Annotated in this window: 36 protein-coding genes, 1 tRNA gene and 2 pseudogenes (1 of these 39 running past the window's edge); 10 read left to right on the top strand and 29 right to left on the bottom strand. The window is 68.7% G+C overall.

What is annotated here, in order from left to right; translation table 11 throughout:
* The 4 genes from HWY45_RS27525 to HWY45_RS27540 form a co-directional block, all read right to left on the bottom strand.
* Nucleotides 1-1,276: the 5' portion of an amino acid permease gene (locus HWY45_RS27525; protein ID WP_059567580.1), read on the bottom strand. Its footprint begins 149 nt before the window's first position; the window shows 1,276 of its 1,425 coding nt (coding positions 1-1,276); the start codon lies at nt 1,274-1,276; its stop codon lies off the left edge, out of view.
* A gap of 88 nt (nt 1,277-1,364) precedes the next feature.
* Nucleotides 1,365-2,435: a porin gene (locus tag HWY45_RS27530; protein WP_059878939.1), complete on the bottom strand. Its 1,071-nt coding sequence runs from the start codon at nt 2,433-2,435 to the stop codon at nt 1,365-1,367.
* A gap of 61 nt (nt 2,436-2,496) precedes the next feature.
* The gene (locus HWY45_RS27535; protein ID WP_059878936.1) at nt 2,497-2,886 is read right to left on the bottom strand and encodes a RidA family protein; all 390 of its coding nucleotides are present in this window, start codon (nt 2,884-2,886) and stop codon (nt 2,497-2,499) included.
* A gap of 32 nt (nt 2,887-2,918) precedes the next feature.
* Entirely contained in the window at nt 2,919-4,130 is a 1,212-nt protein-coding gene (locus HWY45_RS27540) for an amino acid aminotransferase (protein WP_059878933.1), read from the bottom strand.
* A gap of 215 nt (nt 4,131-4,345) precedes the next feature.
* Between HWY45_RS27540 and HWY45_RS27545 the strand changes: the two genes are divergently transcribed.
* Together HWY45_RS27545 and HWY45_RS27550 are read left to right on the top strand one after the other, a co-directional pair.
* Entirely contained in the window at nt 4,346-4,828 is a 483-nt protein-coding gene (locus HWY45_RS27545) for an Lrp/AsnC family transcriptional regulator (RefSeq protein ID WP_059567587.1), read from the top strand.
* 83 nt (nt 4,829-4,911) lie between these two features.
* Nucleotides 4,912-4,986 (top strand) — tRNA-Val (locus tag HWY45_RS27550).
* Nucleotides 4,987-5,253: 267 nt separating this feature from the next.
* Here HWY45_RS27550 and HWY45_RS27555 read toward each other — a convergent pair.
* The 4 genes from HWY45_RS27555 to HWY45_RS27570 all read right to left on the bottom strand — a co-directional run bounded on the left by HWY45_RS27555 (nt 5,254) and on the right by HWY45_RS27570 (nt 7,663).
* Nucleotides 5,254-6,183 (bottom strand): hypothetical protein, encoded by a 930-nt coding sequence (locus tag HWY45_RS27555; protein ID WP_150999285.1) that lies wholly within the window; start codon nt 6,181-6,183, stop codon nt 5,254-5,256.
* Between the two features lie 168 nt (nt 6,184-6,351).
* Nucleotides 6,352-6,606, bottom strand: a complete 255-nt coding sequence (locus tag HWY45_RS27560) for a type II toxin-antitoxin system RelE/ParE family toxin (RefSeq protein WP_059878930.1) — start codon at nt 6,604-6,606, stop codon at nt 6,352-6,354.
* Between the two features lie 10 nt (nt 6,607-6,616).
* Nucleotides 6,617-7,075, bottom strand: coding sequence for a type II toxin-antitoxin system RelB family antitoxin (gene relB / locus HWY45_RS27565; RefSeq protein WP_059878927.1), 459 nt, complete (start codon nt 7,073-7,075; stop codon nt 6,617-6,619).
* Between the two features lie 297 nt (nt 7,076-7,372).
* Entirely contained in the window at nt 7,373-7,663 is a 291-nt protein-coding gene (locus HWY45_RS27570) for a hypothetical protein (protein WP_230946950.1), read from the bottom strand.
* A 286-nt stretch (nt 7,664-7,949) separates the two neighbouring features.
* Between HWY45_RS27570 and cysC the strand changes: the two genes are divergently transcribed.
* The gene (cysC, locus tag HWY45_RS27575; RefSeq protein ID WP_059878921.1) at nt 7,950-8,489 is read left to right on the top strand and encodes an adenylyl-sulfate kinase; all 540 of its coding nucleotides are present in this window, start codon (nt 7,950-7,952) and stop codon (nt 8,487-8,489) included.
* A 31-nt stretch (nt 8,490-8,520) separates the two neighbouring features.
* Here the strand turns inward: cysC and HWY45_RS27580 are convergent, their stop codons facing one another.
* From HWY45_RS27580 to HWY45_RS27640, 13 genes are all read right to left on the bottom strand, one after another.
* Nucleotides 8,521-9,924, bottom strand: a complete 1,404-nt coding sequence (locus HWY45_RS27580; RefSeq protein WP_059878917.1) for an aspartate aminotransferase family protein — start codon at nt 9,922-9,924, stop codon at nt 8,521-8,523.
* A 35-nt stretch (nt 9,925-9,959) separates the two neighbouring features.
* The gene (locus HWY45_RS27585; RefSeq protein ID WP_059878914.1) at nt 9,960-11,297 is read right to left on the bottom strand and encodes a glutamine synthetase family protein; all 1,338 of its coding nucleotides are present in this window, start codon (nt 11,295-11,297) and stop codon (nt 9,960-9,962) included.
* A gap of 12 nt (nt 11,298-11,309) precedes the next feature.
* Nucleotides 11,310-12,119: a gamma-glutamyl-gamma-aminobutyrate hydrolase family protein gene (locus HWY45_RS27590; protein WP_059878910.1), complete on the bottom strand. Its 810-nt coding sequence runs from the start codon at nt 12,117-12,119 to the stop codon at nt 11,310-11,312.
* A 204-nt stretch (nt 12,120-12,323) separates the two neighbouring features.
* Nucleotides 12,324-12,548, bottom strand: a complete 225-nt coding sequence (locus tag HWY45_RS37355; protein ID WP_059809753.1) for a hypothetical protein — start codon at nt 12,546-12,548, stop codon at nt 12,324-12,326.
* A 209-nt stretch (nt 12,549-12,757) separates the two neighbouring features.
* On the bottom strand, nt 12,758-13,555 hold the full coding sequence (hutG, locus tag HWY45_RS27600) for an N-formylglutamate deformylase (RefSeq protein ID WP_059809855.1): 798 nt from the start codon (nt 13,553-13,555) through the stop codon (nt 12,758-12,760).
* A gap of 65 nt (nt 13,556-13,620) precedes the next feature.
* Nucleotides 13,621-14,997, bottom strand: coding sequence for a formimidoylglutamate deiminase (locus tag HWY45_RS27605; protein ID WP_059879050.1), 1,377 nt, complete (start codon nt 14,995-14,997; stop codon nt 13,621-13,623).
* A gap of 11 nt (nt 14,998-15,008) precedes the next feature.
* Entirely contained in the window at nt 15,009-16,232 is a 1,224-nt protein-coding gene (gene hutI / locus HWY45_RS27610; RefSeq protein WP_059878907.1) for an imidazolonepropionase, read from the bottom strand.
* A gap of 4 nt (nt 16,233-16,236) precedes the next feature.
* Nucleotides 16,237-16,845 (bottom strand): HutD/Ves family protein, encoded by a 609-nt coding sequence (locus HWY45_RS27615; RefSeq protein WP_059878904.1) that lies wholly within the window; start codon nt 16,843-16,845, stop codon nt 16,237-16,239.
* Nucleotides 16,846-16,848: 3 nt separating this feature from the next.
* A complete protein-coding gene (gene hutU / locus HWY45_RS27620; protein ID WP_059809757.1) occupies nt 16,849-18,537 on the bottom strand; it encodes a urocanate hydratase in 1,689 nt (562 codons plus the stop codon).
* 37 nt (nt 18,538-18,574) lie between these two features.
* Entirely contained in the window at nt 18,575-19,270 is a 696-nt protein-coding gene (gene hutC / locus HWY45_RS27625; protein ID WP_017331862.1) for a histidine utilization repressor, read from the bottom strand.
* Between the two features lie 4 nt (nt 19,271-19,274).
* Entirely contained in the window at nt 19,275-20,798 is a 1,524-nt protein-coding gene (gene hutH, locus HWY45_RS27630) for a histidine ammonia-lyase (RefSeq protein WP_059567609.1), read from the bottom strand.
* 396 nt (nt 20,799-21,194) lie between these two features.
* On the bottom strand, nt 21,195-21,950 hold the full coding sequence (locus HWY45_RS27635) for a 4'-phosphopantetheinyl transferase family protein (RefSeq protein WP_059878902.1): 756 nt from the start codon (nt 21,948-21,950) through the stop codon (nt 21,195-21,197).
* Nucleotides 21,951-22,176: 226 nt separating this feature from the next.
* Nucleotides 22,177-23,181 carry an alpha/beta hydrolase family protein gene (locus HWY45_RS27640; protein ID WP_230946949.1) on the bottom strand — a complete coding sequence of 335 codons (1,005 nt, stop codon included), beginning with the start codon at nt 23,179-23,181 and terminating at the stop codon, nt 22,177-22,179.
* A 102-nt stretch (nt 23,182-23,283) separates the two neighbouring features.
* Between HWY45_RS27640 and HWY45_RS27645 the strand changes: the two genes are divergently transcribed.
* The gene (locus HWY45_RS27645; RefSeq protein WP_059809763.1) at nt 23,284-24,225 is read left to right on the top strand and encodes a LysR substrate-binding domain-containing protein; all 942 of its coding nucleotides are present in this window, start codon (nt 23,284-23,286) and stop codon (nt 24,223-24,225) included.
* Nucleotide 24,226: 1 nt separating this feature from the next.
* Here the strand turns inward: HWY45_RS27645 and HWY45_RS27650 are convergent, their stop codons facing one another.
* The 4 genes and pseudogenes from HWY45_RS27650 to HWY45_RS37480 form a co-directional block, all read right to left on the bottom strand.
* Nucleotides 24,227-25,705: a cryptochrome/photolyase family protein gene (locus HWY45_RS27650; RefSeq protein ID WP_059879047.1), complete on the bottom strand. Its 1,479-nt coding sequence runs from the start codon at nt 25,703-25,705 to the stop codon at nt 24,227-24,229.
* A gap of 86 nt (nt 25,706-25,791) precedes the next feature.
* Nucleotides 25,792-25,977, bottom strand: coding sequence for a hypothetical protein (locus HWY45_RS27655; protein ID WP_059878896.1), 186 nt, complete (start codon nt 25,975-25,977; stop codon nt 25,792-25,794).
* Nucleotides 25,978-26,016: 39 nt separating this feature from the next.
* Complete coding sequence (locus HWY45_RS27660; RefSeq protein WP_059879045.1) at nt 26,017-26,997, bottom strand: hypothetical protein; 981 nt, start codon at nt 26,995-26,997, stop codon at nt 26,017-26,019.
* A gap of 294 nt (nt 26,998-27,291) precedes the next feature.
* Nucleotides 27,292-27,532: pseudogene (locus HWY45_RS37480) on the bottom strand (SDR family NAD(P)-dependent oxidoreductase); the annotation flags it as partial.
* On the opposite strand from HWY45_RS37480, the gene HWY45_RS37485 reads away from it, so the two are divergent.
* The 3 genes from HWY45_RS37485 (at nt 27,423) to HWY45_RS27675 (ending at nt 30,204) form a co-directional block, all read left to right on the top strand.
* Nucleotides 27,423-27,707: a hypothetical protein gene (locus HWY45_RS37485; protein WP_230946951.1), complete on the top strand. Its 285-nt coding sequence runs from the start codon at nt 27,423-27,425 to the stop codon at nt 27,705-27,707. The pseudogene HWY45_RS37480 and the gene HWY45_RS37485 overlap by 110 nt on opposite strands.
* Nucleotides 27,708-27,797: 90 nt before the next feature.
* Nucleotides 27,798-29,165 carry an MFS transporter gene (locus HWY45_RS27670; RefSeq protein WP_059878892.1) on the top strand — a complete coding sequence of 456 codons (1,368 nt, stop codon included), beginning with the start codon at nt 27,798-27,800 and terminating at the stop codon, nt 29,163-29,165.
* On the top strand, nt 29,152-30,204 hold the full coding sequence (locus HWY45_RS27675; RefSeq protein WP_059878889.1) for a lactonase family protein: 1,053 nt from the start codon (nt 29,152-29,154) through the stop codon (nt 30,202-30,204). The genes HWY45_RS27670 and HWY45_RS27675 overlap by 14 nt, the downstream gene beginning before the upstream one ends.
* A gap of 47 nt (nt 30,205-30,251) precedes the next feature.
* Here the strand turns inward: HWY45_RS27675 and HWY45_RS27680 are convergent, their stop codons facing one another.
* Nucleotides 30,252-31,289 carry an AraC family transcriptional regulator gene (locus HWY45_RS27680; protein ID WP_059878886.1) on the bottom strand — a complete coding sequence of 346 codons (1,038 nt, stop codon included), beginning with the start codon at nt 31,287-31,289 and terminating at the stop codon, nt 30,252-30,254.
* 189 nt (nt 31,290-31,478) lie between these two features.
* Between HWY45_RS27680 and HWY45_RS27685 the strand changes: the two genes are divergently transcribed.
* The 3 genes from HWY45_RS27685 (at nt 31,479) to HWY45_RS27695 (ending at nt 35,539) form a co-directional block, all read left to right on the top strand.
* Entirely contained in the window at nt 31,479-32,579 is a 1,101-nt protein-coding gene (locus HWY45_RS27685) for a fatty acid desaturase (protein WP_059878882.1), read from the top strand.
* Between the two features lie 494 nt (nt 32,580-33,073).
* Nucleotides 33,074-34,198, top strand: coding sequence for a glycoside hydrolase family 191 protein (locus HWY45_RS27690; RefSeq protein ID WP_230946948.1), 1,125 nt, complete (start codon nt 33,074-33,076; stop codon nt 34,196-34,198).
* Between the two features lie 252 nt (nt 34,199-34,450).
* Nucleotides 34,451-35,539, top strand: coding sequence for a glycoside hydrolase family 191 protein (locus HWY45_RS27695; protein ID WP_230942472.1), 1,089 nt, complete (start codon nt 34,451-34,453; stop codon nt 35,537-35,539).
* Nucleotides 35,540-35,665: 126 nt separating this feature from the next.
* Here the strand turns inward: HWY45_RS27695 and HWY45_RS27700 are convergent, their stop codons facing one another.
* From HWY45_RS27700 to HWY45_RS36985, 3 genes and pseudogenes are all read right to left on the bottom strand, one after another.
* Nucleotides 35,666-36,292, bottom strand: a complete 627-nt coding sequence (locus HWY45_RS27700) for a DUF4136 domain-containing protein (RefSeq protein WP_059567630.1) — start codon at nt 36,290-36,292, stop codon at nt 35,666-35,668.
* Between the two features lie 22 nt (nt 36,293-36,314).
* Nucleotides 36,315-40,214, bottom strand: a complete 3,900-nt coding sequence (locus tag HWY45_RS27705) for a tetratricopeptide repeat protein (protein WP_059878876.1) — start codon at nt 40,212-40,214, stop codon at nt 36,315-36,317.
* A gap of 145 nt (nt 40,215-40,359) precedes the next feature.
* Nucleotides 40,360-40,612 (bottom strand): annotated as a pseudogene (locus HWY45_RS36985) (hypothetical protein); the annotation flags it as partial.

Genomic DNA, 40,612 nt, shown 5'->3' on the forward strand with positions numbered 1-40,612 from the left:
GCCCGGCGCCGAGCAGCGTCAGCAGCGGAAAGCCGCGCATCCGGAACGCGGCCGGCGGCAGCCCGCTTGCCGCGCGGCGGCGCCGGAAGCAGTAGTGCGTGACGAAGATCATCATCCACGTGAACAGCGCGCCGAACATCGACACCGACATCATGATCGTGAACGACGCGTCCGGATACAGCACGCTCAGCACCGTCGCGAGCGCGATGCCGAGCGTCGACAGCAGCAGCGCGCCGAGCGGCACGCCGCGCGCGTTCACTTCGCCGAGCGCCTTCGGCGCATGCCCCGCACGCGACAGGCTGAACAGCATCCGCGTCGTGATGTAGAGCTGGCTGTTCATCGCGGACAACGCGGCGACCAGCACGACGAAGTTGATCAGCCCCGCCGCGCCCGGCAGGCGGATCGCCTCCATCACCTTGACGAACGGGCTTTCGTCGCGGCCGGCGGCCGTCCACGGCACGATCGCGAGCATCAGTGCGAGCGTGACGAGATAGAACAGCACGAGCCGCACGATCGTCGAGCGGAACGCGCGCGTCACCGCGCGCTCGGGGTCCTGCGCCTCGCCGGCGGCCACCGCGATCATCTCGATGCTCAGGTAGCTGAAGATCGACACGATCACGGCCACCCAGGTCCCCCACGCGCCTTTCGGGAAGAAGCCGCCGTGCGCGACGTAATGATGGAAGCCCGCGCGCGCCGCGCCGCCGCCGACCAGCGCCGGATCGCCGAACACGACGTACGCGCCGAGCACGATGAAGCCGACGATCGCCGCGATCTTCACGACCGAGAATGCGTATTCGACCGAGCCGAACACGTCGACGCTGCGCGCGTTGACGAACACCAGCAGCGCGGAGAAGCCGACGATCCACAGCCATCCCGGCACGCCCGGGAACCAGTACTTCATGTACAGTGCGATCGCGGTGACTTCGGTGCCGACCGCGAGCACGATGCACGCCCAGTACGCGTAGCGCACGAGAAAGCCGGCCCACGGGCTCACGTAATGCTCGGCGTACGCGCCGAACGAACCGGACGTCGGGTGCGCGACCGTCATTTCCGCGAGACAGCCCATCAGCAGCAGCGAGATGAATGCGCCGATCGCGTAGCTGACGAGCACGCTCGGGCCGGCGAAGCCGATCGCGAAACCGCTGCCGAGAAAGAGCCCGGTGCCGATCGCGCCGCCGATCGCGATCATCGCCATCTGCCGCGCGGAAAGGGTGCGGCGCAGGCCCTGCTCGCGCGCCGCGATGTGCTGGAATTGCCCTTGGGATTCTGATTGCATCGAGTGACCTCGTTCGATATCGATTGTCGTGGCGAAACCGCGAACGGCGCGCGGCGGCGTTGCGACCGCCGCGCGCCGTTCACCAGGCTCAGAACATGTGGCGCAGCCCCGCCGCGACGCCCGTCTGGTTGCCGCGGCCCGGCAGTTCGGTGAACGCGCCGCCCGATACCTTGTTGTAGTCGACCGTCGCGTAGAGCTGCGTCGCCTTCGACAGCGCATACTCGGCTTCCAGCACGCCCGTGTAGCGCTTGCCGCGATTGCCGGCCACGCCGTTCACGTTCCGGATGTCGTCGTAGTAGGCCACGCCCGTCACCGACACGGCCGGCGTGAAGCGGTAGCTCGCGCCCGCGTAGAAGATCGCATCCCGGCGCGGATTGTCGGCGAACGCGCCATAGGTCACCGTGCGGCCCGACGCGTTCAGCAGCGCCTGATCGAGCACGCCCGAGCGGTCGATGCCGCCGAGATAGCCCGCGTACAGCGTCGCCGCGCCGAACGCGTAGCGCGCCCCCGCGCCCCACGCCTGCTGCGCGCGGCCGTTCAGGTCGCGCACCTGCTGGTAGGTCGCGCCGGCCATCAGCCCGCCTTGCGTATATGCGGCGCGCACGCCCCAATAGGCGTTCGCGCTCATGCTGCCGGCCACGCCGCCGAAGCCGTAGCTCGCGCCGACGTTCAGCCCGCCGAACGTGCCGTCGTAGCTGACGGCGTTGCTCGCGCGGCCCTGCGTGAGGAAATACGGCCACATGTTCGCCGTGTAGTTGCCGACGGTCAGCGGATCGAGATCGCCGAACAGGTTGAACGCCTCGGTCGCCTGCCGGCCGAGCCTGACCGTGCCCCAGTCGCCCGCCAGGCCGACGTACGCATAGCGGCCGAACAGCGCGCCGTCGAGCTGGCCGTTCTGCGGCTCGAACCCGCTTTCGAGCCGGAAGATCGCCTTCAGCCCGCCGCCGAGCGCTTCGTCGCCCTTCATCCCCCAGCGGCTGTTCGTGATCGCGCCGTTGGTCAGTTGCACGCTCGCGCCGTTCGCCGCGTCCGCGTGCGTCGTGTAGCGGATGCTCTGGTCGACGATGCCGTACAGCGTGACGCTGCTTTGCGCCATCGCGCCGCCCGATACGAGCAGCCCCGCCATCATTCGCAGTGCCAATCGATGATGCTTCTCCATCTTCTCCTCCAAACCTCGTTGTGGTGGTGTGTGTTGCTGTGTTGCTGTGTTGAGGTGCGCGCTATGCGCCGGAAACCGGCGGCAATGCGACGTACGCGACGAGTTCGACGCGCATCGCCGCATGCGCGAAGCCCTGCACGCCGACGCAGGTCCGGTTCGGATACGGTGCGCGGAAGTGCCGCCGGTACTCGGCGTCGAATTCGGGCATGTCCTTCACGTCGGACAGGTAGACGAGCACCTGCGCAACGTCGTCGAGCGTGGCCCCCGCGGCGGCCACGGCCTTCGCGAGATTCGACAGCGTGAGGCACGCCTGTTCGGTCATCGTGTCGCCGGCGATCGCGCCGGCCGCGTCGACCGGCCCGTGCCCGGTAAACATCAGCCCGCCCGCGCGGGTCGCCCACGAGAACGGCTGGCCGAGTTGCGGCAGGTCGACCGGGATCTGTTCTGGCATCGTCTGCTCCTTTGCCGGTTGGGTGCGGGCCGTCAGGCCGCTTGGCGCGCGGCGCCGAGCACGTCGGCGATCGCGGCCGCGACGTGATCGACGTTCGCATCGTTCAGGCCCGCGATGCACATGCGGCCCGAGCGCAGCAGATAGACACCGTGCAATGCGCGCAGGCGATCGACGTCGGCCGCGCCGATGCCCGTGTAGCCGAACATCCCGCGCTGCGCGACGAGCGCATCGAACGACCGCTCCGGCAGCCGTGCATCGAGCCGTTCCTTCAGCGCGCCGCGCATGCGCTTGATGCGCGTGCGCACGCCCGCGACCTCGTCTTCCCAGCGCGCGCGCAGCAGGTCGTCGTTCAGCACCGTCGCGACGAGCCGCGCGCCGAACAGCGGCGGGCTCGAATAGGTGCGGCGCACGCCGGCCTGCAGCTGGCTCAGCACGGTCGCTGCCTCGCCCGCGTTCGCGCAGACGATCGACAGGCCGCCGACGCGCTCGCCGTACAGCGAGAAGTTCTTCGAGAACGAATTGCCGACGATCACCGGCAGGCCGGCATCGGTCATCGCGCGCACGGCCCACGCGTCGTCCGCGAGGCCGTCGCCGAAGCCCTGGTATGCCATGTCGAGGAACGGAACCAGCCCGCGCCGCGCGAGCACGTCGATCACCGCGCGCCACGCGTCGCGGCTCGGATCGAGGCCCGTCGGATTGTGGCAGCACGGCTGCAGCAGCACGACGCTGCGCGGCGGCAGCGCGTCGAGCGCCGCGAGCATCGCGTCGATGCGCAAGCCGTTGCGCTGCGCGTCGTAGTACGGATAAGTCTGCACGTCGAGGCCCGCTGCCGCGAAGATCACGCGGTGGTTGTCCCAGGTCGGATCGCTGATCCAGATCGCGCTGTCCGGGAAGTAGCGCTTGATGAACTCCGCACCGAGCCGGATCGCGCCCGAGCCGCCGAGCGTCTGCAACGTCGCGACGCGCCCTTCCGCGATCGCCGCGCACTCGGCGCCGAACACGAGCCGCTGCACGGCCTGCCGGTAGCCGGCCAGCCCTTCCATCGGCAGATACGTATGCGGTGCGTGCGCTTCGCGCAGCCGCTCGGCCGCGATCCGCGTGCTCTCGAGCACGGGAATCCGGCCCGCGTCGTCGTAATAGAGACCGATGCTGAGATTGGCCTTGCGCGGATGCGCATCCTGCTGGAATGCCTGGAACAGCGACAGGATCGGGTCGCCTGGATAGGCGGGAATGTGATCGAACATGACGAAGTGACGGTTGGGATTGAACGGCGTCGCCGCACGGATCGACGCGTGCGGCCGGTGCGGGCGGCGGTGCGGTGGCGCCCGCCGGCCCGGTCAACGTATGGCTCGCATGTTATCGAGGACGAAATAGAATGAGCTTCAAACTTCGCTGACGATTCGCATGATTTGCAGTAGAGTCTGCGACATCTTCCCCAAGATTCAGTGGAACCTGCGAAATGAACCTCGACCGAACCGACATGCGGATCCTCCGGCACCTCGAGCGCGACGGCCGGATCAGCAACCAGGACCTCGCGAACGCGGTCGCGCTGTCGCCGTCCGCGTGTCTGCGGCGCGTGAAGCTGCTCGAGGAGCGCGGCGTGATTGCCGGCTATCGCTGCGCGATCGAGCCGAAGCAGGTCGGCGTCGCGTTCGAGGCCCTCGTGCACGTGACGATGCGGCCCGACGAGCCCGAGTGGCACGACCGCTTCGTCGAAGCGCTCCGGCAGTGGCCGGAAGTCGTGTCGGCGCAGATCGTTACCGGTGGGGCAAATTACGTGCTGACGGTGCGCGCGCGCGACCTCGACCACTACTCCGACTTCGTGATCAACACGCTGTACCGCGCGACGGGCGTGATGTCGATCAACTCGAGCATCGTGCTCGCGACGCTCAAGCGCGACGGCTCGATCCTCGATCTGGTCGAGCCGTCGGCGGCCGGCTAACCGACTTGTGCGAGAGTCCGCGAAAAAATTTGCAGAAAGTGCTTTACGAAGTCGAAAAGCTCTGACATAATTTCATCTTCTTTGGGCGGTTAGCTCAGCGGTAGAGCACTGCCTTCACACGGCAGGGGTCACTGGTTCGATCCCAGTACCGCCCACCAAAGAATTCGCCGCTTGTGGCGACGCGTCAAACGCTGGATCGAGCAGTTCTCTCCGGCGCCAGCGCAAAGCCACTAGGCAAAGAAAAAGCCCTGCACTTGCAGGGCTTTTTCTTTGGTTCATCGAGGATTACCCGAAAACGGGCAGACCGTTGTGTTTGACTATGTGCCGCCGCTCGCCATCGCATCGGTTGGACCTTCCGGCGGCGACAACACTCTATTACCCCACCATCGAGTGACGGACAAACCGCAAAGTACACTTCATTGCGGCTAACCGCGAACCTCGCGACCGAGTTCATTTTGGCGTAGATCAGCCCGCCTGTCCGAATAGCCCCTATTTTCCGCTTCATTTAAAGCACCGGCCGCGAAAATGATCGCATCGAAGTCGTCTGCTCCTCGCCTTGTGCCGTAAGTATTAAGGCTACGAGTAACGCATTTTATTAGCTCATCAGAAGTACTCGCCGATGCCCCTTGTCGAATAAGAAGCTCCTTGATCGCATTTCTCCAAAAATCGAGCTCCTTTGAATAATCAGATATTCTCGACAACAATAGCACCTTAAATTTCGATTGCCTTTCCCTAAGACCACTCAATTCGCCTCGAAGTTTTTCTGATTTTTCATGTAATTCTTCAGACACCTCCTCCGCCTTAGTCACTCTTTCGTGAAGCGATGTGGTTATCTTGTTTGCATAAAATCCCAGCGCGATAGAAATGAGCGTGTAAATTCCAGCGACTATCAACCCAATCTTTACGGCCCGATGCAGTTTTGACTCAGGCACCCCATCCGAAAACGTAAAACCAAGCTCTTCCGCGTTAATTACTCGAACCAACGGAGCTTTCGCCGCGTCGCGCAGCACGACAAGCAGACTCGTCCTCGTCTGCGGTTCTATGCGATCTACGCGAACAGACCGCGCCAAACCGCCTGCTTGGTCGCTACCGTTCGTAATCTGCACTGGCGTATCTCGAGCAATGCTTGCCGCCTCCACCTCCGTCGGAACCTGTAACAAAAGCCCGTCAATCGATTTGCTGGAAAAATTCTCCAAATCTATTGGCAAAACCACCTTTCCATCCACCATGATCGGGCGCCCAATCGTTGCAAGCCCCTGATCGCCCGAGTAATAGCCAATACATGTATTTATGAAAAGCGTCACAATAAATGTAACAATACCCGACCAAAACGTAACCGGCAGTTTTAGCATCATTCCCCCGCAGCACCTAATATTCAGTCATTTTAAGTAAAAACTCCCCCAACACCGCCGAATCTACTTCGCAATTTAATCCATCAAAATCGCATCAATTTTATTCAACCAGCTTAATCAGCCAAACTGCAGACGCGACCGATTCTTCGCATGGCTATAGGTAAGTTCAACTCAGTCCGGCCACCGTTGCCGGGCATACTTCACGCTCAGAATCTCCACCACGTCTGCATCGATGCAGTACACGACAACGTAGTTGCGATGCACAACCATTTCTCTCGTTCCGGATAAACGCCCCGCTCGATACAGCCTCGGGCGTAGCCGCAACCCCTCTGCCTTTTCGCGAATCATATGCACCAGGGCTAATGCCGCATCTGGATCATCCTCCCCGATAAACTCCAAGATACCCAACAGATCTGCCTCGGCCATCGGCCGCCACTTAAGTCTTAGCACGCTTCCCCTTTCTCATCGCTTCGACGCGGGCCAGAGCCTTTTTCATCACGTCCTCATGCTCTACGCTCGGGCGCGGGTCGTCTATCGACGCCTGCACCTGCTCACGCAACCATTTGTCGTAGGCCGCCGCATTCGCGTGGGTCTGCTTCATCGCCGCCGCACGATCCGGACGGCTTGAGCGCTCGATCTCAACTTCATCGGGTCGCCATGCTTCGAGCGAGAAACGCCCCGACTGCAACCCAAGTTCGCGGATCACCTCAAGCGCCTTGACCGGGTTCCGAAACGCACGCGGCCGACGATTGTTCGACGTGACCAGCACGGCCGTTCCAGCCGTCCGCGTCTCCAGCTCGACATAAAATGAACTGCCCTCAGCTTTGAGAACAGCCGACAGGACACCGCCTGCATGCGCGGCGGCAGCAGCCTGAGACACATCTAACGTTTTCATGGCACAACCTTCAGTAGATAACGGCACGATCTATAATACATCGTGCCACAGGCAATAGCATTCCGCCCCCTTTATTTGACGTAAAACCCCTCCAGTTGCCAGCGTCTCGTGCCCAAGCACCCAGAGTCTGCGACGCCACACGCCCCGTACGGATACCGCTCTGTCACAAAGGCACTGGTTCACTCCAGTACCGCCCACCAAAGAATTCAAGGCCCTGCGTCTCACGACGCAGGGCCTTTTCGTTTTTCCCGCGCAAATTCGCGATCCGACCGTCTGTCGACGATCGCCACCGCCCCGCTATCCGCCCGCCGTCCACAGCGCGAGCACCGCATCGACGGCCTGCCGCTCGTCGGCCACGGCCTCGATGACGGCGATCGCGTCCTCGCATCCCGCCTGCCGGAGATGCGCCCGCCAGTCTCCCGGCCAGCCGTCGAGGTCGCACATGCGCAATGCGATCGAGCCGCCCAGCTCCGCGTGCCCGCCGCCGATCGATTCCTCGAAGATGAACGGCCGGACGCTGGATGCGTCGACGGCAAACACGTAGACGTGGTGAGTCGGATGCTCCGCGCTGGGCGCGACGTTTTTCATGCCTATCGTGATCATCGGTTCCTCGAGCGGGGCGCGCGGCTGGCGCTATCTGAACATGACGCCGACATGCAAGCATTCATTGCACACGGCGTCACATTTCACCAACACGAAATGCCGGCTTGTTTTGTAACGTTAGGTAACTGTTATGTAACATTTCGTCGAAAGCGGCTGACTAGAATCGGCCGACAATAACGGCGATTAACTGCGCCGAGTTCCCAATCAATATACTTGGACGAAGCCGGGTCACGATCCGCCGTGACCTGCCCGAGTCCGGTCAGACGCACTCATGACATTGTCCTCTACCCATACGTTGTGGCTCACCGGCCTGAGCGGCGCCGGCAAGTCCACGCTGGCACAGGAAATCGCTTCACGCCTGCGCGCACGAGGCCTCCCGGTCTGCATCCTCGACGGCGACGAACTGCGCGCCGGCGTGTCGCCGGATCTCGGCTTCAAGCGTGAAGACCGTGCCGAAAACTGCCGCCGCACGGCCGAAATCGCGAAGCTGCTCAACAGCCAGGGCATCTCGGTCGTCGTCGCGCTGATCTCGCCTTACGAAGCCGACCGGCAACGCGCACGGCAGATCATCGGAGACGAACGCTTCGTCGAGATCTACCTGAAGACCGACATCGCGACCTGCTCGGCGCGCGACCCCAAACGCCTCTACGCAAAAGCAATCACCGGGCAGACGCGCCAATTCACCGGCATCTCCGACCCATACGAGCCGCCCGAGCATCCCGACCTCGTCATCGAAACCGGACAGATGGACATCGCGACCTCGGTCGAACGCATCATGGCATTCGATCGGCAGCGCTTCGCGCCGGCATGACCCCGGCGCGCGCGGCACGTCGCCGCGCGCGTCATCCCCTCACCCGCTCCGCTGTCGCATCGAACGCCCGCTTCGCCTTGTCGACGATCTCGTCGACCTCGGCCTCGCCGATCACGAGCGGCGGCGACAGCAGCATCCGGTCGCCGGTCGCGCGCATGATCAGGTTGCCGCCGAAGCAGAAGTCGCGGCAGATCGTGCCGACCTCCCCGCCATTGTCGAAGCGCACGCGCCGCGCCGGATCGCGCGCGAGCTGCACGCCCGCGACGAGCCCCGCGCCGGCAATCTCGCCGACGAGCGGATGGCCGCCGAGCGCGTCGCGCAACCGGCGCTGGAAATACGGCCCGATGTCGCGCTTCACGCGCGCGACGATGCCGCCATCGCGCAGCAGCGTCAGGTTCGCGATCGCGACCGCCGCCGCAACCGGATGCCCCGAATACGTCATCCCGTGGTTGAATTCACCGTGTTCGATCAGCGCCTGCGCGACGCGGTCGTGCAGCGCCACCGCGCCCATCGGCACATAACCGCTCGTCAGGCCCTTCGCGAGCGTCATCAGGTCGGGTTCGAAGCCGAAGTGCTGGTGCGCGAACCACTCGCCGGTACGGCCGAAGCCGCCGATCACTTCGTCCGCGACGAGCAGGATGTCGTACTTGCGGCAGATCCGCTGGATTTCCGGCCAGTACGTCGACGGCGGGAAGATCACACCGCCCGCGCCCTGGAACGGCTCGCCGATGAACGCGGCGACGTTCTCCGCGCCGAGCTCGAGGATCTTCGCTTCGAGCTGCTGCGCGCGCGCGAGGCCGAATGCCTCGGGCGTCTCGCCGGCGGCCGCTTCGCCGAAGAAATACGGCTGGTCGATATGCACGACATGCTCGACCTTCGACGCCATCTGCTCGTGCATGTAGCCCATCCCGCCGAGCGTCGCGCCCGCGATCGTCGAGCCGTGATAGCCGTTCCAGCGCGAGATCACGTATTTCCTGCGCGGCTGGCCCTGCACGCGCCAGTATTGATGCACGACGCGCAGCACGGTGTCGTTGCCTTCCGAGCCGCTGTTGCAATAGAAAAAGTGGTTGAAACCCGGCGGCGTGACTTCGGCGAGGAGTGCCGACAGTTCGATCACCGGCGGATGCGTGGTCTTGAAGAACGTGTTGTAGAACGGCAGTTCGCGCATCTGCCGCTGCGCGGCGTCGATCAGTTCCGCGCGCCCGTAGCCGACGTTCACGCACCACAGCCCGGCCATCCCGTCGATGATCCGGTTGCCGTCGGAATCCCACAGATAGACGCCGTCGGCCTTCACGATCACGCGGCTGCCCGCGCGATTGAGCGCACCCATGTCGGAGAACGGGTGGATGTGATGCGCGGCGTCGAGCGCACGATACTGCGCGGTCGTGCGCGGCATGGCGGGCGCCGCTGCACCACGGTCGGAACGGTCGGTCATGCTGCCCTCCTGAACGATGCCGGACGCGCGGCGGGTCACACGTGCAGCAGCAGGTGCCGGCGTTCCCACGAGCTGATCACGCGGAAGTACGCCTCGTACTCGGTTTCCTTCAGCGCGAGATACGCCTTCACGAACTTCTCGCCGAGGATGCCGGCGAGCGGCGCGCACGCCGCCATCAGCGTAATGCCCTCTTCGAGATTGCGCGGCAGCTGGTACGGCAGGTCGTAGCCGTCGGACGCGAGCGGCTCGCTCGGCTCGAGGCGCTGCGTGATGCCGAGATAGCCGGCCGCAAGCGTCGCCGCGATCACGAGGTACGGGTTGCAGTCGACGCCCGGGATGCGGTTCTCGATGCGCCGCGCGACCGGGCTCGACTGCGGAATGCGGAAGCCGACCGTGCGGTTGTCGTAGCCCCACTGCACGTTGATCGGCGCGGCCATGAAGCGCGACAGCCGCCGATACGAGTTGATGTACGGCGCGAAGATCGGCATCAGCGCGGGCGTGTATTTCTGCAGCCCGGCAAGATAGCCGCGGAACAGCGGCGTCACGTCGCCGTTCGCGTCGGTGAACAGGTTGCGGCCGGTCTGCGGATCGGCGAGGCTCTGGTGGATATGCATCGCCGAGCCCGGTTCGTTTTCCATCGGCTTGGCCATGAAGGTCGCGTACATGTTGTGGCGCAGCGCGGCTTCGCGCACCGTGCGCTTGAACAGGAACACCTGGTCGGCGAGCGACAGCGCATCGCCGTGCATGAAGTTGATCTCCATCTGCGCGGCGCCGACCTCGTGGATCAGCGTCTCGATGTCGAGCCCCTGCATGTCGCAGTACTCGTAGATGTCCTCGAACAGCGGATCGAACTCGTTGACGGCCTCGATCGAATACGACTGCCGCCCCGTTTCCGCGCGCCCGGTGCGGCCGACCGGCGGACGCAGCGGCAGGTCCGGGTCCTTGTTCATGTCGACCAGGTAGAACTCGAGCTCGGGCGCGACCACCGGCTTCCAGCCCTTCTCGCGATACAGCTCGAGCACGCGCCGCAGCACGTAGCGCGGCGAGATCTCGACCGGCGAGCCGTCGAAGTGCACGCAGTCGTGGATCACCTGCGCGGTCGGGTCGACCGCCCACGGGATCAGGCAGATCGTCGACGGATCGGGCACGCACACCATGTCGGGGTCGGTGACGCCGGTCAGCGAGCCGTCTTCCGGATAGTCGCCGGTGACGGTCTGCACCATCACGGCCTGCGGCAGGCGCATCGATTCGCCGGACTCGAACTTGTTGCGCGGAATGATCTTGCCGCGCGCGATGCCGGCCATGTCGGGAATGATCGCCTCGACTTCGGTGATGCGATGCTGCCTGAGGAATTCGTCCAGTGCGGGTTGCATGATCGGCCTCGTTCAGTCGACGTCATGTGCGGCCGGCGGCGCCACTTCGCCGTCGGCGGCCGCACGGATGCGATGCGTCATGCGCGCGCGGCACGCCGCGCCGAATGCCGCGAAGATGTCGCGCGACAGCGGCTGCTCCGCGAAGCGCCATTCGGGATGCCACTGCACGCCGAGCGCGAACGCGCGCGCGCCGCGCACGCTGACGGCCTCGACCAGCCCGTCGGGCGCGCTCGCCTCGACGGCCAGGCCCGCGCCGAGCCGCGCGATGCCCTGGTCGTGCAGCGAATTGACCGTCGCTTCGCACGCGCCGCGCGCGATCCGCTGCAGCAGGCCGCCCGGCGCGAAGCGCACGACGTGCGCGGGCCCGTATTGCGATTCGAGCGGCTCGGACGGCGTCTCGCGATGGTCCGCGAAGCCAGCAGTCGCATGCAGCCGCTGGTGCAGCGTGCCGCCGTACACGACGTTCATTTCCTGCATGCCGCGGCAGATCGCGAGCACCGGCACACCCGCGTCGATCGCCGCGCGCATCAGCGGCAGCGCGGTCGCGTCGCGCGCGGGATCGTGCAGCGTGCCGGGCGCGCTCGCGGGTCCGCCGTAATGGTGCGGCTCGACGTTCGAATAGCTGCCGGTAAACAGCAGGCCGTCGATCGCGGCAAGCAGCGCGTCGACCGGCTGGCGCACGCCGAGCGCGGGCAGCACGAGCGCGAGCACGCCCGCGCCGTCGACCAGCGCGGCGAGGTACTTCTCGCCCGCCGCGTGCGACGGATGCGCGCCGCGCATCGTGCGATCGGCGGTCACGACTACGAGCGGGCGCGGTCGCATGGCGGCACCTCCGATGAAATTCGGGCGGACAGGCATGCGCATCGTCGCGCTCGCGCGCGGCATGCATGGGTGCGCGCGCTCGTGTGTCCATGCGGCGCGGCACGCACGACGTGGCCGGCTCGCAATGCGCGAACACGCAGCGGCCCGCCGCAGGCAACACACCGCGGAACACGGCACGCCCCGGGGCGGATGACGCAATCGACGCTAGGGCAACAGCGACGCGCTGCCGTCGCACTGCACCGCGCTGAAGATGCGCGCGGTCACGAGATTGAAGCGGCGCAGGCCGCGATGGGACAAGGCGATGAGGCGAGGTTCGCGGGATGAGGCGGAACGCTTGCCGCGATCAGCATGCCGGTGCGGACCGGCACGTTGCGGCGCGCCCGCCGACGGACTTCGCGTCCGGCGGATCGAAGGGCTTGCAGCTTTCACGATCGTACTCGACTGACGGTTTGACGTAGGGCGCGTGATGGCTCCCTGTCATTCAGCTTATATCACCGAAAAATTGCGTCAAATTTCAGCCGCTACGGTCGGTATTAACCCTGACAAAAACACGGGCGGCATCGATTGCCGGAATCGATGCCGCCCGTTGCGACGCCGCGCCCTTCTCCGCCGCGGCGTCGGTTTCCCCGCCATCGCATTCAGCGATACGCGAGCGCCGTCTCGACGAGCGTCTGCAGCAGCGGCGAAACCCGCGCGGCGCGCGTCTCGTCGTAGGCATACGGGCGCGTTTCATCCATGTAGGTGATCTGCGCGAGTTCGAGCTGCACGGCCTGCACGCCCGTATCGGGCACGCCGTACTGACGCGTGATGTAGCCGCCCTTGAAGCGGCCGTTCGCAACCGCCGTGAAGCCGCCGTGCGCGGTCACGCAGGCGGCCAGCGCTTCCGCGAGGCCCGGTGCGGCGCTCGCGCCGTTCGCGGTGCCGAAGTTGAAATCCGGCAGCCGCCCGTCGAAAAAGCGCGGCACGTGCGAGCGGATCGAATGCGCTTCCCACACCAGCGCGCGGCCGTGCTCGCGCTTCAGGCGCGCGATCTCGCCCTGCAGCGCGTCGTGATACGGCCGCCAGTAGCGGTCGCGGCGACGCAGGATCTCGTCGTTGTCCGGCAATGCGCCCGCCGGATACAGCGGCGCCTTGTCGAAGGTATCGACCGGCACGAGGCCGGTCGTGTCCTGCCCCGGATACAGGTTCTCGTTGTCGGGCGGCCGGTTCAGGTCGACGACGTAGCGCGCATGCGACGGCACCAGCACCGATGCGCCGAGCGCGACGGCGAAGCCGTACAGGCGTTCGAGATGCCAGTCGCAATCGTCGACGAAGCGCGCGTCGGGCGTCATCGTCGCTGCCAGGTCGTCGGGAATGTAGGTGCCCGCGTGCGGAATCGAGATCAGCAGCGGCAGCGTGCCCTGCTTCAGCGTGAATACAGCCGGTTGTTGGCTCATGTCGGTCTCACCGTGGTCGGTCGGACGGCGCGTGCGTTGCCGCACGCGCCGAAGCGCTGCAGCGATCAGCGCAGCAGTTGCGCCAGCGCGGCGCGGTAATCGGCATACGCGGCGTCTTCGTCGCGATGGCGGCGCGCGCGCACGACGCATGCGCCGCCCGTGTAGACGTCGCGCACCGGCGTGTCGCCGTGCTCGGCGAACACCGCGCCGGACAGCCACGCCGCGCTGTCGTGCTCGGCGATCGCCGGATGGTCGGGGTCGAGCACCAGCCAGTCGGCGCGGCAGCCTGCGCGCAGCGCGCCGATCGGCCGCCCGCTCGCCTGCGCGCCGCCCGCAAGCGATGCGTCGAACAGGCGATCCGCGACCACCGGCTGCGTATCGCTCGCCAGCACGTTGCGCGCGCGATGCACGAGCCGCTGCCCGTATTCGAGCAGGCGCAGCTCGGCGCGCCAGTCGACCGACGCATGGCTGTCCGAACCGATGCCGATCACGCCGCCGTGCGCGAGATAGTCGACGGCAGGGAACACGCCGTCGCCGAGGTTCGCTTCCGTCGTCAGGCACAGGCCGGCCACCGCGCGGCGCTTCGCGAGCGCCTCGGTCTCGGCCGCGTCGAGATGCGTCGCGTGCACGAGGCACCAGCGCGGGCCCACGTCGAAGCGGTCGAGCAGCCACTGCACGGGCCGCGCGCCGTAGGTGCGCACGCAGTCGTCGACCTCGGCCGTCTGTTCGGCGATGTGGATGTGCACGGGCGCATCGCCGGGCAGACCGTCGAGCAGCGTGCGCAGCCCGGCTTCGGACACCGCGCGCAGCGAGTGCGGCGCGACGCCGTAGCGCAGCGTGCCGTCCTCCGGCGCGACGCCGCGCATCGCGTCGAGCAGTTCGAGCAGGCCGTCCGGGGTATTGATGAAGCGGCGCTGGTCGTCGCGCGGCGGCTTGTCGCCGAAGCCTGCGAACTGGTACGACACGGGCAGCATCGTGATGCCGATGCCGGCCGCGCGCGCCGCGCCGATCACGCGTGCGCCGAGCTCGGCGAGCTGCGGATAGCGCGTGCCGTCCTGCGCGTGATGCACGTAGTGGAATTCGCACACCGACGTATAGCCGCACTTCAGCATCTCGACGTACAGCCAGCGCGCGATCGCCGCGAGCGCATCGGGCGTGATCTTCAGCGCGAAGCGGTACATCAGGTCGCGCCAGCTCCAGAAGCTGTCGGACGGGTTCGCGCGGTATTCGGTGAGCCCCGCCATCGCGCGCTGGAACGCGTGCGAATGCAGGTTCGGCATGCCGGGCACCACCGGGCCCGCCGCGCGCGCGACGCCCGCCGGCGCATCGGTGTCGGGCGTCACCTCGGTCAGCGTGCCGGCCGCGTCCCAGCGCAGCAGCACGTTGCGGCGCCAGCCGTCAGGCAGGTACGCGTGTGCGGCGAACAACGTCGTGTCGGTCATCGTGAGTCCCATCATCCGTTCGTGCGGCGAAACACGGTCGTTCCGCCGCGCACGACCTGCTCGCACAGCGGGCGGCCGATCCAGTAAGCGAGTTCCGCGAGCGAGCCGACCGACCATACCGCGAAATCGGCCTGGCGGCCGACCTCGAGCGCGCCGTGGCGATCCGCGCGGCCGAGCGCCGCGGCCGCGTGGCGCGTGACGCCCTGCAGCACTTCGGGCACCGTCATGCGGAACAGCGTGCAGCCGAGGTTCAGCGTCAGCAGCAGCGATTCGAGCGGCGACGTGCCCGGGTTGTGATCGGTCGCGAGCGCGATCGGCACCTGGTGCTTGCGCAGCAGGTCGAGCGGCGGCAATTGCGTCTCGCGAATGAAGTAGTACGCGCCGGGCAGCAGCACGGCGACCGTGCCGGCCGCCTTCATCGCCTCGATGCCGGCTTCGTCGAGAAACTCGAGGTGATCGGCGGACAGCGCGCGATAGCGCGCGGCGAGCGCGGTGCCGCCCGCGTTCGACAGCTGTTCCGCGTGCAGCTTGACCGGCAGCCCGCGCCGCGTCGCGGCCTCGAACACGCGCTCGGTCTGCGCGAGCGAGAAGCCGATCCGCTCGCAGAACACGTCGACCGCGTCGACGAGCCCTTCGTCGGCGAGCGCCGGCAGCATCCGTTCGCACACCTCGTCGATGTACGCATCCGCGCGGCCCGCGTATTCGGGCGGCAGCGCGTGCGCGCCGAGGAAGGTCGTATAGACCGACACCGGGAAGCGCTCGCCGAGCTGCCGCGCGACGCGCAGCATCTTGCGCTCGCTCGCGAGGTCGAGCCCGTAGCCCGACTTGATCTCGATCGCGGTCACGCCTTCGGCGAGCAGCGGCTGCAGGCGTGCTGCGGCCTGCACGAACAGCGTCGCCTCGTCGGCGTCGCGCGTCGCGCGCACCGTCGACACGATCCCGCCGCCCCGCCGCGCGATTTCCTCGTAGCTGACGCCGGCCAGGCGCTGCGCGAATTCGTCCGCGCGCGTGCCGCCGTACACGAGGTGCGTGTGGCAGTCGACGAGGCCCGGCGTCACCCACGCGCCGTGCAGGTCTTCACGCGCCCAGTGCGCGTAGTCGTGCGGCAGCGTGGAGCACGCGCCGAGCCAGACGATCGCGCCGGTTTCGTCGACGGCGATCGCCGCATCGTCGATCGTCTCGTCGGGGTGGCCGTGCGGACACAGCCTCAGGTGATGCCAGACAGTCGGTTTCATGCGTTCAGTTCGTATCGGTGGCGTCGAGCGACACGGCGAGCAGCGCGCCGTCGCCGCTCACCGCGACGTCAAACGCACGCTGCGGCCCATCGAGCCGCAGCGTGTCCAGTTCTTCCAGCGTGCAGGCCGTGCCGTCGAGCTCGACGTGCACCGGGCCCGCCGCGCAGAACAGCAGCACGGTATCCGCGCGCGCGACGCGATGCGTGCCGGCGCGCCAGGCGGCGACCGTCCCGCGCGTGGTCGCGCGGCGCGTCATCAGGTTGAAGTCGCGCGTCGGGCCTTCGTGCAGCGTCGCGTCGATCGCCGTCTCGCCCGCGAAATCCGCGCGCGCGAGCGGCGCATCGAGCACGTGGCACGCGCCGTCATCGGCCGCGAGCGTCATGCCCGCGCCGGACAGCAGCACCAGCGTGCGGTCGATTCCTTCGAAGCGCGAGAACGGCCCGGCCGCGCCGACGTCCGCGACGCTCACGCGCCACGCAAACGTGTCGAGCGCGGCGCCGGGCGGGAACGCGGCGATCTCGCGCGTCACGCCGCCGCCGTTCTTCCACGGCGACGCGACGAGATCCGCCGCGCGGATCAGCGCGGCGGCCAGCACGTCATGTCGTGCCGTCATCGCTCAGCGGCCGAGCATCGGCAGCTTCAGGCCGGCTTCGCGGGCCGTCTGCTGCGCGAGTTCGTAGCCGGCATCCGCATGGCGCATCACGCCCGTCGCCGGGTCGTTCAGCAGCACGCGGCCGAGGCGCTCGTGCGCTTCAGCGGTGCCGTCGGCGACGATCACGACGCCCGAGTGCTGCGAGAAGCCCATGCCCACGCCGCCGCCGTGGTGCAGCGACACCCACGATGCGCCGCCTGCCGTGTTCAGCAGTGCGTTCAGCAGCGGCCAGTCGCTCACGGCGTCCGAACCGTCCTTCATCGATTCCGTCTCGCGGTTCGGGCTCGCGACCGAACCCGTGTCGAGGTGATCGCGGCCGATCACGATCGGCGCCTTCAGCTCGCCGTTCTTGACCATCTCGTTGAACGCCTGGCCGAGGCGATAGCGATCCTTCACGCCCACCCAGCAGATCCGCGCCGGCAGGCCCTGGAACGCGATGCGTTCGCGCGCCATGTCGAGCCAGTTGTGCAGGTGCGGATCGTCGGGGATCAGCTCCTTCACCTTCTGGTCGGTCTTGTAGATATCCTCAGGATCGCCGGACAGCGCGACCCAGCGGAACGGGCCCTTGCCTTCGCAGAACAGCGGGCGGATGTACGCCGGCACGAAGCCCGGGAAGTCGAACGCGTTCTCGACGCCCATTTCCAGCGCCATCTGGCGGATGTTGTTGCCGTAGTCGAGCGTCGCCGCGCCGCGCTGCTGCAGCGCCAGCATCGCGCGCACCTGCACCGCCATCGACTGCTTCGCGACCTTCACGATGCTCTGCGGATCGACCTTCTGCGCCTCGCGCCATTGCGCGACGGTCCAGCCCTGCGGCAGGTAGCCGTTGATCGGGTCGTGCGCGCTCGTCTGGTCGGTCACGCAGTCCGGCGTGATGCCGCGCTCGACGAGTTCCGTGAACACGTCCGCCGCGTTGCCGAGCAGGCCGATCGACACCGGCTTGCCCGCGCGCTTCGCTTCCTCGATCATGCCGAGCGCTTCGTCGAGCGTCGTCGCCTTCTTGTCGACGTAGCGCGTCTTCAGGCGGAAGTCGATGCGCGTCTCGTCGCATTCGACCGCGATCATCGAGAAGCCGGCCATCGTCGCCGCGAGCGGCTGCGCGCCGCCCATCCCGCCGAGGCCGCCGGTCAGGATCCAGCGGCCCGACGGGTCGCCGTTGAAGTGCTGGTTCGCGACCGCGAAGAAGGTTTCGTAGGTACCCTGAACGATGCCCTGGCTGCCGATGTAGATCCAGCTGCCGGCCGTCATCTGGCCGTACATCATCAGGCCCTTGCGGTCGAGCTCGTTGAAGTGGTCCCAGGTTGCCCAGTGCGGCACCAGGTTCGAGTTCGCGAGCAGCACGCGCGGCGCGTCCTTGTGCGTGCGGAACACGCCGACCGGCTTGCCCGACTGCACGAGCAGCGTCTCATCCTCGTTCAGATCCTTCAGCGACGCGAGGATCTGGTCGTAGCACGCCCAGTTGCGCGCCGCGCGGCCGATGCCGCCGTACACGACGAGCGCATGCGGGTGCTCGGCGACTTCCGGATCCAGGTTGTTCTGGATCATCCGGTAGGCCGCTTCCGCGAGCCAGGTCTTGCAGGTCTTTTCGCTGCCGCGCGGTGCGCGGATCGTGCGCGTCGGGTCGAGGCGGGGATCGATGTGATTCGGATGGTTCATGACGACTGCTCCCGAAGGAAATGAAAAATCAACAGATTCAGAAATGCCCGGTGAAGCGATAACGGCTGCCGGGATGCCAAAGATTCGCCACCGAGGCGACGACGCCCTGCGACCAGGTGCGCCGATGTAAAACCAGACACGGTTCGACGTCGTCCATCCGAAGCTGCGCGCGCCTTTCCGGCGCGGGTGCGGCCGCTTCGATCCGGTACTCGACGCGCTGCAGCGGGGCCGCGCGCATCAGGTACTGGTTCGGCGTCGTGTTCGTGAAATCCTGCCCGGCGTAATCCGGCGCGACCGCCGGATTCACCCATCGTTCCTCGAGCTGCACCGGCTCGTCGTTCTCGAAATGCAGCACCAGCGAGTGGAACAGCTTTGCGCGCACCGCCACCTGCATCTCGTCCGCCAGCGCGTCGTCGGCCTTGACCGTCGCGAGGCCGAGCACGCTCGCGTGATACGCATGCCCGCGCGCCGCGACTTCCTCCGAGATGCTGCGGATCGCCACCAGGGTCGACTCGTACTTCGGCCGCGCGACGAAGGTGCCCGCGCCCTGCACGCGCGTGATCACCTGCTCGGCCGTCAACTCGCGCAGCGCGCGGTTGACGGTCATGCGCGCGACCTTGAAGTCGCGGGCCAGCTCGTTCTCGGACGGCACCTGATGGCCCTCCGCCCACTCGCCGGCATGAATGCGAGCCAGGATGAAATCCTTGATCTCCTGGTAGACCGGTGCGCTCATCGCGTTACTGTTCCGAGGCGAACGAGAACGGGCTGACCTTCGCGAACGCACGCTCGCCGACCAGCTTCGCGATCACCGCGATGTCCGGCGCGAAGTAGTGGTCGAGCTCGTAGTGCGCGACCTTGCCGCGGATCGTTTCCATCACGGGCGCGAGCTTCGGGCTCGTGTGATACGGCGCGCGCAGGTCGACGCCCTGGGCGGCGGCCAGCAGTTCGATCGCGAGGATGTGCTTCGTGTTGTCGGCGATGTCGGCGAGCTTGCGCGCGGCGAACGTCGCCATCGACACGTGGTCTTCCTGGTTCGCCGAGGTCGGCAGCGAGTCGACCGACGCCGGGTGCGCGAGCGTCTTGTTTTCCGATGCCAGTGCGGCAGCCGTCACGTGCGCGATCATGAAGCCCGAATTCACGCCGCCGTCCCGCACGAGGAACGGGGGCAGGCCCGACAGCGTCGCGTCGATCAGCAGCGCGATGCGGCGCTCGGCGAGTGCGCCGATTTCCGATGCGGCGAGCGCGAGGTTGTCGGCTGCGAACGCGACCGGCTCGGCGTGGAAGTTGCCGCCCGACAGCACTTCGCCGGTATCCGGGAAGATCAGCGGGTTGTCCGACACGGCGTTCGCTTCGACGAGCAGCACGTCGGCCGCGTGGCGCATCTGGTCGAGACACGCGCCCATCACCTGCGGCTGGCAGCGCAGGCTGTACGGATCCTGCACCTTGTCGCAGTCGCGGTGCGACTGGTTGATCGGCGAGCCTTCGAGCAGGTCGCGGTAAGCCGCGGCCGCGTCGATCTGGCCTTGATGGCCGCGCAGCTCATGGATGCGCGCGTCGAACGGCTTCACCGAGCCGGCCGCCGCGTCCACCGACAGCGCGCCCGCGACGAGCGCGGTGCGGTACAGGTCTTCGATCGCGAACATGTTGTCGAGCGCCAGCGCGGTCGACGCCTGCGTGCCGTTCAGCAGCGCGAGGCCTTCCTTCGCCTGCAGCGTCAGCGGCGCGAGGCCCGCGACGCGCAGGCCGTCGAGCGCGCTCGCGCGCTCGCCGCGGATGAACACTTCGCCGACGCCGAGCAGCACCGCCGACATGTGCGCGAGCGGCGCGAGGTCGCCCGATGCGCCGACCGAGCCCTTCACCGGGATCAGCGGCAGAACGTCGGCGTTGTACAGCTTGATCAGCGCGTCCATCACTTCGCGGCGGATGCCCGAGTGGCCGCGGCCGAGGCTCGACAGCTTCAGCGCCATCAGCAGGCGCACCGACGAGCGCGCCATCGGCTCGCCGACGCCGACCGCGTGCGACAGCACCAGGTTCTTCTGCAGCAGTTCGAGCTGGTCGTGCGGGATGTGCGTGCTGGCCAGGCGGCCGAAGCCCGTGTTGATGCCGTAGGCCGGCTCGCCCTTCGCGGCGATGTCGGCGACGGCCTTCGCGCCCGCGTCGATCTTCGCGAAGCTGGCCGGGTCCAGCGCGAGCGGCACGGATTCGCGCGCGATCTGGCGCAGTTGCGGGAGAGTCAGGTGGCCGGGGGTGAGCGTAATCATGTGAGCAATCCTGTCTAGACAAGTTCGGGATGGATTGCAGTGTAGTGATCCAAACTTGTATAGACAAGTGGTTTTTCGCCGATTTCGACTCGGGAGTTTCCCTGATGCCCGGCGCACCCCGCTGGCCTGTCCGGTGGGGGCCGCGAGTTATCGTATGTTGTCGTTATTATGACTTTTGCAACATACGGATCATTGCAGTCGCCACGCGCCGGCCGTCGTGTCTGCCCCGTCATGATTCCCCGCCCTGCTTGCCCGCGGCACGCTCGCGAAGATCCGGAAGTGATGGGTTTTTGGCAGGACTGGTGTGCCTGCTTGATCGCTGCGGTCAAGGCGCGCTAAGCGGTGCCGAACGATGCGCCGCTCGAATGAGCGGGCCGGCGCCCGCATGAACGGAGACTACGCGCGCGTCCACGCGACGCACGCCGCGTAGCCGGGCGCCGCGTCGAGCCACGCGGCGTCGAACGCGGCCACGCCGGCCGCGGGCGCGGCAGGCGCGACGATCTCCACCGCGGGCGTCGCCGCGTCGCGCGGCGGCACCACCGCGAACGCCTTCAGCCCGCCGGCGATGCCGGTGCCGAGCGCCTTCAGCAGCGCCTCCTTCGCGGCCCAGACGCGCATAAACGCGTCCGCGCGCGCCGCGTCCGGCTGATCGTCCAGATAGGCAGCCTCGCCGGGCGCGCAGACCTCGCGCGACAGCCCGCGCCAGTCGATCGCACGGTCGGCGCGCTCGATGTCGATGCCGACCCGGCAGGCGGCCGACCATGCGATCAGCGCATGGTCGCCGGCATGCGACACGTTGAAGTCGAGCGATGCGCGGTGCACGGGATCGAGCGCGGGACGGCCGGCCTCGCCGACCGCGATCACGACGTCCCGCGGCGCGATGCCGAGCCGCGCGCCGAGCACGTCGCGCAGCGCGATGCGCGTGCCGGCGCTGCGCACCGCGTCTTCCCGGCGCAGGAAGCGCGCCGCGCGCGCCTGTTCGGCGTCGCTCAGCCCCGCATAGGCGGGCGACGCGAGCGGCACATGCCAGTCGAAATCGACGCGCACGACCTGCACGCCCGCGCGGCGCGCGGCCGGCGGCACGTCGATCGGATGCGCGCGATAGGCGCGAGGTGCGTCGGTGGACGAGCCGGTAACGGGAGAGCTGGACATCGATGCGTGGCCTGCGGGGCGAAACGTCCGATGTTAATCGATCGTCGCGCGTTCGGGCGGGCCGCCCGGCCGTTCAGCAGTTCAGCAGTTCAGCAGTTCAGCAGTTCAGCAGTTCAGCAGTTCAGCAGTTCAGCAGTTCAGCAGTTCAGCAGTTCAGCAGTTCAGCAGTTCAGTCGTTCAGTCGTTCAGTCGTTCAGTCGTTCAGTCGTTCAGTCGTTCAGCCCGTTCAACAGTTCGCCGCGACGCCGGCCGGCGCATGCCGCGCACGCGCGGCCGCGTGGCGCGCATGGACCGTGCCCGGCGCATCGGCCGGCAGTGCGCCGTGCCGCAGCCAGTGCAGCGCGAGCGGCCACAGCGTATCGGCGAACCGGCTGTGGAAGAACGCGAAGTGCCCGATCGCGTCGACGCCGACGTCGCGCGGCGCGATCCGCAGGTGCGTGACGTCGCTGCCCGTGTAGTAGCCGAGCAGCCGCTCGATCGCGGCGACGGTGCCGAACGCGTCGTCGTCGAGCCCGATCGCGAGCATCGGCGCGGTGAGCGCCGCGAAGCGCGCGGGCAGCGCGGCGCGGCACGCGACGCTTTGCGCATGCCGGCCGCGCGTGTAGACGTCCTCGAAGCGCGGCCGCGAGCGCGCCCACGACAGCGCGACGCCGCGCGGCGTATCCTCCATCCAGCCGAGGCGCCTGGCCGGCACGTAGCCGCACAGCGCCGCGAGCGCCGGCATCGCGACGTGCCACTTCCACCACATGCGCCGCCGCTCGGCCGGCAGGTAGTCGCGCCAGTACGCATACTGCGCACCGACCGTCAGCACGCGCCGCACCTGCGCGTTCGACGGCGCGAGCCCGAGCACGAAACCGCCGATGCTGTGCGCGACGACGTCGAGCGGCTGGCCGGGGAACGCGTCGAGCGCGTGGCGCAGCGCGGCCTCGTAGTCGAGCCGCCCCCAGTCGAGCCAGTTCGCGCGCAGGCTCGCGAGTCGCGCCGGGCGCGAGCCGCCGATGCCGCGATAGTCGTAGACCAGCACGTCGCGCCCGTGCGCGAACAGCCATGCGGCAAAGCGGAAGTAATAGTCGCAGCGCACCGACGTCGCGCAGTTCACCACCGTGACCGGCCGGCCGGGCGCGCCGCCGCGGTGCCGCCACACCTGGCCGTGCAGCACGTAGCCGTCCGCCGCGCGCAGCGTCACCGGTTCCGGCGGCAGCGCATCGGGCGCCGCGTTCGCATTCGTCATCGTGTCTCCTCGCATCGGCCGCGCTCGGGCCGGCCACCCTCGAACTTGACGCATCGCACAAACTCGACCACGCTGGCGGCTTCGTTCGCATGAGCTCAACGCATGTCAACGCCTCTCGCCCGTCTCCCGTCGCTGGACCTCGTGCGCGGCTTCGTCGCCGTCGGCCGCCGCATGAGCATCACGCTCGCCGCGCAGGATCTGTACGTCACCCAATCGGCGGTCAGCCGCCAGGTGCACGCGCTCGAGGCGCATCTCGGCGTCGCGCTGCTGCAGCGCGGCTACCGCAGGATCGCGTTCACGCCGGAAGGGGAACGCCTGTTCCACGTTGCCGACGCCGCGCTGCGCAGCCTGCAGGACACCATCGGCACGCTCACCGCCGTGCGCGAGCGGCAGCCGGTCACGATCACTGCGAGCATCGGCGTGACCGCGCTGTGGCTGCTGCCGCGGCTCGGCCAGCTGCAGGCGCGGCATCCGGAGATCGACCTGCGCGTCGCCGCGAACGACAAGGTACTCGATTTGCGCGCGGAAGGCATCGACCTCGGAATCCGCTACAGCCCCCGCGACCGCGCGCCGGCCGGCGCGCTGCACCTGTTCGACGAGACGGTGGTGCCGGTCGCGCACCCGGCGCTTGCCGCGCGGCCGATCGCGGACGCCGACGCGCTCGCGGGCCATGTGCTGCTCGAATTCGACGGGCCGCCGCAGACGCAGCTGCAATGGCGCGAGCACCTGCACGCGGCCGGCCTCGGCGACGCGCGCCCGAAAGGCGTGCTGCGCTTCAACCAGTACGACCAGGTGATCCAGGCCGCGCTCGCGGGCCAGGGCATCGCGCTCGGCCGTCTCGCGCTCGTCGCGCCGATGCTCGCGGACGGCCGGCTGATGGTGCTCGGGCCGCACGGGCGCGCGCCGCAGAACGGCTACGGCTACTGGCTGTTCCAGCGCGACCCGGCGCCGCGGCGCGAAGTCGCCGAGGTGCGCGACTGGATCCGCGCGGAAGCCGACGCATGTGCGGCCGAAATGCGCGCGCTCGCTGCCGTGCGCGGCTAGATCACCTGCCCTTCGGCAACGTCCCCAGCGCATCGAGCGCGCGACGCCGCGCCGCGTCGTGATCGACGAGCGGCGCCGGATAGTCGGTGCCGAGCCGCACCCCGGCCGCCGCGAGCTGCACCGGCGACGCGGCCCACGGCGCATGGATCGCCGCGTCGTCGAGCCCCGCGAGTTCCGGCACCCAGCGCCGCACGTACGCACCGCGCGGATCGAACTTGCGGCCCTGCAGCACCGGATTGAAGATGCGGAAATACGGCGCGGCGTCCGCGCCGCAGCCGGCCACCCACTGCCAGTTCGCGGCGTTGTTCGCCGGATCGGCATCGACGAGCGTGTCCCAGAACCACGCCTCGCCCGCGCGCCAGTCGATCAGCAGGTGCTTGACGAGGAACGACGCGACGACCATCCGCACGCGGTTGTGCATCCAGCCGGTCGCCCACAGCTCGCGCATCCCGGCATCGACGAGCGGATAGCCGGTCAGGCCGCGCTGCCACGCGCGCAGCGCATCGGGATCGCTGCGCCACGGCATCGCGTCGAACTGCGCGCGGTGGTTCGCGCTCGCGAGCGCCGGAAAGTGATACAGCAACTGATGATTGAATTCGCGCCAGCCGAGTTCGCCGAGGAACTTGTCGGCGCCGGCCGCACATGCGGCGCCGCCCGCCTGCGCGTGCAGCCGGGCCGCATGCCAGACCTGTCGCGGCGACACATTGCCGAAGCGCAGGTACGGCGACAGGCGGCTCGTCGCGGGCAGGTCGGGACGATCGCGCGCGTCCGCATACGCGGCCAGCGACGACGACACGAAGGCGTCGAGCTGCCGGTGCGCGCCCGCTTCGTCCGGCGCGGGCCATGCGGCGCGCAGGCCGCCGGCCCAGTCCGGTGCGTGCGGCAGCAGCGCCAGCGCATCGAGCGCGAGCGCGCGCTCGCGCACCGCGGCCGGCCACGGCTGGAACGCGATCCGCTCCGGCTCGGGCAACGGCACGGCCACCTCGCGATCGCGGCGCGCCGCGCGCCAGTAGGCCGTGTACACCTGGAACGGCGTGCCTGATGCAGTCAGCACGTCCCACGGTTCGTTCAGCAGGCTGCCGTTGCTGCTGTCGACCGTGAGCCCGCGCGCCTTCAGCGCCGCCTTGAGCGCAGCATCGGCATCGCGCTGCGGCTGCGCGTAACGACGGTTCCAGTAGACGGCCGCCGCGCCCGTGTCGTGCACGACGCGCTCGATTTCGCGTTGCGCATCGCCGCTCAGCAGCAGCAGGCGGCCGCCGTGCCGCGCGAGCGCGGCGTCGAGCGCGCGCAGCGACCCGTGCAGCCACCAGTTCGCCGCGCCGCCGGGCGGCCTGCCCGCATCGGCGCCCGTGTCGTGCACGTACACGCATACGAGCGGGCGGCCCGACTGCACCGCGCGCGTCAGCGCGGGATGATCGGTGAGACGCAGATCGTCGCGAAACCAGACGATCGCGGGCGCAACGGACGGCACGGCGGACACGCACACCTCGACTCGGAAACCGGAACGTGACGCGTATTGTCGCGGGTGCGGCGCGCGGTGTCGATGGAGGTCCCCGGTGAAACGCCTTAGTCCGTTCCGACGATTTGTCGGCGCGCGCGAACGCCTGCGCTCGACGTCGGGTGGTGCGCGTCCATGTCGGCGCATACGGTCCCCGCCGCTTCCATCACGCCCATGACCAAAGCCGCCAACCTCGTCACCTCGATCACCGTCGACATCGACGCGCCCGCGTCGGTCGTCCGGTGCGTGGGCACCGCGCGGCTCCAACCAGTGCGCGCGCGACGTGAAGCGCGTCAATCGAGCCGGAACGCCGCCTCGAAGCGTGCGGCGAACGCGTCGAATTCCGCTTCCGGCAGGTGATTGATGCCGCCCGCGCGTTTGCGCCCGCCGCCCGTCGCAAAGCCGCGGCAGAAATCGTCCGCGCCGAGCGGCCGGCCGTCGGGCACGCGCACGCTGACGACGAGCCCGCCGCCCGTGCGCGGCGACAGCACCGCGAGCGCGGCGCCGGGCGCGTTGCGCATCCGCTCGTTGGCGAGCATGCCGGTCGCGCGCCGCGCCCATGCGTGGTCGGGCATCCGGACCAGCGTCGCGCCCGGCACTTCGCGCAGCGGCGCGAGCGAGCGCGCGCGCGCCATGTCGTCGCGATAGCCGTCGCGCAGCGCCGCGAACACCGGCGTGCCGCGCACGAAATCGCGCGGGTCGACGCACGGCAGCATCGCGTCGGCGAGCGCGGCCGGATCGAAATGCAGATCGTCGACGCAATCGCCGTACGCGTTGTAGTTCAGGTAGAGCCCGAGTTCCGCGAGCATCCCGCGCTCGGCCGCGTCGATTCCATGTTCGCGCGCGAGCGCATCGCCGAGCGCCGGCAGCTCGTCGCCGAACGCCGCGGCGATCGCCCAGCGCACGTGCAGCCCGCCGAGATAGCGGTTCACGAGCGCGCTCGTGCACACGTCCGCCGCCGTGTCGATATGCGCGTCGAAACGCGCATCGTCGGGCAGCGCGCCCGCGAAGTGGTGGTCGAAATAGCGGACCGCCGCACCGTCGCGCAGCAGCCGCGCGCACGCGTCGCGGTTCTGGTCGTGCGATACGTCGAGCACGGTGACGCGGTCGCCCGCGCGCGCGTCGATCCGCTCGAGCAGCCGGATGTCGCGCTTCACGCCCGTCACGAGCGTGCCGCGCGCGCCCTCCGCGAGCCGCAATTGCTGAAGCGCGCACAGGCCGTCCGCGTCGCCGTTGAACGCGAACACGTGCTGCCCGCTGTCGTTGTCCCGCATGTTCCGTTGCTCCATCTTCAAGGCGTGAAATCGCCGCCGTTCGCGTCGAGCGTCGCGCCCGCCACCGCGTTCACGTAATCGGACGCGAGAAACAGCGCGGCGTGCACAGTCGTCGTCGGTCGGCAGCCGCGCGAGCGCGAGGTTCGACGCGATCGGCGCGATGATCTGCGCCTCCGGCACGCCGTGTTCGGTCGCGGCCTGCCGGAAATACCCCTGCATCGGCACGCCCCACCTCAACCCCATGTGGATGCTGTTCGCGCGGATGCCGTGCACGCCGAGCTCGCGCGCCAGGTATTTTGCCGCAACCGCGAGCGCCCCCTTCGATACAGCGTAGCCGGCTTCCCCTGCAAACGGCTTGCGGGTCGCCTGCGTGTTGATCATCACGATCGCGCCGCTGCCGCTTCATGTGCGGCACGATTTCCTGCGTGAGCGTCATCGTGCCGAACACGTTGGTGTCGAACACCGCGCGCCCGCCGTCGAGGTCCGCCGTATCGACCGGCTCCGGGAACGCGCCGTGCGCGAACGCGCTGTTCACGAGCGCGTCGATCCGGCCGAAGCGCGCGATCGACGCGTCGGCGGGCTGCCGGCTGATGCGTCGTCTTCAAGATGTCATACGTCATCAGACATTAAATCCGTTCATCGCTGCCCTTCTGCCAGTGCAAGCATCGGAAAAACCGCCTATTTTCGGGTATACCCGCGAGCCAGCCTAACGCATCCCAGCGTAATATGTCATACGACGACATACTACTTAGAACGCATCGGCGCCCGAACCGCCTGCCGCATCCCGACCGGAGACACCCTTGACCACGCCCTCGCCTGCCCCGGCCGGCCGCGACCCGCTCGCGTCCGCCGTCTCGAAAGTGAAATGGCACGTGCTGCCGCTCGTGCTGATCATGTTCATCGCCAACTACATCGACCGCGTGAACGTCGGCTTCGTCGACCGCCACCTCGAAGCGTCGATCGGCATCGGCGCCGCCGCCTACGGGCTCGGCGCGGGGCTGTTCTTCGTCGGCTACGCGCTGTTCGAGGTGCCGTCCAACCTGCTGATGCAGCGCTACGGCGCGCGCGTGTGGCTCGCGCGCATCATGGCGACCTGGGGCCTCGTCGCGGCCGCGATGGCGTTCGTGTGGAACGACACGTCGTTCTACGTGCTGCGCTTCCTGCTCGGCGCGGCCGAGGCCGGCTTCTTCCCCGGCGTCGTGCTGTACCTGTCGCAATGGCTGCCGCCGCAGGCGCGCGGCAAGGCGATGGCGATCTTCCTCGGCGGCTCCGCGTTCGCGTCGGTGCTGTCGGGCCCGGTGACGGGCGCGCTGCTGTCGATCCACGGCTTCGGGCTGCAGGGCTGGCAATGGATGTTCCTGATCGAAGGCCTGTTCTCGGTCGCGCTGTGCGGCGCGAGCTGGCTGCTGCTGAAATCGCACATCCGCGACGCGACGTGGCTCACCGCCGACGAGCGCGCGGCGCTCGAACGCGCGCTCGACGACGAGCGGGCGAAGCGCGACGTGCATTCGCACGCGCACGCGCCGCGCTTCGCGCTGCTCAAGGATCCGCAGATCGCGCTGTTCTGCTTCCTGTATTTCTCGATCCAGCTGACGATCTACGCGGCGACCTTCTGGCTGCCCACGATCATCCGCAGGATGGGCGGCCTCACCGATTTCCAGGTCGGGCTCTACAACACGATTCCGTGGATGATCGCGATCGGCGCGATGTACGGCTTCGCGGTGCTGTCGTCGAAATGGAAGCATCCGCAGCGCTGGCTCGCATGCGCGCTCGTGCTCGCCGCATGCGGGCTGTTCGCGTCGACGTCGCGCGATCCGGTCTGGTCGTTCGCGTCGATCTGCTTCGCCGCGCTCGGCTTCAAGGCTGCGTCGTCGCTGTTCTGGCCGATTCCGCAGGGCTACCTCGACACGCGCGTCGCCGCGGCCGTGATCGCGCTGATCAACTCGGTCGGCAACCTCGGCGGCTTCGTCGCGCCGACGGCCTTCGGCTATCTGAAGCAACATACGGGTTCGATCACGGGCGGCCTGTACGCGCTCGCGATCGCATCCCTCGTCGCCGCGGCCGCCGCGCTGTTCGCCCACACGCACCGGCGCAGCGATCCGCCGCGCGGCACGCCGGCCGACGAGCCCTTCACGCCTTCCCCGCTGCTGCGCCATGCCGAACACTGATCGCCGCCTGACCGTCATCGTCTCGAACGCCGCCGACGGCACCCTCGCCACGTACTCGCTCGACGCCGACGGCAACCTCGCGCCGCTCGGCCTGCATCCGGCCGGCGACGCCGTGATGCCGCTCGCGCGCCCGGCCGACGGCACGCGGCTGTATGCGGCGACGCGCGGCGCGCGGCCGGCGATCGTCGCGTTCGACGTCGCGCCGCGCACCGGCGCGCTCGCCCGCGTCGCGTCGGCCGCGATCGACGCGAGCCTCGCGTACCTGACGCTCGACGGCAGCGGGCGCTGGCTGCTCGGCGCGTCGTACGGCGGCCATTCGATGAGCGTGTACGACGCCGCGCGCGTGCGCGCCGGCGACGGCGTGCCGCTGCAGGTGATCGGCGGAATCCCGAACGCGCATGCGGTGATCGTGTCGCCGGACGACCGCTACGCGTACGTGAGCTCGCTCGGCTCCGACCGGATTTTCTGCTTCGAACTCGTGCACGACATGCGCGGGATCCGCGCGGTCGAGCATGGCGAGGCGCGCGTCGAACGCGGCTTCGGGCCGCGCCACCTGCGGTTGACGCGCGACGGCCGCACGCTCGTCGCGGTCGGCGAATTCGAGGCGCGGCTCGCGGTGTTCGCGCGCGACCCCGACAGCGGCCGGCTCGGCGACGCGCACATCACGCCGCGCCCGGCCGCGCTCGCGTCGCTCGCGGCGGGCCATGCGCGGCCGCCCGCGCCGGCGCAGCCGGCCGTGTGGGCGGCCGACCTGCAGCTCACGCCGGACGAGCGCTTCGCATACGTGTCGGAGCGCACCACGAGCCAGCTCGTCTGCTACCGCCGTCACGCGGACGGCACGTTCGCCGCCGTGCATGCGACAGCGACCGAGGCGCAGCCGCGCGGCTTCGCGATCGATCCGTCGGGACGGTTTCTCGTCGCGTGCGGCGAGCAGTCGGAAACCGTGTCGGTGTATGCGATCGCGCCGGACGACGGCGCGCTGACGCCGCGCGCGCGCGAGAGCGGCGGGCGCGGCGCGAACTGGATCGAAATCGTGTAAGGGAACGCGGCCAGCGAGGCGGCGTGCGTTCGCGCCGCCCTCCCCGCTCAGCGCCGCTCGCTCGGCGCCACGCCGGTCCAGCGCTTGAACGCGCGCGTGAAATTCGCGCGATCCGTGTAGCCGACCCGCGCCGCGATCTCGTCGACCGGCAGGCGCGTGCCTTCGAGCAATCGCAACGCGTCGCGCAGGCGGATCTCGTCGAGCAGCGCCGAGTAGGTCGCGCCGTATTCCGCCAGCTTGCGCTTCAGCGTGCGCGCCGACACATGCAGCTCGCGCGCGACGTCGTCGACCGACGGATAGCCGTGCGCGCCGCAGATCAGCAGGTTGCGCACCCGCTCGACGACGCTTTCCGTGTAGCCGAGCCGCGCGAGCTCGGCCTCGCACTGCTGGACGATCATCTGCGCGGTCTGCGCGTTGGCGGTGCCGATCGGCTCGTCGAGCAGCGCGGCGTCGCAGCGGATCCGGTTCGCGCTCGCGCCGAAGTGGCAGCGCGGCAGCCGCGCGCGATACGCGTCGAACCACGGCGGCTCGGGCCATTCGAAATGCAACTCGGCGCGCGACTTCAGCGTGCGCCCGGGCGCCGGCTCGAGCAGCGAGTTGAACAGGATCGCCGTCTCCACCAGGAAATTCTCCACCGCGAACCGGCGCAGCCGGCCGAGCGGAAACGCTTCGCGCACGTCGATCTGCGCGGTGCCGTCGAACTGCGTGAGGCGCACCGAGAAGAACGGCACGCGGGTGGGCAGGTAGCGGATGCCGAGCTGGATCGCCTCGCCGAGCGTCGCGCAGCTCATCAGCCCGAAACCAATCAGCCCCGATTTCGTCAGGCTGCTGCGCAGGCCGATCTCGATTGCGATCGATGGGTCATCGGTCGCGTCGAGCAGGTTGAATACGATCGCCGCCTGCTGCAGCGGCGTGATCCGCGCGTGCGGCTGCGCGAGCCGCTCGCGCGCGACGCCCGAGCCGGCGAGGATGCGGCCCGCGTCGATCCCGCGCTCCTCGGCCAGCATCAACATGAACAACGCATACGCGGACGACACCGTCGCCTTGTTCAGCTGGCGCGCGGCATCCGGGGCAGGCAGGGCCATGCGGCGACTCCGGAACGGGTTTCGCGGATTGTAGCGGCCGCTGGCCCGGGATGACACATGGGCGGGCCTCTACACGATGGCCCGAAATGACACCGCCATTGGCACCGGCGGCCCTCGCACGCGGCACGGCGCGCACCTATGCTTGACGCATCGGCATAGCGCCCCACTCTTTCGCAGGAAAACCGGTCGATGAGCCAGCCAGCCCGTGTCACCTTCCGCAACGACGCGGAGAAAGTCGCCTACGTGCGCCGCGAGGTCAACGCGGCGAGCGACGCGATCCGCGCGCGCTTTCCGCTGCTCGACCGCCAGAACCTCGTCGGCGCGAGCGTGATGGCCGCCAGCGTGGCCGCGATGCTCGCGATCGCGTGGCTGTACGCGCGCGGCACGCTCGCGTGGTACGTCGCGCTGCCGCTCGCCGCGTTCGCCACGTCGTTGATCCACGAGCTCGAGCACGACCTGATCCACCTGATGTATTTCAAGAAGACGCCGTGGGCTTACCACCTGATGATGGCGCTGTGCTGGCTCACGCGGCCCGGCACGATCAACCCGTGGACGCGGCGGCGCATGCATCTGCATCATCACAAGGTGTCGGGCGGCGAATCGGATCTCGAGGAATTCGGCATCACCAACGGCGAGCGCTGGGGCGTGAAGCGCCTGCTGATGCTCGCCGACGGGATGCTCGCGGTCGTGCTGCGCCCGGCCGCGATGCGCCGCAAGGTGAAGCAGTACGTCGCCGCGCAGCCCGTGCAGGACGCGGCCGAGCGCGCGCAGCTGCGTGTCGAGCAGGTGTCGTCGTACATGCCGGTCGGGCACCTGTACTACGCGCTGTGGCATGCGTTCCTCGTCTACCACGCGGGCCTGTTCGCGCTGCATGCGTTCGGCTACGCGGTCGCCGTGCCGACTGCCGTCGAACGCGCGATGCAGGCCGTCGATTTCCTTGCGGTGGTGTGGCTCGGGCCGAACTTCGTGCGCAGCTTCTGCATCAATTTCGTCAGCTCGAACATGCACTACTTCGGCGACATCGACTCGCGCAACGTGATTCAGCAGACGCAGGTGCTCAACGCGTGGTGGATGCTGCCGTTCCAGTTGTTCTGCTTCAACTTCGGCAGCACGCACGCGATTCACCATTTCGTGGTGCGCGACCCTTTCTACATCCGCCAGCTCACCGCGAAAACCGCGCATGCGGCGCTGCGCGAAGCCGGCGTGCGCTTCAACGACATCGGCACGTTCGCGCGCGCGAATCGCTGGGGGCCGTATCGCGCGCGACCCGGCACGCAAGCCGACTTGTAACAGAAACCGTAACGAGCGGTAATCCTTTCCTGTTCACGCAATACCTGAAGCATGCCGCGCGATGCACCGGCACCGCGCGGCATCGCGCATTTCCCCGCCCATTCGTCTGCGCTTACGTGCAGTTACGCGATACACATCTCGTTACCTGTGCAAAAACCCCGCTCGGTTAAAGTCGGGCTCCAATTGATTTAAATCATCAGATTTAAGTGTTGATTGGTCTTATTAATAACAACATTGCTCTCTCCGACAGCCCGGCGCGCGGCGAATGTGTGCGACGGCGGAGAGTTGGCGGCGTCCAAAGCCGCCACGCGTTCGGCTCTGCCGGTGCTCCGGCAGGCCCGTCGAACGTCGCTTGTTGAATCCCTTGATTGCAGCTCCGGACACCCCAGGGCGCGGCCTCGACGCGCGCATCGGTTCGTTGCGGCGTTGTGTCGGGGGGGTGCCGCCGGTTGCCGCGCAACCGCCAATCGAATCTCTGAACAGGAACCAATCCGATGCGAAGAATCGCCCCGCTAGCCCTTTCCCTGATCCTCCCCGCGATGCTTGCCGCCTGTGGCGGCGACGACGGCGGCAGCCAATCCGCAAGCGCCTTGAAGTGGAACAGCGGCGGCTGGAGCCGTAACGGCTCGGGCACGACCTCCGGCTCCACGTCCGGCACGACCTCGGGTACCACCTCGGGCACGACGTCGGGTACGACCTCCGGCACGACCACCGGCACGACCTCGGGTACGACCACCGGCACCACCACCGGCACGACCGCGACGAACGGCCCCGGCTTCCCGGTGGCTGGCCCGTGGATGACGTACTACGGCGAAGCGTCGGGCCTCGACCTGAACCGCGCCGCGACGACCTACCGCATCATGGACATCGACCTCGATCCGGGCACCGGCAACTTCACGGCCGCCCAGGTCAAGACGCTGAAGAACAACGGCCAGAACAAGGTGCTGAGCTACCTGAACCTCGGTTCGTGCGAACACTGGCGCGACTACTGGAACACCGCCCCGAGCGGCTTCGTGTCGTGCGGCGCGAACAAGGCCGCGCAGGCCGGTTCGTACCAGGGCTACTCGGACGAGACGTGGATGAACCTCGGCAACGCCGACTACCAGAACCTGATCGTCAACTACGTCGCGCCGCGCCTCGTCGCGCAGGGCGCCGACGGCTTCTACCTCGACAACCTCGAGATGGTCGAGCACGGCACGTCGACGTCGAACGGCCCGTGCGATGCCGCATGCAGCCAGGGCGGCCTCGACCTCGTGCGCAAGCTGCGCGAGAAGTACCCGAACCTGCTGATCGTGATGCAGAACGCGACCAGCAACGTGACGCGCAACGGCACGACCGGCGGCGTCAAGTACGCGAGCCTGCTCGACGGTATCGCGCATGAAGAGGTGTACAAGCCGAGCTACGACCAGGGCGCGGAGCAGGAACTGCTGAACTGGAAGGGCATGAACCTCGCGCCGGGCGGCAAGCCGTTCTGGATCGCGACGGTCGACTACGTCGGCTCGTGCACGAACACCGCCGACGCATCGAGCGCGTACAACTCGGCCCGCTCGCACGGCTTCTCGCCGTACGTGTCGGACGCGAGCGCCGGCCAGGGCACGGTCTGCTACTGGGGCCTCTGATCCCCCGCCGCGCGTCGCGCGCCCCGTGCGCGTGACGCGCCGGAGGCCGGGCGCATCGCCCGCCTCCCGTGCCAGGCCTTCACGCGGCGCCCGCCCGGGCGCCGCTCGTCCGCCGGGCACCCCCTGCCGCCCGGCCCCGACGCCTGACCCTGCGCGCCGTGATGCGACACGTGTCGTGTCGCGGCCGCGCCATCGCCGTCGGTGCCATCCCGGTTGCCACGCAACCCGAAGAACCTGACCAGGAATACCCCGATGCGCAACATTGCCCCGTTGGCCCTTTCCCTGCTCGTCCCCGTGATGCTCGCCGCCTGTGGCGGCGACGGCGGCGGCGGCCAGTCCGCGACGACGCTGAACAGCAAGACCGGTACGACGACCTCGACCACCGGCACGGCCGCCACGCCCGCGGGCACGACGTCCACCCCGACGTCGACCACGCCGGCCACATCGCCGGCCAACCCCACCACGAACACGAACACGACCGCGACGAGCGGCCCCGGCTTCCCGGTGGCCGCCCCGTGGATGACGTACTACGGCCCCGCGTCGAGCCTCGACCTGAACCGCGCCGCGACCACCTATCGCGTGATGGATATCGACCTCGATCCGGGCACCGGCAACTTCACGGCCGCGAACGTCGCGACGCTGAAGAACAACGGCCAGAACAAGGTGCTGAGCTACCTGAACCTCGGTTCGTGCGAACACTGGCGCAGCTACTGGAGCAGCGTGCCGAGCGGCTTCGTGTCCTGCAGCGCGAACACCGCCGCGCAGGCCGGTGCGTACCAGGGCTACTCGGACGAGACGTGGATGAACGTCGGCAACGCCGACTACCAGAACCTGATCCTGAACTACGTCGTGCCGCGCCTCGTCGCGCAGGGCGCCGACGGCTTCTATCTCGACAACCTCGAGATCGTCGAGCACGGCACGTCGACCACCAACGGCCCGTGCGACGCCGCATGCAGCCAGGGCGGCCTCGACCTCGTGCGCAAGATCCGCGAGAAGTACCCGAACCTGCTGATCGTAATGCAGAACGCAACGAGCGACGTGACGCGCCTCGGCACGACCGGCGGCGTGAAATACGCGAGCCTGCTCGACGGCGTCGCGCACGAAGAGGTGTACAAGCCGAGCTACGACCAGGGCGTCGAGCAGGAACTGCTGAACTGGAAGGGCATGAACCTTGCGCCGGGCGGCCGCCCGTTCTGGATCGCGACGGTCGACTACGTCGGCTCGTGCACGAACACCGCCGACGCATCGAGCGCGTACAGCTCGGCCCGCTCGCACGGCTTCTCGCCGTACGTGTCGGACGCGAGCGCCGGCCAGGGCACGGTCTGCTACTGGGGGCTCTGATCCCCCCGTCATGCGTCGCGCGCGAGCGGCGCGACGCACGTGACGGCCGGCGGCCGGGCATCCTGCCCGCCGCCGCCGTGAGGCCACGCAACGCGACGCGGCGCCCCTCCGGGCGCCGCGCGCACGTTACGAACGCGCGCGCTTGTCGCCGCTCCCGACGACCGGCGCCAGCAGCTGGCGCACCAGCCCCTGCGCGACGCTCGTCGCCGCATCGCGGCTCCAGCCCGTGCGGCTCGCGGTGCCGCTCCACACCACCGCGCCGGTGCGCAGGTCGATGATCTGCAGCGCGATGCCGATCGCCGGCTCGCCGTCGACCCCGACCTTGTAGCGCCACTCGTTCACCGCGCCCGTCAGCCCGTAGCGCAGATGGTTGTCGGCCGCCCACTTCTTCGCCTTGCCCATGTCCGTTCCGGTCCAGTCGACGAACATCCCGTCGTCGCCCGGCGTCCGGTACTCGCGCACGTCCGTGTAGCCCTGCGCGCGCAGGAAGCCCGCGACGATCGACGCGGCGCGCTGCCCGGCGTTCGCGGTCTCGGTGTTGTTCTCGATCGGCAGCACGGCCCAGCCGGTGTTCGCCATCCGCAGGTCGCTGTAGCCGCCGCTCGCCTCGAACGGCGAAACGGGCCCGCTGTCGACCTGCGCGCAGCCGGCGAGCAGCGCGCTCGCCGCGGCCAGCGCCACGCACCAGCGGCGGGCGGTCCATCCGTGCCGCGCCGGCTTGCCAGCCACCTGCGGCGATGCGCTCTGTTTCATTTCGCTCTCCTTGATTACCGGGTCAATACATCCAGCGATAGCGAATCCCGACTTCGGTCACGGGCGTCGAATGGTTCGACGACGCGCTGGCATGGGTGATGTAGAGGCCGAGCTGGTCGCCGCCGAACACGCTGCCGACGACGCCCGCCGTCACGCGCTCGCCCCACTTCGCGTGCGAGTCGTACAACGGGCCGACCTCCAGGAACGGCCGCCAGCGACGCGAATAGCCGTCGAGCAGCCCGTTGCCGAAACCGCCGAGCAGCGCGATCTGCGTGAACGTGCGCGGCACGAACAGCGGCGCGGTCAGCGGCGTGCCGTTCGGCGTCATCTGCTGCAGCAGCGAGCCCGGCGTGCCGTTCGCGGTGTACTCGCCGTGCGTGACGGCAACCCGCACCGTGAAATCCGGATACGTGATGCGCAGCTTGTAGCCGCCGTCCGCGGTGATCAGCGTGCCGTGCCCGAGGTACGAGCGGTCCTGCCCGTAGAAGCGCGCATATTCGACGCGCGCCCGCGTGAAGATGTGCAGGTCCGGCTGGAACGACACCGCGGCGGCCACGTTGTCCTTCATGCCGCCCACCTGCAGCTGCGCGGATTCCGTCGCTTCCTGGTTGCGCCCGACCGACCACGTGAAGCTCAGCGGCCGCCCCTCGAACAGCGCGCCTTCGGCGCGCACCGTCGTGAACGCGCGCAATGCGTCGCGGCGGCCGAGCACCAGCGCCTCGCGGCTGAAGGCGCCGTAATGGCGCAGCACCGCCTCGAAGTTGCGATCCTTGCCGGGCACGCCGGGCAGCGAATCGTTGCCGTGCTGCGCGCGGTCGACGTAGCGGAACGCGAACGCGATGGTCGGCGTGATGCGCACGCCCGCGCCGATGCTGGTCTCGTAGAACAGCAGCGGCCCCGTGTGCACGTAGCGGAAGCCCGGCGCGACCGCCTGCGCGGTCGGCATCACCGCGTCGACGTAGGTCGCGTGCATCGCGTCGCTGTCGGGCAGCAGGTTCTGCGCCTGCGCGACGTCCTGCTGCGCGGCTTCGATGCGGCCCGCGCGCTGCTCGGCGGCGATCTTCGTCGCGCTCGGCATCGGGTCGGCCGGATCGTCGAGCATCTGCGTCAGCTTCGCCGGGTTGTCGTCCGCGAGCGCGAGCGCCGCATTCGCATACGACGGCTGCGACAGGCGCTCGGTGTAGTGCCATGCGAGCCAGTCGCGCTCGAAGTCGTACGCGTCGTGCGACTGGCTCCACGCGAGCATCGCCTCGCGCGCGACCGCCGACGTGTGCTCGTTGCGGCGCGTCAGCCCTTGCGCGGCGGCCGGCGGCAGCATCGACAGGTCGCCGAGATCGGTCGCCGCCTTCGACGCCGGCGCGGCGTTCGCCTGCGCGTCCCGGCGCAGCAGCTCGATCAGCAGCCGCTTCGACGCGTCGCCGCCCGCGAAGCGGTCGGTGAGCGCGATGAAGCGCACGCGCGCCATGTCGTATTCGTCGGGCGTCATCTGCTGCGGCCGGCGCTGGTCGATGCGTTCGCGGTGCAGCTTCTTCCATGCGGTGCGGCGGATCTGCCACGCCTCTTCAGTCTGGCCGTCGAGTTCGAGCGCGTCGGCCACCGTCAGCCTCCACAGCACGTCGTCCCGATGCGAAGGCAGGTTCAGGCGCAGGAAGTGCAACGCGGCGCGCGCGTCGCCGAGCCGCAGGTAGGCGGCCGCATACGCGGCCGTGAGCGGCGTGTCGCCGGTCGCGCGCGAGCGGTACGTGCGCAGCGCGGTGCGCAGCGCCGCATCGGTGCCCGAATCGTTCAGCAGCCAGATCAGCGCGACCTGCGCCTTCGCGTTGTCGGGCTCGATGCGCAGCACCGCACGCACGTCGTCGACCGCCCGCGCGGGCTCGCCGACGAGCCGCCAGTATTGCGAGCGCGCCATCAGGTATTCGGGGTCGCGCTCGGCAGCGGCCGCCTGCGCGGGCGTCAGCGCATTCAGCAGCGTCGCGATGCGCTCGTACGCGCGGGCGCGCGAGTAGTAGTACACCGCGCGCCGCAGGTCGCGCAGCTCGCCCGTGCGGCGGTACGCGTATTCGGCGACGCGGCCCGCGTCGAGCGGCTGCGCGTCGAGCGCATCGATCATCTGCTCGAGGTCGCTCGGCGTCTCGTGGCCGCTCTTCAGCAGGTGCCGCGAGCCTTCGACGACGACGTCGGGCCTGCCGGCAAGCTTGCCGAGCGTCGCATACAGCCGCCAGTATGCGTCGGCGTTCTGCGCCGCCTGCGCCGCCGGCTTCGCCTTCTCCAGCGCGGCCAGCCCTTCCGCGTAGCGGTGCTGGCCGTAGAGCGCGACCGCGATCTTCGTCGCATACGCCTGGTTCGGGCCGTAGTCGTGCTCGAGCGTCTGCCACGTGCGCAGCGCCAGCGCGTCGTCGCCGGTGCGCTCCGCGAGCGCCGCGGTGCGCTCCAGCACCGGCTGGCGCAGCGCGCCGTGCGCCTGCATCGCGAGGAAGCGGAGCGCCGCGCCCGGCGCAGCGCGCCCTTCCTGGATCGCGACATACGCGTCGATCCATTCGAGCTGCTTGCGGCGATCGACCTGCCCGCCGCCCCGCGCGAGTTCGTGCTGCATCGCGTCGAGCAGCGCGCGATCGTCGCGCAGCGCGGGCGCGAGCCGCAGCACCTGCTGCCACGACGCTTCGTCGTTGCGCGTCTTCGCGAGCCACAGGTACGCGTCGAGCGCGACGCGCGGCCGGTTGTTCCAGGTCGCGACCTGCGCGAGCCGCTCGTGCCACGCGACCGACTCCGGATCGCGCGCGAGCGCACGGCGCGCGACGTCCTCCGCCTCGCGCAGCTTGCTGTTCTGCAGGTAGACCTTGAACGCGAGTTCCTCGTCGGACGGCGCGGCCGCCGCGCCGGGCGCATTGCCGGCCGCCGGCAGCGCGGCATCGTCGGCTGCGTCGTCCGGCTCCTTCGGCGCTTTCGCCGCCGGTGCCGCCTGCGCAACCCGCACGACATGCGGCCGGTCGCTCCAGCGCCATACCGCGAGCATGATGCGCGGCGCATCGGCCGCGTCGCGCGGCGCCGCCGCCGGCTTCGCGTCCGCATGCTTCGACCCGCTGCGCAGGTTCATCAACTGGTTCGTGTAATCGGACGCGAGATCGGGGCGGCCCGCCGACATCGACAGCGAGATCAGGAAGCGCAGCGTGCGCGCGTCGGTCGCGAGGTCGCCCACGTGCTCGCGCGCGGCGAGCATCGCCTCGCCGAGCAGGTTGCCGCCCTGCAGCGCACGCAGCCCCGCGAAGAAGAACGTGCGCCGCTCCGTCTTCGACGCCGCGTGCGCGAGCGCCGCGAACGACGCGCTCGCCGCCTCGCGGTAATGCCCGCTCGCGAGCTGCGTGGCCGATTCCTTGCCGAGCCAGTACGTCGCGCGCACCGGCTCGCGCGCCGCGAGGCGATGGTAGTAGCGCGCGGCGAGCCCGCCGTCGTTCAGCGCGATCGCCTTGACCGCGAGCACCTGCATCTGCGCCGGCGACAGCGGCGCGTCGAGCGCGTTGTTCAGCAGCGTATCGAGCCGCGCGATGCGCGCGATGCGCTCCGGCGCGCCTTCCGGCAACGCATACAGCCGCTGTTCGGCCAGGCCGATGTCGGACAGCAGCGCGCGCAGCCTGACATCGGCGTCGGGCGACGTGCGCAGTTGCGCGATGAGCCGTTCCGCGTCGTCATAGCGGCCTTCGCCGACGTATTCGCGCGCGAGATGCTCGACGGCGCCTGCGTTGTTCGGGTCGGCGCGCAGCCATGCGCGCAGATAGGCGACGGTGAGGGAATCGGTCTCATGGCTGTCGAGCAGCGCGCGTTCGAGCGTGCCGCGCGGAAACACGGCGGCGAGCGACAGCGCGACGGCCGCGCCGAAGCCGGCGATGCCGAGAGGCGAAACGAGTCGTTTGCGGTCAGATTGCACGGTCGGCTTCCACGTGGACGAATTGCACAGGACCGGCCGCGTGCGCGCCCGACCACCCTTGCGCGTCGCGCGGCACCTGCGCGCCCTGCGCCGAGCGCGAACCGTCGCGGCGTTCCGCGCGCGCCGGCTCGCGCACGCGCTCGGCGAGCGCGCCGACGCCGACGACGTCGAGCGCCGGGCCCGTCACGTACGGAATCACGCCGGCCGCGCGGATTCGCGCGGCGGTATCGCGCGCGCACACGTCGTCGGCCGGCGGGCAGTAGTCGATCGACACGATCGGCCGGCGTCACTTCGGTGTAGCGCTGCTGCGCCTGGTTCCAGCCGCGATAGAGCGACTCGAACGCGACCGCATACACGCTCGCATGCACGCGCGGCAACAGCTCGAAGCCGCGGTTGAG

This window comes from Burkholderia stagnalis, assembly GCF_902830275.1.
Lineage (GTDB): Bacteria > Pseudomonadota > Gammaproteobacteria > Burkholderiales > Burkholderiaceae > Burkholderia > Burkholderia stagnalis.

What these genes read in the sequence shown, in the direction of transcription:
- HWY45_RS27635 (WP_059878902.1), bottom strand. Translation starts at nt 21,950, where the DNA reads ATGTCCAGCTCTCCCGTTACCGGCTCGTCCACCGACGCACCTCGCGCC.
- HWY45_RS27615 (WP_059878904.1), bottom strand. Translation starts at nt 16,845, where the DNA reads ATGACGGCACGACATGACGTGCTGGCCGCCGCGCTGATCCGCGCGGCG.
- HWY45_RS27555 (WP_150999285.1), bottom strand. Translation starts at nt 6,183, where the DNA reads ATGATGCTAAAACTGCCGGTTACGTTTTGGTCGGGTATTGTTACATTT.
- hutH (WP_059567609.1), bottom strand. Translation starts at nt 20,798, where the DNA reads ATGATTACGCTCACCCCCGGCCACCTGACTCTCCCGCAACTGCGCCAG.
- HWY45_RS27700 (WP_059567630.1), bottom strand. Translation starts at nt 36,292, where the DNA reads ATGAAACAGAGCGCATCGCCGCAGGTGGCTGGCAAGCCGGCGCGGCAC.
- HWY45_RS27675 (WP_059878889.1), top strand. Translation starts at nt 29,152, where the DNA reads ATGCCGAACACTGATCGCCGCCTGACCGTCATCGTCTCGAACGCCGCC.
- HWY45_RS27545 (WP_059567587.1), top strand. Translation starts at nt 4,346, where the DNA reads ATGAACCTCGACCGAACCGACATGCGGATCCTCCGGCACCTCGAGCGC.
- HWY45_RS27590 (WP_059878910.1), bottom strand. Translation starts at nt 12,119, where the DNA reads ATGCGACCGCGCCCGCTCGTAGTCGTGACCGCCGATCGCACGATGCGC.
- HWY45_RS27685 (WP_059878882.1), top strand. Translation starts at nt 31,479, where the DNA reads ATGAGCCAGCCAGCCCGTGTCACCTTCCGCAACGACGCGGAGAAAGTC.
- HWY45_RS27560 (WP_059878930.1), bottom strand. Translation starts at nt 6,606, where the DNA reads ATGGCCGAGGCAGATCTGTTGGGTATCTTGGAGTTTATCGGGGAGGAT.
- hutU (WP_059809757.1), bottom strand. Translation starts at nt 18,537, where the DNA reads ATGAACCATCCGAATCACATCGATCCCCGCCTCGACCCGACGCGCACG.
- relB (WP_059878927.1), bottom strand. Translation starts at nt 7,075, where the DNA reads ATGAAAACGTTAGATGTGTCTCAGGCTGCTGCCGCCGCGCATGCAGGC.
- HWY45_RS27580 (WP_059878917.1), bottom strand. Translation starts at nt 9,924, where the DNA reads ATGACCGACCGTTCCGACCGTGGTGCAGCGGCGCCCGCCATGCCGCGC.
- HWY45_RS27660 (WP_059879045.1), bottom strand. Translation starts at nt 26,997, where the DNA reads ATGCGGGACAACGACAGCGGGCAGCACGTGTTCGCGTTCAACGGCGAC.
- hutI (WP_059878907.1), bottom strand. Translation starts at nt 16,232, where the DNA reads ATGAAACCGACTGTCTGGCATCACCTGAGGCTGTGTCCGCACGGCCAC.
- HWY45_RS27535 (WP_059878936.1), bottom strand. Translation starts at nt 2,886, where the DNA reads ATGCCAGAACAGATCCCGGTCGACCTGCCGCAACTCGGCCAGCCGTTC.
- HWY45_RS27605 (WP_059879050.1), bottom strand. Translation starts at nt 14,997, where the DNA reads ATGACCGACACGACGTTGTTCGCCGCACACGCGTACCTGCCTGACGGC.
- HWY45_RS27640 (WP_230946949.1), bottom strand. Translation starts at nt 23,181, where the DNA reads ATGACGAATGCGAACGCGGCGCCCGATGCGCTGCCGCCGGAACCGGTG.
- hutC (WP_017331862.1), bottom strand. Translation starts at nt 19,270, where the DNA reads ATGAGCGCACCGGTCTACCAGGAGATCAAGGATTTCATCCTGGCTCGC.
- HWY45_RS27530 (WP_059878939.1), bottom strand. Translation starts at nt 2,435, where the DNA reads ATGGAGAAGCATCATCGATTGGCACTGCGAATGATGGCGGGGCTGCTC.
- HWY45_RS27540 (WP_059878933.1), bottom strand. Translation starts at nt 4,130, where the DNA reads ATGTTCGATCACATTCCCGCCTATCCAGGCGACCCGATCCTGTCGCTG.
- HWY45_RS27690 (WP_230946948.1), top strand. Translation starts at nt 33,074, where the DNA reads ATGCGAAGAATCGCCCCGCTAGCCCTTTCCCTGATCCTCCCCGCGATG.
- hutG (WP_059809855.1), bottom strand. Translation starts at nt 13,555, where the DNA reads ATGAGCCAACAACCGGCTGTATTCACGCTGAAGCAGGGCACGCTGCCG.
- HWY45_RS27585 (WP_059878914.1), bottom strand. Translation starts at nt 11,297, where the DNA reads ATGCAACCCGCACTGGACGAATTCCTCAGGCAGCATCGCATCACCGAA.
- cysC (WP_059878921.1), top strand. Translation starts at nt 7,950, where the DNA reads ATGACATTGTCCTCTACCCATACGTTGTGGCTCACCGGCCTGAGCGGC.
- HWY45_RS27695 (WP_230942472.1), top strand. Translation starts at nt 34,451, where the DNA reads ATGCGCAACATTGCCCCGTTGGCCCTTTCCCTGCTCGTCCCCGTGATG.
- HWY45_RS27680 (WP_059878886.1), bottom strand. Translation starts at nt 31,289, where the DNA reads ATGGCCCTGCCTGCCCCGGATGCCGCGCGCCAGCTGAACAAGGCGACG.
- HWY45_RS27570 (WP_230946950.1), bottom strand. Translation starts at nt 7,663, where the DNA reads ATGAAAAACGTCGCGCCCAGCGCGGAGCATCCGACTCACCACGTCTAC.
- HWY45_RS27645 (WP_059809763.1), top strand. Translation starts at nt 23,284, where the DNA reads ATGTCAACGCCTCTCGCCCGTCTCCCGTCGCTGGACCTCGTGCGCGGC.